The following is a 53,752-nucleotide window of genomic DNA, read 5'->3' as shown; positions in this document are numbered from 1 at the left end:
CTCCTGAAAGCTGGTCAGGGTGTTTTCCGGTGCTTCGCCTTTGGCACCGCGGTGGCCGTAAATCAGGGTCACAGTTGCTCCTTTGCGCCAGGATGGCTGGCGTCGTGAATACGCATTCAGAGGTCTTCGCTTTGTTCTCGCGCCAGGCGGCGTTCCTGGGCCTGTTTCTGCAGGATATAGCGCGCCAGCAGTTGGCGTTGGGCATCGGTCATGGACTCGAATTCCGTGCCCACATCAAAGCCGTCGCCCTTGGGGTCGCAATGGGTCACCCGCGCGCGCAGCAACAGGCCGAGCGCCTGGGGCATCAGCACCAGCTTGACCGCCAGGTGAGTGTCGGCGGCCAGCGGCGTGGGGTGCTGGAAGTCGATGCCGCCCTCGGAGAGGATCACCGGTTGCGGCGCGCCCACCTCGTTCAGCAAACCGCGGGCCATGACCTGGCTGAGCAGGTCCAGGCGTTTGTTCTGCACTTTGAGGAACGCCGCGAGGCTGCGGTCTTTCTCGTTGATCTGGCGCAACAGGTGCTGGGCTTCGAATTCGCTCAGGTGCAGTTCGCTGAGCAGATTGAACAGCGGCGAATCATCCAGCAACACTTCCTTGCTCGCCGCGTCGGGGCCAGACAGGGGTTTGATTTGAAGTGCGATCATGTCATCGATACGGTAGTATTCGCGGCGCTCTTCTTCATCTAATGTCGACATGGCGAACCCCAGGTAACGGTAATGGTCTGAGTGTAAAGCTGCTGACCAGACCCCGCCACCGGGACGTCTTCTTTTCCTCCGAACAAGCCCCGACATGTTCAGACCTCTCTTCGTATTTATCGGCACGCGTTATACCCGTGCAAAGCGTCGCAATCATTTTGTGTCGTTCATTTCCTTGACCTCGATGATCGGTCTCGCCCTGGGCGTGGTCGTGATGATCGTGGTGCTGTCGGTGATGAATGGCTTCGATCATGAGATGCGCACCCGCGTGCTGGGCATGGTGCCCCACGCGACCATTGAAGGCGATGCGCCGATCAATGACTGGCAAAGCCTGGCCGCCAAGGTCCAGCAGAACCCCAAGGTGGTGGCGGTAGCGCCGTTTACCCAGATGCAGGGGTTGCTGACCAATGACGGCAAAGTGCAGAAGATCCTGCTCAATGGCATCGACCCGGCCCAGGAACACAACGTCTCGATCATCGATAAGTTCATGCTGCAAGGTAAGCTCGACGCGTTGGCGCCGGGCAGCTTCGGCATCGTCATCGGTGACAAGGCCGCGGCCAAGCTGGGCGTGGGGGTTGGCGACAAGCTGACCTTCGTCGCCCCGGAAGTCACCGTGACCCCGGCCGGCATGTTCCCGCGCATGAAGCGCTTTACCGTGGTGGGCACCTTTCACGTCGGCGCTGGCGAGATCGACGGCTACATCGGCCTGACCAACCTCACCGACCTGGCCCGCCTGCATCGCTGGCAGCCCGACCAGGTGCAGGGCCTGCGCCTGAAATTCAACGACCTGTTCGACGCCCCGCGCGGCGCCTGGGAAATTGCCCAGCACCTGGGGGAGACCGAGTATTACGCCCGCGACTGGACCCGCACCCACGGCAACCTGTACCAGGCCATCCGCATGGAAAAAGCCATGATCGGTCTGTTGTTGCTGCTGATCGTCGCCGTGGCGGCCTTCAACATCATCTCCACTCTGGTGATGGTGGTGAACGACAAGAAGGGCGACATCGCCATCCTGCGTACTTTGGGCGCCACGCCGGGGCAGATCATGGCGATCTTCATGGTGCAGGGCACCGTGATCGGCGTGGTCGGCACCTTGATCGGCACGGCGGTGGGCATCCTGGCAGCGCTGAACGTCAGCGCCGCCATTGCCCTGCTTGAAAAAGTGATTGGCCATAAGTTTCTCAACGCCGACGTCTACTTCATCGATTACTTGCCGTCCCAGGTGCAAACCCAGGACGTGCTGATGGTGGGCGGCGCCGCGTTGGTCCTGAGCTTCCTTGCCACCCTGTATCCAGCCTGGCGCGCGGCACGTACCCAGCCAGCACAGGCATTACGTTATGAGTGAATCGGGCATGAGTGAAAAAGCAATCCTGAGCTGCCGCAACCTGGGCAAATCCTACGAGGAGGGCCCGGAGTCGGTAGTGGTGCTGTCCAACCTGCAGCTTGAACTGCACCCTGGCGAGCGCGTGGCAATCGTCGGCAGTTCCGGTTCCGGCAAAAGTACCTTGCTCAACCTGTTGGGCGGCCTCGATACGCCGTCCCAGGGCAGCGTATGGCTGGCCGGCGAAGAACTGTCGGCCTTGAATGAAAAGGCCCGTGGCCAACTGCGCAATCGCTCGTTGGGCTTTGTGTACCAGTTCCATCACTTGCTGCCGGAATTCACCGCCCTGGAAAACGTGTGCATGCCGCTGTTGATCGGCAAAACCGCAATTCCCGAAGCGCGCCAGCGTGCCACGGCCTTGCTTGAGCGTGTCGGCCTGGGCCATCGCCTGGAGCACAAGCCAGCAGAGTTGTCCGGTGGTGAGCGCCAGCGCGTGGCGATTGCCCGTGCCCTGGTGAACAACCCCGGCCTGGTGATGCTCGATGAGCCGACCGGTAACCTCGACTCCCACACCGCCCAGGGCATCAAGGACTTGATGCTGGAGTTGAGCACCCAGATGCGCACCGCGTTCCTGGTGGTGACCCATGACATGAGCATGGCCCGGCAGATGGACCGCGTACTGCATTTGCAGGAAGGTCATCTGGTCGCTATCTGACCTGTTGCAAGCCCGGTTTTTTGAGGCCGGGCTTTTTCATTTTTCCAACGGTGCCCGCGAATGTTCAGACCGTTATCGATTTTTATCGGCACGCGCTATACCCGCGCCAAGCGCCGCAACCGTTTTGTCTCGTTTATCTCGATGACCTCGATGATCGGCCTCGCCCTGGGCGTATTGGCGATGATCGTAGTGCTTTCGGTGATGAACGGCTTTCAGCGTGAAATGAGCTCGCGCATCCTCGGCATGGTGCCCCACGCCACTATCGTCGGCGTAAAGCCGATTGATGATTGGCAGCCGGTGGCCGCCGCTGCGATGAAGAATCCGCAAGTCACCGCCGCCGTGCCCTTCACCCAAATGGACGGCATGTTTTCCTATAAGGGCGCGATGCAGCCGATCGAGATCAGCGGCGTCGACCCGGCCCAGGAAGGCAAGGTGTCGATCGTGGCCCAGCACATCGTGCGCGGCAAACTCGACGACCTCAAACCTGGCGAATTCGGCGTGGTGGTCGGTGATATCACTGCACGCCGCTTTCGCCTGAGCGTGGGCGACAAGCTGACCCTGATCGTGCCGGAACTCAGCAGCGCGCCGGGCGGCATCACCCCCCGCATGCAGCGCCTGAACGTGGTGGGTATCTTCAAGGTCGGCGCCGAACTGGATGGCTCCATGGCCCTGATCCACATGGCCGACGCCGCTGAAATCCAGCATTGGCAGCCCAACCAGGTGCAAAGCGTACGCCTGGCGGTGAAGGACCTGTATGCAGCGCCCAAAGTCTCGGCAGATATCGCCGCCAGCCTGGGCGCGGCTTACAAGCCGGATGACTGGACCCACACCCAGGGCAGTCTGTTCAGCGCGATGAAAATGGAAAAGACCATGATCGGCCTGCTGTTGCTGATGATCGTCGCCGTGGCTGCGTTCAACATCATCGCCACCTTGATCATGGTGGTGAACGACAAAGGCGCGGACATCGCGATCCTGCGCACCATCGGCGCCACGCCTCGGCAGATCATGGCGATCTTCATGGTGCAGGGCACCGTGATTGGCGTGGTCGGCACCCTGATCGGCGGCGTGCTGGGGGTGATTGCGGCGCTGAACGTGAGTGAACTGGTGGGCTGGCTGGAGCGGGTGAGCGGGCAGCATATCTTCAGTTCGGATGTGTACTTTGTCAGCAACCTGCCTTCGGAGCTGCAAGGTGGGGATGTGTTGCTGATTTGCTCGGCGGGGTTTGTGTTGAGCTTTTTGGCGACGATCTACCCGGCGTATCGGGCGGCGAAGATTGAGCCGGCGCATGCGCTGAGGTATTCGTAACCTGATCGTTCCCACGCTCTGCGTGGGAATGCCTCACCGGGCGCTCCGCGTCCGCTGTTAGGACGCAGAGCGTCCTGGACTGCATTCCCACGCGGAGCGTGGGAACGATCAGCAGTCGCCCTTAGGCAACTCAATCACAAACCGGGTCCAGCCCGCCTGCGACTCACAATAAATCCTGCCCCCATGGGCCCGCACAATCGACTGGGTAATCGCCAACCCCAACCCTGCATGTTCGCTGCTGCCTGCACGCCTGGACGGATCGGCTCGGTAGAAACGATCAAACAGCCGCGGCAATAACGACGCAGGAATGCCTTCCCCGCTGTTCTCCACCGTCAGTGTCACGCCAGTCTCGATCCGTACCCGCACTTCACCGCCCGGTGGGGTAAAGCGCAGCGCGTTATCCAGCAAGTTCGACAGGGCCCGGCGCAACATGCCGCGATCGCCCATCGTCTGGGCGGTGCCTTCGCGCACCAGCGTCACCTGCGCGTCCTCCGCCAGCAGGGCAAAAAACTCCAACAGTGCGTCGACCTCATCGCCCAAATCCAGGGCTTCACGGCTGGGCATCAGCAAGCCGTGGTCAGCTTTGGCCAGGTACAGCATGTCGTTGACCAGTTGCGCCATCCATTGCAGCTCTTCCAGGTTGCTGTGCAGCGCCTCGCGGTAATCCTCCAGCGGGCGTGGCTGGGTGAGGATGACTTGGGTTTGGGTCAGCAGGTTGGACAGCGGTGTGCGCAGTTCGTGGGCGATATCGGCAGAGAACGCAGATAGGCGCTGGAACGCGTCATCCAGGCGGGCCAGCATGGCGTTGACGGCCTGGGCCAGTTCCGCTAGTTCCACCGGCATTTGCTCCTGGGGTAAGCGTTGTGTGAGGGAGTGGGCGGAGACGCTGGCGGCCACTTCGCCCATGCGCCGCAGCGGTCGCAAGCCACTGCGCGCAGCCCAGGCGCCGAGCAGGGCGGTGGCCAGGGCCGAGAGGCTCACGGTCAGCCAGATCAAGCGTTGCATGCGCTGTAGAAAGTGCTGGTGGTGAGTGATGTCGAGGATCAGGGTCAGCTGTGGCGAATCCAGTTGGCTGGGCGTCAAGGGTGCGATGAACACGCGGTAGTCGGTGCCCGCCTGCTGCAGGCTATGCAGGCCGGGCGCCTGGGGCAAGCTAAGGTTGGGCGCGCCGTCCAGCCAGCGTTGACCCGCCCCGGTGATGCGCAAGGTGAGGTCGGGCTGGTGATCGAGTTCGGCACGCAGTTGAGGGGTGCGCTGGGCGAGGTCTTCCGGTGAGGCGACACCCTGCAAGGTGCTGCGCAGGGCCACCAGTTTGCTTTCGAGCTGTTGCTGGTCCAGCTCCATGAAATGCGCCTCGCTGGCCCGGTTGAACAATACTCCGGCGATCAACGAAACCACCGCCGTGCAGGCGGCAAACAGCAGCGCCAGGCGGCTGGTCAGGGACAGGCGCTTGATCACGTGAACCGCTCCTCCAGCACGTAACCCATGCCGCGCACGGTGTGGATCAGTTTGTTGGGGAAAAGGTCATCGACCTTCAGGCGCAGGCGGCGAATGGCGACTTCGATGATGTTGGTGTCGCTGTCGAAATTCATGTCCCACACCTGGGAGGCGATCAGGGTCTTGGGCAGCACTTCGCCCTGGCGACGCAGCAGCAGCTCCAGCAGCGCGAACTCCTTGGCGGTGAGGTCGATGCGCTGGCCGCTGCGCTCGACGCGGCGGCGGATCAAGTCCAGGCTCAGGTCGGCCAGTTGCAGCAGGGTGTCCTGCGGCGTGCTGCTGCCACGGCGCAACAAGGTGCGCACCCGCGCCAGCAGTTCGGAAAAGGCGAAGGGTTTGACCAGGTAATCGTCGGCGCCCAACTCCAGGCCGTGTACTCGGTCTTCGACGGCATCGCGGGCGGTGAGGAACAGCACCGGGATGTCCAGGCCGGCACTGCGCACCGCCTGCAGGATTTGCCAGCCGTCGCGGCCGGGCAGCATCACATCGAGGATCAGCAAATCATAGTCGCCCGTCAGCGCCAAGTGCTGGCCACTGGTACCGTCGGCCACCAATTCGGTGGTAAAGCCCGCCTCGGCCAGGCCCTGGCGCAGGTAATGACCGGTTTTGGGTTGGTCTTCGACGATCAGCAGTTTCATATCGGGCTCTTGGTCAAGGTGGGCGCCGGCCTTTATACCCTGGGCTCCGGGGTATGGGCACAAGCTGACAAAGTTGTAATCTAGCAGTCAGCTGGCTGGCAGCGAGGCCATCTTAAAGTGTTGCCCAAGCTGGATACCTATTGTGGAGAGTGAAAGATGGCGTTGCGTACACCCCTGTTATTGGCGGGCTGCCTGCTGGCGTTGAGTTTCAATGCGCTGGCGGATGCGGCCCATACCTACGCGTTCGGCCAGCCGGCCCCGGCAGATAAAGCCACGCGCACCGTTGAAGTCACGCTGCGGGACATCGCCTTTGAGCCCAAGTCCCTGGACGTCAAGGCCGGTGAAACCGTGCGCTTCGTGCTGGTCAACAAGGGCAAGTTGCTGCATGAGTTCAACCTGGGCGACGCGGCCATGCATGCCGCCCACCAGAAAGAGATGATGCAGATGCAGGCCAGCGGCATGCTGACCGCCACCGGCATGGGCAAGATGGACCACGGCGCCATGGGCCACGGCGATATGGGCGGCATGAAGCACGATGACCCCAACAGTGTATTGGTGGAGCCGGGCAAGAAGGCCGAACTGACCTGGACGTTCAAGCAGGCCACCGGCCTTGAGTTCGCCTGCAACCTGCCAGGGCATTACCAGGCAGGCATGGTCGGCAAACTGACCGTTGAGTGAGGCGTTTGTTAAGGGCGGGGGCAAAGGCTGGTAGACTGGCGCGGTTTATTTAGCCAGGTTTCCGCCATGCATCCCGCAGCCGAACATTCGCCGCTGGGCAAGTCCAGTGAATACATCAGCACCTACACGCCTTCGTTGCTGTTTCCGATTCCACGCGCCGCCAAGTGGGCCGAGCTGGGCCTGAGCGCCGAGACCCTGCCGTACAAGGGCGTGGATTTCTGGAACTGCTTCGAGCTGTCCTGGTTGTTGCCGTCGGGCAAGCCGGTGGTGGCCATCGGTGAATTCAGCATTCCCGCCGACTCGCCGAACATCATCGAGTCCAAGTCGTTCAAGCTGTACCTCAACTCGCTGAACCAGACCGCGTTTGCCGACACGCAAAGCCTTGAAGCCACCCTGCGCACCGACCTCAGCGCTGCGGCCGGCAAGCCCGTGAACGTGCGCATTCGCAGCCTGGCCGATATCGAAGCCGAAGGCGTGATGGCGCTGCCGGGCGTGTGCATTGACGACTTGGATATCAACGTCAGCAGCTACGAACACCCGCGCCCGGAACTGCTGCGTTGCGATGACTCGCGTGTAGTGGAGGAGAGCGTGCACAGCCACCTGCTCAAATCCAACTGCCCGGTGACCAGCCAGCCGGATTGGGGCAGTGTGGTGGTGGAATACCGTGGTGCTGCGCTGGATCACGCCAGCCTGCTGGAATATATCGTCAGCTTTCGCCAGCACTCGGACTTTCATGAGCAGTGTGTGGAGCGGATCTTCCTGGACTTGCAGCGCTTGCTCAAGCCGGAGAAGTTGACCGTGTATGCGCGGTATGTGCGCCGGGGTGGGTTGGATATCAATCCGTACCGCAGCACTGAGAACACCCAGTTCCTGAACGTGCGCCTGGCGCGTCAGTAAACCTTCATACAAAAAACTGTGGGAGCTGGCTTGCCTGCGATAGCGGTGTATCAGTCACTTGATGAATGACTGAAAGATCGCAATCGCAGGCAAGCCAGCTCCTACATTTGGTTTTGTGTTTGGCTTGGGCTTGGGTTAGATGCCGATATTGCCCAGGGTTAGCACGATATTGCGCAACGTCCCGGCAATGCCTGGATGGTCCAGTTCAAAACCTTCCACTGCCCGGTTCACATCGTCAGCGATGCTGGGTGTCTGGGTGGCCGGTTCCATTTCCAGTTGGACTTCGAACTTGGCGATCAACTCTTCCAATGCTTGACGCTTCTCGGCGGGCAACTCGGGATGATTCTCCAGTTGCTCACGCACAATATCGGCCTGCTGTTGTAACTTCTCGCGATCAGGCATGACGTTCTTTCCTTTTATCGATAGGCACTGGCATAGACCGCGGCACGCCGTGAAAGGTCTACGGGCTGACCTGTAGATTAATCCACTGGGGCCAACTGTGCATGATCTCGATCAGGGCTTCTCGCCCTTGAGCTGGCGCAGGCGGATGTCGGCCAGGCAGGTGCCGAGTTCGCCGAGGTGGTCGATCACCGAGTGCACGCCCAGGCTGTAGAGTGCCACCGTGGCCTTGCCACGCTTGTGTTCGCGTTGCTGCTCGGTGAGCGCCTGCCATTGCTGGGGCGACAGGCCGCAGAGCGAACCGCAGGAGGCCAGGCCGATGGTCCACAAACCGGCATTCAGGCCCGATTGCAGCAGGCGCGGCTCGCCGCTGACCAGTACGCAGCCTTCCAGGCGTTCGATGTTCAACTCCATCAAGGCTTGCCAGCAGGCGTGGGGCGCAGGCCAGCGAATGGAGGAGGGCGAGGCGGCCTTGAGCCAGCCAGGCAGGCCGGCGCACAGTGGCGTGGTCACCGAGGGTGGCAGTTCATCCAGCCAGGCGCAGGGCACGCCTTGTTCTTTGAGGCTGCGCAATATCTTCAACGCCCCCGGCGTGGCCTCGGCGTCGGCGCAAGGTGAGTCGGTGCGCGCCAGGGAACCAAAATCCACCAGGCAGCCACTCAGGCCAAATAACACGGCGGTCAACGAGGGGGCGGCGGCGACGGCAATCTCGGCGTGTGGCATCTGAACGTCCCTGAAATAGCTGCCACGCTATCGGGGCGGCATGACAAGGGGATGACACTGTCGATATTTGTGGGAATTTTGTGCATTTTCCGTAAGACGATTCCAGGTAGCTGCCTAAATCGACACTTCCGTCATATACTGACAGCCTTATTCAGGGCATAGCGCCCATGACAGACCATTCAAGGAGCAAAAGCTATGCGCTGGAGCCAGTACTTCGCTCAGCTATCGGTGTGTGCCACCATCCTGTTGGCACCGTTCGCAGCCCAAGCGGCCTCGGAAGATGACCCATGGGAAAGCGTCAACCGCCCCATCTTCACCTTCAACGACACCGTTGACACCTACGCCCTCAAGCCCCTCGCCCAGGGCTATCAGTTCGTCACCCCGCAATTTGTGCAGGACGGCGTTCACAACTTCTTCCGCAACATCGGTGATGTCGGCAACCTGGCCAACAACGTGCTGCAACTCAAGCCGCACAACGCAGGCGTCGACACCGCCCGCCTGTTGGTCAACACCACGTTTGGCGTACTCGGCTTTATCGACGTCGGCACCAAAATGGGGCTGCAGCGCAGCGATGAAGACTTCGGCCAAACCCTCGGCTACTGGGGCGTGGGCAGCGGCCCGTACGTGATGATCCCGTTGCTGGGCCCGAGCACCTTGCGTGATGCGCCGTCCAAATACGTCGACAGCTACACCCAACCGTACCGCTACATGAACGACATCGGCTGGCGTAACAGCACCTTCGGCCTCAACGTCGTCGACGTGCGCGCCAGCCTGCTCGACAGCGAGAAGCTGATCAGCGGCGACAAGTACACCTTCATTCGTAACGCTTACCTGCAGAACCGCGAGTTCAAGGTCAAGGACGGCAAGGTCGTTGACGACTTTTAAGCTGTGACGTTTTGAAATGAAAAAGGCGACCTTTCTAAGGTCGCCTTTTTTGTACACGCTGATCGTTCCCACGCTCCGCGTGGGAATGCATCCCGTGACGCTCCGCGTCACCCTTGCGTAGGGGCTGGATGTTGCGCTAGCGCATTTTCAGAATCTTGAGGCCCAGATGCTGGTCATCGCCTACCGCCTTGGTCCACACCACCTCTGTATCGGCCTCAAGGCCTTTGAGGGCAGCGTGTTCTGAATCAATGCGCACGGTCAGCAGGTCGCCCACCGTGAACTGGCGAGGTGCCTGCACCTGCATGCCAGAACTGGAGAGGTCCACGCAGGTACCGGCAATCTCCTGCCCGGCATGGATCAAAGACACATCGGCATCTATTCGCATGCGGATGAAATCGCGTTTTTCGGCGTAGTCGCGCTCGTGTTCGCTCACAGCATCCATCCTTACTTTGCGTTGTGGTTGTGAGGGTTCTTATAACTCCCGGTGATTTGCGGTGTAAAGACGCCCGGCGACCATCGGCATGAGCTTGAAACCCCTCACGGATGGGAGTACCGTCTGCGCCTTAGAAGGGCACCTCTGCTTTACCGTTGTGCATGGGCCAAATCCCAATGCTTTGTAGGACAGAGAGGCTAGAAAGCGAATCCAGTACGTGAGCCCGGCCATTGCCGAGCCGCCTACGCCAACCTAATTCTGGCGCCGTTTGCCCACATGCAAAAAACCAGTGCCACGCTGCTGATAATCGATGACGACGAAGTAGTGCGCGCGAGCCTCGCGGCCTACTTGGAAGACAGTGGCTTCAGCGTCCTGCAGGCCAGTAATGGCCAACAGGGTCTCCAGGTATTCGAGCGCGCCAAGCCCGACCTTGTGATCTGCGACCTGCGCATGCCCCAGATGGGCGGCCTGGAGCTGATTCGCCAGGTGACCGACATTGCCCCGCAAACGCCGGTGATTGTCGTGTCCGGTGCCGGTGTCATGAACGATGCCGTTGAAGCCTTGCGCCTGGGCGCCGCCGATTACCTGATCAAGCCCCTGGAAGACCTGGCCGTGCTGGAGCACTCGGTGCGCCGCGCCCTGGACCGTGCACGCCTGCTCCTGGAAAACCAGCGCTACCGCGAAAAGCTCGAGACCGCCAACCGCGAACTCGAAGCCAGCCTGAACCTGCTGCAGGAAGACCAGAACGCCGGTCGCCAGGTGCAGATGAACATGCTGCCGGTAAGCCCCTGGACCACCGACGAATTCAAGTTCGCCCACCAGATCATCCCGTCGTTGTACCTCTCGGGTGATTTTGTCGACTATTTCCGCGTCGATGAGCGGCGCGTAGCGTTCTACCTGGCCGACGTTTCCGGCCACGGCGCGTCTTCAGCGTTTGTTACCGTGTTGTTGAAGTTCATGACCACACGGCTGTTGTTCGAGTCCAAGCGCAATGGCACCTTGCCGGAGTTCACCCCCTCCGAGGTGCTGGGCCACATCAACCGAGGCCTGATCAGCTGCAAGCTGGGCAAGCACGTGACGATGGTCGGCGGCGTGATCGACGAAGAAACCGGTCTTTTGACCTACAGTATTGGCGGTCACCTGCCGATGCCTGTTTTGTACACTCCTGACAGTGTGCGCTACCTGGAAGGGCGTGGCCTGCCCGTAGGCTTGTTTAACGAAGCCACCTACGAAGACCACATCCTGGAACTGCCGCCGACCTTCAGCCTGACGCTGATGTCTGACGGTATTCTGGACCTTCTTCCAGAGCCTACACTCAAAGAGAAAGAAGCCGCCTTGCCCCAAAAGGTCAAGTCGGCGGGCGGCAGCCTGGATGGCCTGCGGCAGGTTTTTGGATTGGCCACGCTAGGGGAGATGCCGGATGATATCGCCCTATTGGTGTTGAGCAGGAATCTTTGATGAGTACCGGAAGAATCCAATTCGCCGAGCAAGACGGGACCTTCGTCCTGAAGTTTGTCGGTGAAGTGCGCCTGACCTTGTGTTCGGCCCTGGATGCGACGATCGAGCGGATCTTCACAGCGCTGAACTTCTCGGCGATCGTGATCGACCTGACCGAAACGCGCAGCATCGATAGCACCACCCTGGGCCTGTTGGCCAAGTTGTCCATTCTGTCGCGGCAGAAGGTCGGCCTGTTGCCGACCGTGGTCACCACCCACGAAGACATCACCCGTCTGTTGCAATCCATGGGTTTTGACCAGGTGTTCAACATCGTTGACCGCCCGATCCCGTGCCCGGAATGCCTCACCGACCTGCCGTCCCAGGACCAGTCCGAGGAAGTGGTGCGGGTCAAGGTGCTGGAAGCGCACAAGATCCTGATGGGCTTGAATGAGTCCAACCGCGAAGCCTTCCACGACCTCGTCAACGCCCTCGAGCGGCACTGACAGCTCCCCTGTTGAAACACATTCCCCTGTGGGAGCTGGCTTGCCTGCGATTGCGCCGTGTCAGTCGATGAAGTGTTGGCTGGCCCACCGCTATCGCAGGCAAGCCAGCTCCCACATCGGACGGCGGTGACACCGAGGCAAAAAAAGGGCGGCACCCTCACAGGTGCCGCCCTTTTTGCCGCTATCTGCCTTTACAGCTTGGCCGACAACAACGCCTCCAGCTTCTCCTGGTCCCGCGCAAACTGACGAATCCCCTCGGCCAGCTTCTCAGTCGCCATCGCGTCCTCGTTGGACTCCCAACGGAACTGCGCTTCAGTCATGTGCACCCGCGCCTCACCGGCGTGGCCGGGCGCCAATTTGCGCTCCAGCTTGCCTTCATCGGCTGCCAGTTTCTCCAGCAGGTCCGGGCTGATGGTCAGGCGATCACACCCGGCCAGCTCTTCGATCTGGCTGAGGTTACGGAAGCTCGCACCCATCACCACCGTCTTGTAGCCGTTAGCCTTGTAGTAGTTATAGATGCGCGTCACCGACTGCACGCCCGGGTCATCGGAACCGGTGTAGTCGTTGCCGTTGGCCTTCTTGTACCAGTCGTAGATACGGCCCACGAACGGCGAAATCAGAAACACACCCGCTTCGGCACAGGCCACGGCCTGGGCAAACGAGAACAGCAGGGTCAGGTTGGTCTGGATGCCTTCTTTTTCCAGCTTCTCGGCGGCGCGGATGCCTTCCCAGGTGGAGGCGATCTTGATCAGCACGCGGTCCCGGCCAACGCCGGCTTTGTCGTACAGGTCGATCAGACGGTGCGCACGCTTGAGAATCGCGGCCTCGTCGAACGACAGGCGCGCATCCACCTCAGTGGAAATACGGCCCGGCACTACTTTGAGAATCTCTTGACCCACCGCCACCGCAAAGCGGTCACTGGCCAGGCCCACATCGCCGTTGCAATCCTGCACACACTCATCCAGCAGCTTGGCGTAGCCAGGAATCGACGCAGCCTTGAGCAGTAGGGAAGGGTTGGTGGTCGCGTCTTGCGGCTTGAGCTTGGCGAGCGTGGAGAAATCGCCGGTATCGGCTACGACGGTGGTGAATTGCTTGAGTTGTTCCAGCTTGGAAGTCATGGGCGTGCTCTGTCCTGTGGGTCTAGTGACATTACCCGAGCGCTGGCAGGCGCTCAAGGGCGCAAATGCGTTAGGTCGTTTGCGAGGGCAATAACCTGGAAACAGCCGTTTGAATCATCGGCCGTGGTGCTCATTTGGAGGGCAAAATCGATGGCAGGTTCAACCCAACTGCCCGATAACCACGTCATTGCCCTTGAGCCTGCTCCCAATACTGTAGGAGCGAGCTTGCTCGCGAAAAACCTCAACGATAACGCGCGCTTCCTGAATAAACGCGGCGCCTAAGGGTTTCTCGCGAGCAAGCTCGCTCCTGCACGCGGGCGAGGGGCAGCCGCCTAGAAGCTGTAGCGCGCAGTCAGCTTGAAATTGCGTGGGTCGCCGTAGATGTCGTAAGGCTCATAGGCGCCATTGGCGACGCTGGAGTAGTACTTGCGGTCAAACAGGTTGTTTACGTTCAACTGCAGATCCAGATGCTCGTTGGCCTTGTACCCCGCTACCAGGCCGGCGATCGTGTACGAGCCCTGGCGGTTTTTCCATGCACTGGTGCCGCTGCCCCCCGAGGTGCGGATCTGGCTCTGCTGGTAGAGGTCACCGCCAATGCGCCAGCGGTTCAGGTCACCGGACAGGTTGTAGATGGTGGACACCTTAAACAGTTGGCGCGGCAGTCGGCGGTTGAAATCCTGTCCTTCCCTGGAGGTATCGGTATCGGTGACATATTTGGTCTGGGTGTAGGTGTACCCACCGGCCAGTTGCCAGTTTTCGGTCAGGGCGCCCTGAACTTCCAGGTCAATGCCTCGACTGCGCACCAGGCCGGAAGCCTCGTAGCATGAGCTTACAGGGGTTGTACCGCAGCCTTTGACATCAGGCATTTCCTGGGCGCGATTGTTCTGATCGATCTGGAAGATGGCTGCACTGGCGTTCAGCGCACCATCAAAGTATTCGCCCTTGATGCCCACCTCGTAGTTTTCACCCTTGATCGGTTTCACCACTTGCCCACCGAGACCTTTTTCGGTCTGCGGCTTGAAGATATCGGTGTAGCTCACGTAGACCGAGTGGTTGGCATCCAGGTCGTAGACCAGGCCGGCATAACGGGTCAGGTTGCGCGTGACCTTGTAGTTGCTTTCGGGGGTTTCCCGGCTTTCGAATTCGTACCAGTCCAGGCGGCCGCCGAGAATCAGCGACAACGGCTCGGTCAAGCGCAAGCGAGTGCTGGTATAGAAGCTGTCCTGTGTGGTGGTCTCGGGACGCAGGGTGCGCCCCTTGGTGATCTCCGGCTTGGTATGACCCCGTGGATCCCAGCCGAAGAGGTCGACGTTACTGTCGATGAAACGCTCCCACAGTTTGCCGGTACGGTAGTCCAGCTGGCGCTTGCTGGCACCCACGGTGAAGTCATGTTCCATACCCAGGAGCTGGAAGGGGCCGCTGAGGGCCAGATCGTAGCCTTTTTCCTTCTGCTCCATGGCTTGCGTCCACAGGTAGTGGCGGTTGTATCCCCAGATGGAAGAGGCCAGCACGTCCGTGTTGGTCGTCGCCTGCATGGCGGCCATGCGCAGTTTCCAGTCATTGGCGAAGCCATGTTCCAGGGTCGCGAAATAACCTGTGGTGCGGTTGTCCATGTATTCATAGTCATGGCCCAGGAAGGTGTCGCGCGGCAATCCCAGATGGCCACCACCTCGGGCCATAGGCAGCCCACCCCAGACGTAGTTGGTGTAGTCCTTCTGCCGGTAGGCACCCACCGTCAGGGTGGTGGTATCGGTCAGGTCGGCGTCGACTACGCCGTAGTACAGGTCGGCGTCACTCTCGACCGCTTCGCGAAAACTTTTCGAGTCCTGCTTTGAGAGTACGGTGCGGGCGCGCAAGGTGCCGCTGTCGTTTAGCGGGCCGCCGACGTCCAGGGTGCTGCTGTAATCGTCCCAGCTGCCGGCACTGCCGGTGAGCGTGGCCTGGAATTTACGGGTCGGGCGCTTGCGTATCAAGTTGATGGCGCCCGCGGGGCTGCCGGCGCCCTGAGCCAGGCCGGTGGCGCCGCGAACGATTTCGACGCGGTCATACATTGCCAGGTTGGCTTCGCTGCTGGGTATATAGGTGAGGAAACTGGTGGGGAAACCGTCGTACAAAATGGTATCGACGTCGAAGCCACGCGCGCTGAACGTGGGCCGCCCGGCGCCGCCGGAGGTATTGAGGAACACACCCGGCGCACTTTCGGCGACATCGCTGAGGGTGGTCATGGCCTTGTCGTCCATGCGCTTGCGCGTGACCACGCTGACCGACTGCGGCGTTTCACGCAAGGTGAGTGGCAGCTTGGTGGCAGTCTGCATGGCCCCCGTCGTGTAGGAACCGCTGCCCTCGGTCGTCTCGCCCAAGTGCTGAGCGGTGATCGAGGTCTCACCCAGCTGCAAGGCACCGCCTGATTCAGCTGCCTTCTCCAGCGTCACGCTACCCTCAGCGGTAGGCCGCCACGTCAAGCCGCTGCCGCTCAACACTTCAGCCAGTGCGGCCTGCGGTTCTTTGGAGCCGACTACGCCAGGGCTGTTCTTGCCCGACACCAAAGAGCCATCAACGATCACCCGTAAACCGCTCTGAGCGGCCAGGCGATTCAGCGCGCTTGCCAAGGGCTGTGGTGCGATATTGAACTGATGAGGGTCGGCAGCCGCCAGATCGGACATCAGTACACACAGCATGGTAAGCGGCGCTACAGACAAAGATTTCACGCGCGAAACTTTATACAGCGGACGGTACATCGGCGCCTCCCCTAAATACGAAAAATTATCGTTCTAGGTAGTGAGACGGACGAAACACCAATAACCGTAAAAGATAATTGTAATATTCTCGGTGACCGCTAGAGACGGCTGTTCGTGCAGTGCTCGAATTTCATAACGACCGTGCGCAGCGAGCAGCATTGCCCCAATCAACGCCCCTCCAGCAATTCCCCCGCCTGATCCAGCAACGCCAACGGATCACTCGCCTTATGAATATCCACCGACAACAACTGCCGAAACTTACGCGCCCCCGGGAAACCCGTCCCCAGCCCCAGCACATGGCGCGTAATGTGATGCATCGCGCCACCTGTCGCCAAGTGCTCGGCTATATACGGACGCAACTGCACCAGCGCCTCAGCACGGGTGATCACGGGCGCGGTGCTACCAAACAACTGTTGATCCACCTCCGCCAACAAATACGGATTGTGATAAGCCTCCCGCCCCAACATCACCCCATCAAACGTCTGCAAATGCTCATGGCACTGCTCCAACGTCTTGATCCCGCCATTGAGATTAATCTCCAACTCCGGAAAGTCCCGCTTCAACTGCGCCGCCACGTCATAGCGCAACGGCGGAATGTCCCGGTTCTCTTTGGGCGACAACCCCTCCAGAATCGCAATCCGCGCATGCACGGTAAAACTGGTGCAACCGGCATCCTTCACCGTCCCGACGAAATCACACAACTCGGCATAACTGTCCCGGCCATTGATGCCGATACGGTGCTTCACCGTCACCGGAATCGACACCGCATCGCGCATCGCCTTCACACAGTCCGCCACCAGGGCAGGGTGCGCCATCAGGATCGCGCCGATCATGTTGTTCTGCACCCGGTCGCTGGGGCAGCCGACGTTCAGGTTCACTTCATCGTAACCGGCGGCCTCGGCCATGCGGGCGCAGGCGGCCAGATCGGCCGGGACACTGCCGCCCAATTGCAGCGCTAGCGGGTGCTCGGCTTCGTTGTGGCGTAGGAAGCGGTCGTGGTCGCCGTGGAGGATCGCGCCGGTGGTGACCATCTCGGTGTAGAGCAGGGCGTGCTTGGAGAGCAGGCGCAGGAAGAACCGGCAGTGGCGGTCGGTCCAGTCCATCATGGGGGCAACACTAAAGCGCCGAGACAGCGTAGACCTTGCGTTTACGGGGCTAAAGCTCTGTTTATCTAGCATTTTACTCAACGTGTTCTGGGCGTGTTTTCGGGCGTTTTCAGGCGTTTTTAAAGTCTCGGTGGTATGATGTACCACTTCAAAACTGACGCGTACCACTTTCAATATGGCGACTATCAGGGCAAGAAAACTGGCGGATGGGACTGTGAGCTACACGGCACAGATCCGCATCAAGCGCGACGGAGTGCAAGTCTACCAAGAGAGCCAGACCTTCGCCCGAAAACAGGCTGCCCAGGCTTGGGCACGCAAGCGCGAGTCAGAGCTGGATGAGCCTGGTGCGATTGAGCGCGCAAACCGCAAGGGCGCCACGCTCAAAGAAATGACTGATCGCTACCTGGTCGAAGTTGAGAAAGCCAAGCCGCTCGGCAAGACCAAGCGCGCCACACTTAATGCAATTGGCGAGACTTACCTGGGCAAGTTGACCGATACGGATATCAACACCCAGTGCCTGGTCGATTACGCACTTTGGCGAATGAGCGGAGAGGGTGGTGGTGTTCAGCCACAAACCGCTGGCAATGACCTGGCGCACCTGGGCGCAGTGCTGGCAATTGCCAAAGACGCATGGGGCTACCAGGTCGACCCGCTCGCCATGGGCGGTGCCCGGCGTGTGTTACGCAAGCTGGGCTATAACCTGAAAAGCCGTGAGCGTGACCGCCGGCCGACGTTGGATGAGCTAAGACGGGTGCTGACGCACTACCAGGGCATGCAAGTGACGCGCCCTACTGTCATAAATATGCTGAAGGTCGTGGGTTTCGCCCTGTTCTCCACGCGCCGGCTCGATGAAATAACCCGAATTCGCTGGGCAGACGTCGACGAGGCCGGCCAGCGGGTGCTGGTGCGCGACATGAAAAACCCCGGGCAGAAGATCGGCAACGATGTTTGGTGCTACCTGCCGGACGAGGCGTGGCACATCCTCCAGACGATGCCGAAGGCCGGCGAAGACATCTTCCCCTACAGCCCTGAGTCGATCTCCACGTCCTGGACGAAAGCCTGCAAGTTTTTGACCATCGCGGATCTGCACTTTCACGACCTCCGGCATGAAGGTGTCAGCCGCCTGTTCGAAATGGACTGGGATATTCCGCGTGTGGCGAGCGTTTCCGGCCACAGGGATTGGAATTCAATGAGGCGTTACACCCACCTTCGCGGTCGGGGCGACCGCTATGTGGGCTGGGAGTGGCACGAAAAGATTCTGAGGGCGCCCGTCCAACTGGGCGCCGCATCGCAGAAGTGGCTCAAACGACGTGTTTTAACCCGTTGATCTGGCTGTGCTCTTTAACTGCTGCCGCGCGTTGCAGGTCCAGGTACGCGGCCAGGTCGGTGAGGTGGATGCCCTTGGCCGACTTCTGGCTCGGCTCCATTCGGGTGATGGGCAACTTGATCTGACCACTCATCACCTTGCGCTGGAACATGTCCGGCGTCAGGTGCGTGAAGTAATCCCGGCACACCACCTCCAGCGAGATAATCGCCTGGCCATCGTACTGAGCCATCAGGATAAATGCTGTGTTCATGACTATCCTCATAGATGCGCGTATCGACACCGTTTTTTCTGCTTGGCTGCTTCACGCTCTGCCATAAATGCAGCCCATTCCGCCGTCTTGCTCTGCTGGCGTATTCGACTACATGCCTCGTGCTTTCCCTTTGAGCGGGCTTTGCCGCAGATGTCGCAGCGGCTGGGCAAGTCCAGCCGGTAACCGGCTAACGGCGGGCGGGTGCGAGGACTTGAACTCATGGCTGGCCCCTCATAACCATTTTTATCAGTGCATTGGGCTGGCCGTCGGGTGTCAGCTTGTCCAGGGGTTGAGTAACACTCCGGCCGTTGGCAGTGCGTAGTGTGGCGAAGTTGCCATAAATTCCTTCAATTACACCTGTACGAGCGCTGAGGCGATATTCCCGACCACCGCCGCTCATTGCGACGTAGCTGACCGTGTCGCCGACAGCAAGCGGGGTTGTGGTAGCCTCTGCGATGCCGCCTTGGGGTTGATTCACTTGCATGGTGCTTCTCCTTTGGGTGGTCGGTGTCGAGGGGTTGCAGCCCCTCGGCACCACCTTCTTACTGGCTTTCGCCAGTTGTTTTTTGCTTGCGCACCAGGTGCACAAGCACATTTTCAAGTTCGGCAACCTCTTCGGTTTCTGTCTGCCACAGCAGGACGGCGACGATTTGTTCGGGGCTGCACTCCAGCACCAGAATTTCAAAATCGGTTGCCGCGCTAACTTTCAGAATTTTGACCAGGTCGTCTGGCGCATAGGCCTCGGCGTGAATGATCTTTGAGCTTTCCCCAAACCACTCCCTCAGCTCTTCCAAATGTCTGTGACGGTTCGTTGCGCCGTTTTGGCCGCCGCTTGCAATGACTTGTACGTGCATGGTGCTTCTCCTTTGGGTGGTGACAGACTTTGCAGCGCCTGGCAGGTATTGCCGCTGATGAGTCAGGCCTGGAAGTGCCAGCACTTCACGATGGGTTGCTTCGTGACGACGGCGTTGGTCTTGCTGGCCTGGTGAGCTCGTACTGCACTGTCGGTCGCCTTGTTGACGTCGAGCAGCTTCCGCGAGCGGGAGTCTTTCAAGCGTTCGCGCAGCTCGCTGACGTCAGCGATTTTTTGCCGGTTTTCTGCCGCGCACTTCACGAAGTCGTTGAGGTTGATGGCGATGACGTGGTCTTTCTTGCTGTGGTTGACCACCGGGCCATCGGCGTCCAGGCCTTCCAGGTATTCGTAAACTTCCCAGAATTCAGCCACCACAGGATGGTCGGAGCTGATTGAGGCCTGGCGCTCAATTGCCATACGGATGATCTGCGAGCGGGTGTGCTCGACCTGTGCATCGGTGAGCGGCACCACCATGCACAGGCAGTCGAGCAGAGTGAGCATTTGGGCGTGGTTCTTGTTGATCCGCTCCACCCGGATGTAGCCGCGCAGCTTGTTGCCGCAATGGCTACATTCGCCGTGCTCGTCTTTGAATGGGGTGCCGCAGGCAAAGCAATGGGAGTGCAGATTGCGCAACTTCGCCTCGTAGCCCGCAACCCGCTGGGCGAACAGTTCCATCACCTCCAGTTCTTTACGTACGGCCTGCAGCACAAAGTTGCTGAGTGTCGAGCCTTCTAGCGCGTTGAGCCGATCTGCCGCCGCACGGCTTTCAGCTGTGACGTTGGGTCGCACGAAGTGCAGTTTGACGATCCGGGTCATGATCGCCTCTGAAGCCACCACAGGGGCGTTCTGGCTGATGGCGATGGTGCCGCGAAACGGTGGTTCGTAGGTTTCGTTACCGGCGGTTTTCACACCCTTGGTCGCCAGGGTGCCGCCGCCGTAGTAATCCTTGAGTTCGTCCCATTCGAAGGTTTTGGCGTGGGCCTTGTCGTCGCCGCTACGGTCCGATTCCAGTAGCACAATGGGCATGCCGGAGACCTGGCCCATCAAGCGGCTGCGGCCGGCCTTGGTGGATTTGGACGGGTCAAACCCTTCGTATCCGTCGCGGCCCGCGAGTTTCCACAGCAGCGTGAGCAACGTGGTCTTGCCGGCGCCGGCCTCGCCAGTGGCCTCAAGGAAAGGAAACGACTGGTACCGGCCCCGGATCTGTTCGGCGAACAACGAGCCAAACCAGAAGGTCAACGCCACGATGCCCTGAGCACCAAAGCACTGCCACAGAAGCCCTAGCCACTGGTCATTGTATTTTTTGCCATCCTTTTCAAGATCGATCTTCACACCCTTTTGCAGGGTCTTGAGTTTCAACTTGCCCATCTCAAAAAACTCTTCCTCGTTGATGTGGATCACCTGGCCTTCGCGGATGGCGACGTCGTTGAACACGTAGCAGTGGTATTCCTTGCTGTAGCCCACGTAATCGATGGTCTGAACCGTCTTGATGCCAAAAAGCTGGTCTTTCATGAGTTTGTCCAATTGCTGTCCACTGCCGGTGAACACAGCTCCGGCACCCATGCCGAGAAGTCTTTTCTTGAATTCGCTGGCAGCGGCGACCTGACCACCCGTGAAGGTGTTTTTCACTGAGCCGCCGTCATGCGGGAAGTCGACGCGGAAGAAGTACCAGGACTCGTCGGTAATCTCGTTGCGCTGGAAATAGAGGGCTTTGGGGTAGCAGTTGGCGATCTCGACGACGCAGCCGGCGACGTTCAGTGCCTTCTCCCGCAGCTGCTTTTCATTGAGTGTTTGGGCTTCGTGGCCATCGCTCTTTTCGAGGGCCTGTTTGGCGTTGTTGTATTTCGCCAGGTCCAACTTCCACCAGTACAGGCGGGAGTCGAAACAGAAGTGGAATTCCTCCCGTTCACGCCACTGGTACATGAGCAATGCCTTGTCGCTGGCACTTTCTGCGATCAGCAGGGCGCCCTGGTGGCGGGCTTCTTTCAAGTCATTTTCGATGCGATCAGCGCGGGCTTTTTCGTCGTCGATAAACGCCCAGCGTTGATGCAGATCGTTCCAGTCAACCTTGCGGGCGTCAGGCTGTGACAGCTGAGCAGCCTCGCACGTAAACCCGAGTTCGCGGGCACGGTTGACCCACATACGGGTGTACTTGTGAGCGCCTGGCTCGTTATCCAGAGCCCAAACCAGCTTCGGGGTTTTACCGCCGCGAGCGGTGAACAGGGCCTTGAGCGATTCCTCTGGAAAGGCGTTTGAGGACAGCGCCGCAACCGCAGAGATACCGTTTTGAATGAGCGCTATGGCGTCGAAGATGCCTTCAACGATCCACAGCTCATTTACTTCCAGCAGATCCACGCACGGTGGGCACCACCAGTGCCCTCTGTAGCTCTTGAGGGGTTGGAAGCGGGCCTTCTTCTTACCGAACCGCGACGGTTGGTCAATCAAGCGCTCCCAATACCCGCCGTGCTCCAGGGGAAAGCGCACCGTCGCAGACCCAATATTCAGGTCGCGATCAAAGTAGCTTTCCTGGGTGTACCAACCCTCGATCAGCTCAACGCGGAAACCTCGGGCAAATGTCAGGTACGCCTTTGCGCTGGCGGCAGGTTCGTCACGGGTGGCCGGTGCGCGCTTGCTCCAGTCGTCGAACAGGTCCGGGTACAGCTCTTTGGTGGGAGCCATGTACCTGCAGTTTTTCTCGCGGCCACAGCGGATGAACCAGGGCTCATCGTGGCGCGAAAACAAACGTTTCTGATTGCACTGCGGGCAGGTGCCCTTACGCATGTAATGCGTGCCTTTCATGTGCTGAAGGCCGTAATCAGACTCCAGGCGCTGAAGAACATCAGCGCGGATCTTGTCTTCCATGGGCTTGCGAATCACTGCACATGCTCCGCGGCCGTGACAACGAGCTGTTTTTTCAGCTCGCTGCGCGTCTTGCAGATGCCTGCCAGGTAGGGCAAGTCCTCAAGCACCTTCGGCGCCCGCTGACCACTTGGCACATTCCGGTAGCGGTCGGAGTACCAAATATCAGCCATGGTGACTTCGTACTGACTGGTCAACCACAACAGGTAGTGCTGCGCCTGTTGTTCGTCCAGCTCCAGTTTTATGGTGATTTTGCTCATTTCGGCCACCAGTAAGTTGCAAATTTCCCCTACCCACGCGGTGCGGGCATCTAACAGGGAGGGTTGTGGATTAGTGCGGGAGGTTGCGAGTCAGCAGCAGGCGTGTAGGGAGCAAGCGCGCTGATACGGGATGTCGCTGTTGGGTGCAGTTGTCGAGCAGCAAGATCACCGGGCGGAAGGGGCCGCTGTTGGGATGAATGCCAAGCCAGGCCACGCGCTTGCAGGTCATGCTTTCAAACTCGGCCACCGCCAGTTCAGCGATGCGCTGCACCAGGTGCGTGGGCACCTCAAGCGACTGAGTCAAGTACCGGGTGCAGTTCTCTAAAAGCTGGCTGTCGCCGGCAAGATGCTCGCAACGGTGACGGTACAGATAGGCCACGGCTGCTTGTTGCATTGCGGCACGGTAATCGCTTGCGGGGTTGGTAGTCAGGGCGATGGTGTTCATATAGGTGCGGCCTCCATTTCCAGTTGATCCAGCAAATCGGGTTGATCGGTCTTTGCCGTAAGGTTCTGCCGAGCAAGAAGGCGCACTTTGGTGGGCGCCATGGGCAAAACGGTAAGAGGGCGCTCGATGCCTGATGGGCTGAGCTGGTATTCCCAAACCAAGGAACCGGAGAACGTGGCGCCACACAGCAGGTTGGTGCATTCCGAGTACATCGAGCGGAAACAAGGCGTTTGCCCCTCGGAGGTCCGGATACGCATCGAGCTGCTGCAGCAGGGACAGACCAGCTTGTAGGTGCTCAATGCTTTGGCCCCCGGCTGTGCAACAGAATCGTTGCCAGAACTTCGGAGTGACGAGCTGCCATGTAATGGCTGTGAGCGCGCAAAATCGCCTCGGCTTCGTCTCGCTCAATGACGCCGTCGTCCAGTGCCTTCGCAATGATCTGGTCGACCACACCGCGCTTGGCTGCAGCACGTACCGAACGGTTGTAGAGGTCAACGTTGTCCAGTGTTTCAGGCTTGGCGAGGGGGACGAACATTCCGCCGTACATCGCCGCGATGTATTCCGGCAGGTAGGTGGTGCCCATGTCCTGCTCTAACAGGTGGATCTGTTCGTCACTCAAGGGCCGACTGCCGGCGTTTTCGTAGATGTGGTTATCGAACTTCTTGAGTTCGTATCCAAGGCGGGCTGCAGCGCATTCCCGGCCACCTTCGTAGTCGTTGATCACTGCGCTCATTACTTGGCGCTTGGTCGCTAGAACTGGGCGTTTCATCTTCTGGTTTCTCCCTGGAGTCATCGCCCCTACAGTCGTTTCATACAGCCGGTGCTGAATTTTGCTCGGCGTTTTCCGCGAGGATTCCCGGCAATATTTCTTTGCCGATCATCCGAGACAGGTCTCGTAGGATTTGGAACGTCAACCTGCCACGGGGCAGCTTGTTGTTTCCCGCCCAACGCTGAACCACTTGCGTCACTGTGCGCACCTCATAGCCATGGCTTAGGGCGAACTGACGGAAGTTACTGCCACGCTCGATCAGTCGTGCTTGGATCTGGCGTTTTTCCATGGCTTGGCTCATGGTTCGAGTGTTCCTAGTTGGTTAAGATGTACCTGTTTGTTCGCAGTATACGCACCAAAACGGGTGCGTCAATTGGATTATATGAAAAAATGAGTATAGCCGCTCGCCTGCGCAGCGTTATCGATGACAGAGGCATGTCTATTAAGGAGGCCTCAGAGGTAGTGGGGATCCCATACAGGACGCTCCAAAACTACCTTCTGGGTGAGCGGGAGCCTAACGCGAAGGCCATGGCTGCTATCCGCACTCATTTGGGTATAAGTCTGGATTGGTTGCTGACAGGCGAAGGCTCTATGTGTCTGGGTGTTTCGGCTGAAACATCGGATACGCGGACTGTTAATCAGCAGGAGGAGGCCATCCTTGAGCTGTTCCGCTCGCTCGGAGAGGCCGGTAAGCGGGAGATACAGAGCGCTGCTGAAGAAAAGAAACGCTTAATGGATGTCGAGCAGCGCCTCAAGGATTTGACTGAAGCCCTTGCCGATACCAAACGGCCAGCATAATCTGTACCCATTAAGAACGGATCAGCGTGAAGGAATAGCACTGATCCACTCGCCAAGCCCGGTCTACAGGGATTGCGATTCTGCCGAATCGTCATAGGGAAGTGATTTATGCCTAGCACCACCCCGTCCTCTGTGCGTTCTCATCTCATTTATGCCTTCTGTGGTAAGTCCGAAAAAACAATCGGTGCTTTATTTATCATTAAATTAATTAGTTAGGGCGCAGCAGAGTTATGGAAATTACTGAGTCGATTATTCATGGAGTTCTCAAAGCTCGTGAAACTAATGGTGAAGGTGCGGTAACAATAAAGCCCCGTGCAGTGGTACTGCCTATTGATGCGCGCCTGGATACTTTGGGAGGGGAGGTGCTAACCCTTTACACTCGACTCAGTAACGGCTATGGGACATTTGGTGATGATGCTTTAATTCATCAGTTTCCTATTCTAATGAAAAGATATGTCGATCAGGAGATAGATCTCGTCGAGTTTAGTCGAGGGGTATGTTCGTTGATCTCTGTTCCTATGCAAGAGCAGTGGATGGCCACTACGACTTGGCCGCTTTTTGTTCGATACCATAATCAGGGTAGAGATTGGCTTCTTATAGCAATGTTGAAGCTTAAGGAGGGCGTAGGCATTGATGAGGCGACTCTTGATCTGAATGATTCCTTGTCATTTGATGTTAGTCATTTGTATGAAGCAGCGCGTATTGATATTCAAAAATGGCAGAATAATGAGCAACCATATCTTTCATTTATAAAAAGGCGAGCTGCTGACGCCGATGTTACCAAGTACTTTCGGGTAGCCTTGGCTTGTACTGAATACACTGATGCTCGACATAATACAGAAGTAACAGTCACGGCTCTCAATGATTACTTCGAAAGCGAGGGTTGGGAGCCACTCAAAAGACAAGTTGCTACTGATCGGTTGTATGCTCATTGTGTTGAAAAGAAAGCGAATGATGAGCCAGTAAATTTGGTGGCGTTGTCTGCAATTATTAATGATCAAGCTCCAGAATCATTCATTAATTTCATAAGGGATAACGAGTACGAGGTAAGTGAGGTTTTTTCGCCAAATCCAGCCACTTACAAAAAACTGATGAGGGTTAGTAGGCGGTTTGGTAGTGTTAGTGTAAGCTTTGATGTTAATGATCTTCGGAATGAAACTGTTTATTATGATCCGGAGTTGCAAGGTTTGGTTATAATGAATCCACCAGCAGACCTGCTTGCTGAAATGGATAAGGCTCTCGGTGCTCAAAATGCTGCCAACGACGAAGATTGAGTTAGCTATCGAAGTTTACAAGCTACTGGAGAACCGCACCCTTGAGAACGGTCGCTTGAGGGGGACTCTTCCCTGCGAAGTATTCGAAGAAGCCGTTACAAAGTTGGAAAGGCTCGAGATGCTCCAAAGCTCGTCTGCTGAGAACAGAGAGTTGCTCTTTATGCCTCCTTTGGAGCAAAACGCTTTTTTTGCTTTTTCATTAGATGATTTGCTGTCTACCAGCCAGCGCCGTCAGTCTATACCTGCCAAATTCTATCTGGCTGACATCAACTATTTATATGAGGGTGACTATGAGGCTGCCCCTCCAGAAGTATGTTCCTATGTAGATGCTGTTACCCTGGTCGGATTATTTTCTCCCCCGTTAGCTGATCACGTTGTCCCTAAAGGTGCTGCTAAACTGATTTTTTTCCATGGGGAAAAGATCGAGTTGTTTCTTGAGTATAGTCCTGAGGAGATGTCTTGCTTGAGTGGTGTCTCAGCTTTTGCAAAAGATTATATAAAGACAGAAACGCACGTGGAGCAGAAACGCACTATTGTTAAGTCTATCCTTTTGGAGATGAAAAAGGAGGTTGGTGAGGGAAGATTTCATGTTGGGTTGATTATGTCTCGGTTTGAAGAGTTTGCGAGGCGTGTATCGTCCAGTTATCAATTGTACGTTTCGGAGTTTTCCTTTCAGAAGATAAAGGCTGAAGTTGAAAAGAGTAAATTTGAGGCGCTGGCAAAAATTAACAAAGTTTTTTCCGATATACAGAACCAGCTTTTAGCGGTTCCAGTTGCATTGATAGTTGTTTGCGGTCAGATGGAAGTGGTTGACGGATTCTCTTTGAAGAATTTTTTTATTTTGGTGGGATCGCTTGTTTTTGCAGTTTTTATGTTGTTTTTGATATTGAATCAAAAAAACACCTTGGCAACTGTTTTTTTTGAAATGACTGCAGAGTGGGATTTGATTAAGGGTAAGCATAACGCAGTCAAACTAAAATTTGATGCGCCTTATAAGTTGCTGCGTGTTCGGTACAGGTATCAGTCGTTGTTGTTGGAGATCGTTGGTCTGGTAGTTCTTATATCCTTTGGTGTGGCGCTCGTTATGTTCTTTTATTTTTCTGATAAGGGCGCTGTGCCATGGGGTGCGATTACTTGGACATCCATCGGTATCCTATCTTATGTCGTGTTGAGAGCTGTTTCACTTTTTTGTGATCCTTCCTTAAGAGAAGGTGGCGACAAGTGAGCTGGTGAGTAACATTTAATTATCCAGCTTGCTTTGTTCGCGATTGACAGCGCGTTTCGCCGTCTTCTCACTGGCGTACAACCACCGCAACCTCCTCGGCTTCGTCTGATCCCCTGCCGTAATCGCCTTTTCCTTTCCGGTTTTCTGGTCGCGGTAATACGCGATGATCCCCGTGTAATCGCCCTTGCTCTCTTCCGCCAGATCTTCAACGTTGTCCTCCGGCAACTTGCTCTCCAGCTCCAGGCTGACGATGTAGCCGCCATCCGGACTCAGATTGTGTTGCACGTTGCCCCCGTACCAGATGATCTCGTCGATTTCCGCTTTAACGCCCTGGAGCGTATAGGTCAGTTCGGGGATCAAATCCGGCCGGCCCATCGCGAGCGTGTAGCTGAGCGTGGCACTGCCGCGTTGCAGGCGTCGAAACTCGGCCCTTGCAGCCCTCAGCGCAGATTGCTGGTCGCTGTAGGTATGGCGCAGATCTTTGAGGTTCTCGCCACCGCCGGCAATCGCTTCCTGTTTCTTGGCGCTATGCACATCGTAGAAATAGGCGCGCACCCCGTCGTAGCTGTCGCGATCCGCCTGCAAGTACCGGTGCTGGTCACCGTCAGCGCGAGTCAGCGTAATGTGGGGCAGGGGAAGCCCGCTCGCGGTTTTGCCGCCGCCTGCAGGGATGCACAACAGGCACCCGGCCTTGACGCTGGCCACCGCGTCGAATTCTTCGCCCAGGCGTGTGATCAGGTTGGCGTCCGATTCGTTGGCCTGGTCAAGCTGCAGGATCGGCAACGCACCGAGCGCGCCGGCCACGGTCGAGGTGAGGTTGTTTCCCATGGCGATATCGCCCATGACTTTACCCAGTGTGGTGTTGCTCCAGCTACGCTCGCGCTTGGTCTTGAGTCCCTTGCGTAGATCTGCTGATCGAGCGCGAATGCTGAGCACATCCGGCGCGCCGGTGTGCTCTGTCTCGTCGACGGTGTAGGTGCCCTTGTCCACCAGGCCGGTGTCGCTCCAGCCCAACCACAAGCGAAGTACTGCTCCCTTTGGCGGTATCGACAGCAGGCCGTCATGGTCGCTCAATGTGATCGTGAGCTGGTCGGCCTCGACGCCACGGTTGTCGGTTAGATCCAAGTTCATCAGCCGCGGGCTCACCTTCATGGCGATATCGTTGCCGTCCACCGTGAGACGGAAGGCCGGAACAGGGTAGGCGGCATCCCGGACGAAGCGTTCCGCCGTATCCACGAGGTAACCGGTAACTTTGGACAGCGCGGCCTCTATCACAGCAGCCCCCGGAGAATGTTGAGCCCGGTGCTGGTAGCGGCGCCGAGCAGGTCGATGCGGTCGTCATCGGTACGCTTGAGCGTAAGGGTGAACTCGATGCGCCGTGGCGTGCCGTCTCTGAAGAACACAGTTTTGGTCTCGCTCAGGCTCTCGATCACCCACAGCCCGTATATCCGACCGGTGCCCTCGACCATCGGCCAGGCCTTGCCGGTGTTCGCCATCAACCGCAAGGCGTCCAGGCTGAGCACGCTGCCGGCCAGCTCGGGCAGGATGATGCCGGGGAGTGTAATGGTGTCCTCACCACGGCCGACAAATTGCAGCGCGGGTGGTGCACCGACGCGGCTGTTGCTGGCATGGCGCCAGTTGGTTTGGCGCTGCAACTCCTGGTAAGCGAGGGTCGATAGGCTGAACACGAACATGCCGAGGCTGAGCATCATGGTGATTAATCCCGATCCGATAACTTGCTGCGCTGACGGGCGCGTTTCTCGTTTTCAATCTTGTTGAGCATGGCGCGCATGCTTTTCTCCATGGCTTGCATGTCCATGCCAGGCGCAGCAGCGATAGTGATTTGGTAGGTGTCGTGACTGTCGTAAACCGTCGATGTGCCCGCGCTGCTGATCGGTGGGCGATCATCGACAGCCAACGCCGGCATGGCTGTTGCACTTAGCGCCAGAGTGCCGGCGGCGGTCAGTTGTTTGCTCAAGCTCGACAAGGCGTTGAGCGGCCCTTTTTGTCCGCCCTCCAGGCCTTTTGTCAGCCCTTCCATGGTGAAGCCGCCCAGTTCCGCGAACACGCGGGATGGGCTGTGGATGCCTAGCTTTTCCTTGAACCAACCGATGCTGGAGTCACCGATGGAGCTGATAGCGCCCTTCACAGCGCCGAGCCCTGCGGTCAGGCCATTGACCAGGCCGTTGACGATCATGCCGCCGAACTCGGTGAATTTCCCCGGCAGCTCTACGCCGAAGTAATTCATCACCCCGGCGAACGCCTGGTAGAACAAGCCAAGCGGACTAAAGTTGACGATCAATTGCAGGATGCCGGCGAGGCCCTGGTCAAAGCTGGCTTTGATGGTGGTCCACACGTTGACTGCGCCGGTTGCGACAGAGCCGATGCTCTGCAGCAGGGTCATGAGCATGTTGCCAATGGCCGCGCCAAATCGCTGGCCCATCGACTGTGCTGCACCGCCGACGTCTTCGACCGGTTTCAGCAGGTCAGTGAACCAACCGATCACTCCACTGATGCCGGAGGAGATCATGCTGAACAACGGGCGGACAATGCTGCCAAGCAGGCGCAACGCGAAACCGATAATCGGGATGGAGTAGGCGGCTTTCGCCAGGCTGATCAGCAGCCCGCCGAACTTACCAAACCCGGCAAGGACCGGCTGCAGGGCTTCAGTGAGCCCCTGCCAGAAGCCGAGGAAGAACCCTTTAATCGGCTTCCAGTATTTGTAAATCAGCGCTGCAATGGCGACCAGGCCAGCGACAGCGGCGATCAGCCACCCGATCGGTGTAGCAAGTATGGCTGCGCCTACCGCGCTGATTGCGCCGCCGAGCATTGGCAATACGCTGACCGCAGCAATCCGCGCGGAGCTGACTAGCGTAGGGATAACGCTCATCATGCCGCCAGCGGCACGACTGGCTGTGACCGTCTTCCAGATTCGGCCCATCCGGCCGACCTCGGTACCGGCGCTGGCGGCAGCAATACGGGTGCCGATCAACTGAGCTTTGATGCTGCCCAAGCGAATGCCAAACAGCGCCATGCCGTACCGCAGCACTGCGAAGGGGCCGAGCATGCTTGCCATGGTCAACGCCAAAGTACCGAACACCAGAGCCGCCGCTGCTACGGCGGCGGCGACTTTGACCAAGCCCCCGGCCAGCTTCGGATTTTCCCGTGCCCAGGTGCCTACCCTGTTTGCGATTTCACCGGCTGTATTGATCAGGTCTTTCAAGTCGGGGGCAACTGCTGCACCGAATTCAGCCATGGCGTTGGTGAAGCTACCCTCAGCGGCTTCCATGACGTTGGTGAGGGTGCCGAGCTGTTCGTTAACGCGGGTGCGCAGATCGGCCTGGACTCTCAGCTTTTCTTGAATTTCCTGATAGCCGGCCAGCCCCTTGTTCATCATGGTGTTCAAGGTGGTCATTGTTTCAGCGTCGTCGCCAAAGAGCTTACTGATGACGGCTGTACGGTCGGTATCGTTCAGAACCTTCAGCTTTTCGACTTGCGCGTACAGGTTCTCCAGTCCAGCAAAGTTGCCTTTGTCATCCGTGAATTTGAGAGAGACGCCCTTGTTCGCGCCTGCTGCGATGCTGTTGGCTTTATCGACTTTGTCTTGATTCAAGCCTGCCTGGAAAATTTTACGAAAAGCGTTACCCGCTGAGCTGCCGTCCATGCTGGCCTGGTCCATCATGATGAGCAGTGGTGCTAGTTCTTTAGCTGCATCAATGCCCGACTTCTTGATGACATCCATGACAGGTGAGATTTTGCTGAAGCCCTGAATCATGTTGCTTGGTTCCATACCTGCATAGAAACCGCGCTGGATGGTGTCCATGAGCCCCATCATGTCTTTTTCAGTGGTCCGCGTGGCGTCCTGCATTTTGGCGGCAAACTCAGCCGCCTCAGTGGCTTCCATCTTCATTTGCACACCGAGATATGCTGCTGCCTCCCCGGTGCCGCCAAGGATGCTTTGGGCACTGATGCCCTGCCGTCGAAGCATCGTCATCATGTTCTGGAAGTCTGCCGTCGTGCCTGGCAGACGGTCGCCCAGCTTGGTCGCCAGGTCTGTGATCTTCTGGAAGTCGGCGGAAACCTTGCCGGTGTCGTCCATCATCGACACCTTGAGCTGCGTGGCAGAGTCCTCATTCGGGGCAAAGGCTTTGATTGCCGACACCACGGGACGGCTGGCGGCGTAGCCCGCGCCAAGGCTGGCGGCGCCGGATACAGCAACACTGCCAGCCAGGCTCTGGGTTTTGTCGTAGGTGGCGCGCGCTTTTGCCAGGCTGTCCTGCTTGCGCTTCAACGCATCCAGGTGGTCAATCTGCAACTTCATGGCCTGGGTGGCGGTGTCGATATCGCGCTTGAGCTTAAGCTCGTGTGCGCCCAGGGCATTGGTGTTGATGCCGACGTTTTTAAGCTGCACGCCGAGGTTGCCGAGTTTTACTTGCTGCTGGCCGTACTGCTCGCCCAAGCGTTTCGACTCGGCGGTGTGCTGTTTCAGCAGGGCGAACTGGTCCTTGAACGGGGTTTCCAGGCGCCGGATCTCGTCGCGCAGACTGGCATGGCCCGCACGACTGGTGCGCAACTGCGCGTTGTTCAGGGTGAACCGGTCAGCCAGGGTCTTTTCCTTGGCCGCGAGCTGGTCCAACTGGGTCTTGCGCTCCCGCTGGGCGGCTGTGAGGCGAGTGTATTCGTCATGCTGCGCTCGGGTCAGGGCGTTGCCCTTCTGCATCAGAGCATTGAGCGCGGCGATCTGGCTGGCGGATTTGCGGTGTTCGTCGCCCATCAGCCCCAGGGCATTGCGTGTCCCGGTGAGTTCGCGCTTGAGGTCGGTCTGGCTGGTTTTGAGCGCGTCAACCTTCTGCCGGGACTTGTCGAACAGCGCCTGGGTCGGCGCGAGCTGCTGCCGGACCTTGGCCGTCTCGCGGGCGAGTTCGCCTACCTTGGCGTTGTTGGCGGCGAGCGCCTCAGATGTCGCGCGGGTTGCGGCCTGCAGTTCACGCCAGGCGCTGACGTCGCGTTGCTGGGTGTTGAGTTCTTTCAGGCGGTCGCGGGCGGCTTTGAGGGCGCGGGCTGTTTCCTTGCTGCCGCCCGTGATTTTGTTCAGGGGACCTGTGGCCTTATCAATGGCGCTGAGCAGCACCTGAAGTCTCAGATCATTCCCCATCGTTGGAACTCCGCACCCTGGCGCGCTCGCGCCAGTCCATCAGGTCTTGCAGGCCCAACCGATCCATATCAGCCGGTGCCCAATGAAAAACCACGGCCAGATCGGCCATGGCGTCCTCTACGCGACGAGGGAGGCGTCCGTCATCGCCGACTTCTGCAACAAAAAACCAGAAATCTTGCTGCTCAGAGCCAGCAGGTCGGCCGGGTCCATGCCGGCGACTTCGACGGCAGTGATGCTCGGCGAGCTGATGCGCGGCAGAACCTTGATCAGGCTGCCGACGTCCATCTGCAGCAGCTCCACCAGGCTCACGCCGCGCAACTCGCCGGAGTTCGGCTTGCGCAGGGTGATGCTGTCGATGCTGGTGGTCCCGCGACGGATTGGCGTGTCGAGGGTGACGGTGTTGTTGTCGGCCAGCTGCTGCACGTCGGGCTGTTCGGTGGTTTCGTTCTTCATGGGAGTTGCTCCTGGTAATTAAAAGGCGAGGTTCGATTGAGGGGACGGATCAGATGCCCATGCCGGTGCGGTGCTTCTCCAGCATGTCCACGCCATTGACCTTCTCGACGAAGTTGAGCAGGTCGATTTCGATGATTTCTTCGCCATCCACGGTCAGCTTGTAGTAGCTGCAGGTGGTGGTCATGGAGTGCTCGGTGTCCTCACCAGGCTGGGCATCACCCATCTCGATGGTCTCGTGGCGACCGCGCACGACGACTTCCACGTTGCTGACTTCGCCCGTGTCGTCCTGCTGGTAAGGGCCTGAGAATCGCAGGGCCACGCTGGAGGCGTTGACCGCGCCGAACTGGCGCAGAGAGATCAGATCGAGGCCACCGGTCTTCCATTCGAACTGGATGCCGTCGTCGGACATGCCCAGGTCAGCTTTGACCGGGCCGTTCATGCCGCCGCCGCGATAGGCTTCCATCTTGCGGCCGAGGGAGGGCAGGGTGAGGGACTTCACCAAGCCGAGGTAGCTGTTGCCATCATTGAACAGGTTGAGGTTTTTGAGCTTGCGAGGCATTGCCATGGCGGTGTTCTCCGGGATACGTGTTCAGGGTGAACTCCCCTCGCGGGGAGGCCCGGTTTAGCTGCTGATGCCCTTGGCGAAGTCGATCAGATAACGGTCGGTGATTCGCTGACGGAATGTGAGGTCTTCAAGCGGTGGCACTGGGGTGTAGTCGTAATCAAGCCAGAGCTTGCCGGCCTTGAGGGTGTCTTTGGTGTTGATGTCGTCCGGGTTCCAGCAGCTGCCGCCGATCAGGTAGCCCTGGGATTTCAACTCGCGCATCTTGGCGCTTACGCCTTCGACCAGGTCGCGCACCAGGGAGGCGTGCATAGGACGGTCAACTGCCCACATGTGCGCCTCGCCCATGGTGTCCGCGAGGATTTGCGCGGTGCGGGTGTAGTTTTCGAAGGCGAACAACGGGTCATCGCTGCAGGTGCGGCTACCCCAAAAGCGGAAGCCGTTGGCGTTGATCAGGGTGGTGACGTCGTTGCTGTTGAGGTAGTTGGCGTCGGTGGCCGGGTTTTGCAGGTCCCAGAACACGTCGGCGCTGATACCGGTGACGCCGCTGACGGCCACGTTGGAGAGGGTCTTGTGCCAGCCTGTCTCCTGATCGATCTTGGCGCGCAGGCCCAGCGCACGGGCCACTGCCGAGGCGGTGGTGGTCTTGTTGGCGACGGTGTCCCAGTTCTGGAAGTCCGGCCAGATCACCATCATCTCGCGGGCGCCGAAGTTCTCGCGGTAAGCGACTACCTCTTCCTTGGTTTTGCAGCCCCAGGCGCTGACGTAAGCAAATGCGCGAAGGTCTTTGGCGATGGCGCCGAGGGCGGTGGCCACCGGCAAACTGTCCAGGCCTGGCACGCCGAGAATGCGCGGCGTCATGCCCACGCGTGACTTGGCCGCGAGCAAAGCTTTCATGCCGGTGTACTGACCGGTAGGAGTGGTGCCGCCGATCAGGGCGCTGGTGGTAGCCGCTTCGTCGGCGCCTTCTTTGACCCGCACGACGATGACATAGGGCTTGGTCTGGTCGGCGATGCCTTGCAGGCTCGCGGCCAGGGTGCCCTTAACGCCGGCTTTACCAACAGCGGTTTGCACGTTGGTGAGCAGGACGGGCGTGTCCAGTGGGAAAACGAGTGGGTCCGCATCTTCAGCCGTGCAAACCATGCCGATAACTGCGGTGGGAATAGTGCGAATGGGGCGGGTGCCGTCGTTGAGTTCGATGACCCGCACACCGTGGAGATAATCGGCCATGAGTTGGTGCCTGCGCTGTGATGGAATGACAGTGCAGAGGTTGCCGCGCGCGCGCCGGCTGGGCGAGCGCGTGGGGTTGTAGAGACGGGCTTTACAGGGTGACGGGATCGGTCAGCGGGTTTGCTCTGCGATCCAGGCGGGGGCAGCGGGGCGAGCGTCCGTCTTCGGGAAGCCGCCCGAGGCAGGCCAGTCTCGCAACTGCTGAATATAATCAATGAGCTCGCCAAACTGAGCAGCAGTTAAAGTCGTGGTCCGGCCCGCGTCTAATTCATCCCTGTGTCGCTCGCGCAGCCAGTTGAGGCTATCGATTTCAGTATCACGCCACTGTCTTGCTTGAGCGATAAGGATCTCGTCTGAGGGCGGCTCACGATTTACCAAGACCGGGAACCCTTTTGTATCCGAAGAGATTTTGCGCCCCGCAGCTTCCCCGATCAGCAAGGCAGCGCGCTGATCTTGAGTAATTTTGACTGCGTCGGCCGGTATCGACTGGTGGACTTCATCGTCGTAAAAACCGCCGGTTGTACGTGCGTAGTAGAGCATGGTCCCTTCCTTATTTTCCGAGTGCGCGCCAGTAAATAACTTGCGGCAACGTAGCTGAACTTGTGACGATTCCTCGCTCTCTACCTCGCGCCTCGCCCCCAACGTACCCGACAGGGCTACTGGAGGCAGTCGCGATGAAGCTAAAGCACTCGGTTGGAAACGCCAGTGGAAAAGTCACTCCAACCGGTTCGTTTGCCACGCCCGTCGTGACGACTTCGCCCCACTGCTCAATTAAGCCGCTTGGATCAAATTTATATCCAGGAGTGGTTAACGATGCGTTGAACATCTTGGATGTTTTAAGCGGTTCACTGCCTAAATGACCACGCCATACACTGCCCTCGCGAACAACAATCACATCGCCGCCTGGCGAAAACGTGTAAGGGGTCGAAACAGCAAGGTTATTCATAGCGAGCTGATCGCCAGCAGCAATAGTGACTTTCGAAGTAGTCGACGATGGGCCTGCCGACAGCAGGTACGCTGAGCCTTCTGGTACCGTGGAGGCCGGGGGCAACGTCACTACCACACCACCCGCCAACTCAAGACGCATCCCCAGTTCTTCAACACTCAGGGCACGACTCTGTAAGATGCCGTGACCACCGGCGAAATTGCCAAGTGCACGCATCACAAACTCGGTGTTAGCTACGCGTTTGGAACGATCATTAACTGGTGGGGTTGGTGCGTTCTGTCCTCCGGCCCACTGAAACGAAAGAGGCGTCGTGCCCAACACAATCGGCGCGTCAGTGATCAACTGCCAGAGCGTGTCGCCATTGGCGGCGCCGCGCTCAACGTGAACCAACAAACCAGGTGTCACCTCCGCGCCGACATCAGCATCCGCTGTACGGGTCCAGATTTCGGCGGTGGTGAGGTACAAGCCATTGTCTTTGCCCTGGGCCTGGTCTTTCACCAGTACCCGCGAGCCTACCGGCACTACCACGCCGTCGATGGTTTGCGCCCCGGCTAGGACGATAGGACCGGTGGTCGCTACCAGTACTGACTGTTTCACGTCCTGTTGATTGATCGCATCTGTGATGGAGTCGGTAACGAACTTGCGAGTGGCGAGTACCACTGCCGGATCGATCATCAGCACTACATTTGCGGCGCTGGAGACGATGAAGTTCATGCGCACCACCTGTGTCCGGCCTGAGCCCTGAGACATCAGCGGTTTGTAGCTAGGCGCACAGTTCGCCACGGCGACCAGGTCGCCGTCACCGTCGTACAGCCCGATCTCACGAATCCACCATCCGCCTTCGTCGGCCGGAATGATCTGCTCGGCGATAAGGATGTTGGCGTTAGCGGGGTCAATCGAGAGCTTGTTCAACGGCCTGCGGCGGCGCTCGTTGATCAGCTTCTTCTGGCTCCGGTCGGGAATCGGGTCGGTGCCGTTTGCATCACCCACGCCCATTTCGGTGAGCTTCCAGGGGATGCCCAGGGCGTCCGCGTTCGCCTGTTTGGCTTCACCGACGGCGGTGAGAATCGCAAAGAACTGTGAGTTGGGATCAATCATGGGTAGATGTCCAGTGTGTCGATGGAGTGTTCCCGGCCAGCGGCGCCGATGTAGCACGTGAGGTTGATAACCCCTGGTACTGGCGGATAAATGTCGAGGGTGTCGATGGTGTGTTCGCGCCCAGGTGCCCCGATAACGCCCGTGGTGTCGATGTCGCGAAGGACTGGCGGATAGACGTCGATTTCATCGCCGTCGTAAGTGCTGGCGAAAATGTTGATGCCGCCGGTGGTTTCGAGGCTGATGGCCAGGCCGGTCAGGTGGCGGGTGAGTGGCTTGGCATCGTCGATCAGCCAGGTCAGTTCCTGGTACATCTCTTCGGTAATACCGGTTTCAAGCACTCCGACCTTCAACGCGAAGGTCGCGGGTACGCCTTCGGGGGTTGTCTGCCACCACTCAAGCACCTCGATCAGGTAGCCGAGCGGTTCCACCACGCGACGCAGCGCGCCGATGGTGCCTTTGCGAGAGTGGATGTAATGGGAGGAACGGATTGCCGCGCGTTTCGCAGCCTCCGTCCACCTGCTGTCCCAGCGATCAACCGAAAAAGCCCAAGCCAGATAGGGCAACAGGTCGACGGGGCAGGTGTTCGGGTTGCAGAGCTGTCGCAAAGGAATGGGGACGCGCTGGATCTGCGCGAGTGCCTGAGCAGCCTGGCGCTCCAGCGGTGTAGCGTTTCCCGGTAACAGCTGCTGCGCACCCATTACTCAACGCCTCGGCTTAATTTGATGCCAGTGCAATAGGGCGCTTGAGCTTTGGTCGCGACGATGTCCACCCAGCCTTCCAGTTCGACCTTGCGCACGCCTTCGACGTGGAGCGCGGCATGCAGGGCCGATTCTGAAACCTCCATCCCCAAGCGGCGCCGTTGATGAACGTAGGCCAGCAGGCGCTGTTCGGCCGCAGCCAAGATTGGTTCCGACTCCGGGCCGCTCGACAACAAATAGAGCTTGGCCTCGACTTGGTAATTCAGGATCTGCGCGCCTTGAACGGTGAGTCGGTCGGCCACCGGCCGGCGGTCATCATCGCTTAGGTAAGTGTTGACGATAGCGAGCAGCTCGGGGGGAGCCGTACCATCGCCCAGTAGTGATTGCACCGTGACCACGGCGACGGCAGGCGAGGGGCTTTCCGCGGTGGCGTCGGCCACGCGACCGTCCGCTGCCCTGGCATGGAAGATGTAGCTGTTGCGCGGGCCGGCGGTGCTCAACCCTTCCCAAGCCATTTGCGCACGCTCGCGCAGGCTGTCGTCGCTTTCCATCAAAGTGGGGATCGGCGGCACGGCATTGGCCTTGCCTTCCTGAATCACCAGACGCTTGACGTTGAAGTTGCCGGCCAACTGTTCCAGGTCAGTTCCACGCGCGGTGGCGAGCAGGTTGGCAAGCGACGCTTCATTGACTCGCTGACGCCATACGGTCTCGCGGTAGGTGTTTTCCTGCAGCAGCTTGGTGAGCGGCTCCGACTCTATCTCCAGTCGTGCCGCGATCTGGGCCTGCTCTTCGACCGGCCAGAGGCTGATCATGTAAGCCTTTCGCTCGGCCAGGATCTGTTCGAAGTCGATCTGCTCGACGATCTGCGGCGGCGGCAGCTGGCTGAGGTCGATGGCGGCGAAACTGTTCATACACTGCCTCCCAGCTGCAGCGGCACGCTGAGGCTTAGCGGCTCATTGGTATCCACCACAGTGCCCTCCAGATCGATCGAGGCCTGGCCCTGCATGTTCGCTTCCGCGAACTGCACGCGGCTCAGGCTGATGCGGGTTTCCCAGCGCATAAGGGCCATGACGGTGGCCGCGTAAACGCGCAGACGGTTGACGTCGTTGAAGGGGTGATCCACCAACTCGGGCACCAAGCTGCCGTATTCGCGGCGCATTACACGCGTGCCAATGCGGGTGGTGAGAATGTCGGTGATCGCCTGACTGATGTGCTCGCGCTCGCTGATGGCGCCGCCGGTATGTCGGTTCATGATGGGATCGGTACCCCCGACTGCTCGCCACCCTGCTTAACGCCAGAGGTAAGGTGATTTACCAGGCTGACTTTCGCCGCGACCACGTCAATCGACACGTCCACCCGACCGGTGACGGTCTGATTCCCGGTCTGGATGTAGTCGCCTTTGTGTGTGATGTCGCCGACCAGGTTGATGCCGCCGGTGCTGATTAGATTGGTGGTACCACCGTCGACCAGCGTGGCGTTGAGGTGGTGGTCCACGCTGTCGTATTCGATCACCGTGCCGTCGGAGTAGGTACGACGGTGCAGGCCTGGGCGGTTGCCGTTGGCCGGGACGAGGTCACTGAATACGCCAGTCACGGCGATCCCGTTGGCGAGCTGGCCCGAAGGGCTAAGCAGGATCACCTGTTCACCGATAGTGGGCGGGTCCCATTCGCGGTCAGCTCCGGCGCGCAATGCGAGCCAGGGAAGCCAGGCAGTGGTCAGCTTTCCGGTTGTCACCTGCACGCGCGGTGGCTCCATCTGCACGGCGGCGATGACGCCGAAGCGGATGAGGTTTTCGAGCAGGCGGGCGAGGGCGGCTAGGTTGTTCATGGCGCCGATGGTGGCGCCACGCGCGTGCGGGCGCAGCTTCGGCGCCTTGTAGGAAGGGTGCTTACAGTGTCAGGTGGGCCAATAAGCTGTCGCGTATCAAATCGAGGTCTTCGTCCGTAAAGCCCAATACTTCACGCTGTTCATAGCGCACTTCGGGCGCGTCGCGCTCCGCGCGGTCCTTCAATCCGAACTGGTGAACCCTGGCGATGCGGGAGATCCGCCCGGTAAATCCCACCGTCACGGCGTTGCTGTCGCCTCGGGCCTTCATATAGGTCGCGGTACGCAGTTTTTTGAACATCTCAACCTTACGCCGGATACGGCCTTGCTTGCCGCGCAAGTCCCGCTTTTTTCGTGGTGCGAACTTGCTGCCATCCGGGTTTTGCTGTGTCAGTACCCGCTTTTGTTGGCTGCGTCGCAGTTCCTGGCCGATGGAGCGGGCGAGCTGATTGCGGGCGCCTGGCTGGAGTTGCTCCAGCAGGCCGGACGCCCAGGTCTCCAGGGCTTCCAGCTTACTTGTCATCAGGCACTACCCATTCGCTGGCGTTGCCATGAGAACCTGGCACCCAATTCGGATCGAGGTAACCCGCCACTCGCTGCGGCTCGCCGGCATGCTTCACGGTTGTGTTGCCTTGAGCATCCGTGCCTACCACTACCCGCTCTGTCAGGCGCAATGTAAGGCCGAGATCTACCTTGTCTTTATCCAGAATGTCGGCCTCGAACTGAATACCGTTCTGCATTTTTTCGTAGTTTTCGAGCAGCTCCGGTTGGTTGATGCTGATCCACCCCAGCACGGGCAGCATCACGCTGTCAGGGTGCCCCGCGAAGGCGGTAAAGATGATCTGCAGATCGTAGCTGTACTCAAAAGAAAGAGTCGCCGCAGCGGTGCAGCGAACCTTGCCGTTGTCGATGAAGATCAACAACAGGTCGGGGTTGTGCTGCAGCTCGGCAACGGTGGTCAACAGGTGAGCGCGCAGGCTCTCGGGCTTGTTCATGGGTGGGCCTGCTGGTGTTTGTAGACCATATCGACCTGGGCGGCGCAATCGGCCCAGGCGGCTTCGACGCGGTCTTCATCGGTGAGCAGGTCGCCGTTATTGGCTGGGCTTGTCGCCGGCAACTGGCACGGCACCACGGCCGGACAGCCAGTCACGGTAAGCTGCGGCGCTGGTGAGGGCGGGGCGCTCGCGCAGCCTGCGAGCAGCGTCAGGCAGAGGCTGAGCAGCCCAGTCACGTAGTTCGTCGTTCTCACGTTTCAGTTCCTCTATGGTTCGTGCGCGCTTTGCCAGGGCCTGGCGCAGTTGATCCTGCTGGGCGCGCAGAGCTGACTGGTTTTCGCGCTCTTGCTTCAGGGTGGCGGTGAGAGTGTTGGCGGTCGCCAGGTTGCGGTCGGCGTCTTCGCGGGCCTTCTTGGCCGCGCTCTTTGCCAGGTCTGTTTGGCTTTCGGCGGTATTGATGCGCTGTTGTTGACCCCAGATCAGCAGCGCCAGGGCACCGAGCAGGGCAATGCCGTACAGGCCCTGGCGTAGGGTGCTCACGCGCGGTACCAGCCGAGTTTGTTCATGGCAGCGGCGTCGAGCTGCTTGATCGGGCCGCGTACGATTACGGCCCTTGCGTTGTTCATCAGCTGGATGCACTCGGCCAGCCGTAGCATATCGGCTTGTTCGGTCGATTCCGGGACCACCAGCAGATCCCCGTCGCGCACACGGAGTTTCTTCACTGCTTCGAAGTCAATCATGCCGCCACCCCCTGTCCGCACTCACAGCCAGCGTGCCGCTCATAGGCGCGCTGCAGCTTGGTGTCGTAAAGATTCCGCAGGTAATCCGGCCCGTTGTAGAGCCGGGCAAACTCGGCCCATTTGCGGGCTTTCAGCGCCTTGTGCAGCACCGGGTCTGTTTCAATGAAGCGCGTGAAAGCGTCGAACTGCTGCGATTCGCCGGCACTCATCGCCGCCACGAAGTCCTGCACGCTCGCGTAGCCAAGGCGCTCCCAGTGATACCCCATGATCTGAAAAGCGCCCCAGGATGCCGACTCCAGCGCGGCCGTGTCGTCGATGTGACGGGCCATGGTCAGGCGTTGGTGCTCGGCGGTGCCGCCGATATAGCCACCGGCCTTCGGGTTGACTAGGGCGGGATTGGTCGCGGCGAGTTCATCGGCATGGCGCTTGATCTCCGCCGGATCATCACCCGGGTGTCGAACCTTCGCGAGCTGTCGGTACATGACGTGCCGTTCGAACAGGATCACCGGCTTGCCGTTTTCGAGGAAACCTTTACCTTTCGATTCCACTTCGTTGACGGCGTAGATAGTCGCCAGCGGCACGCCGAGGCGTTCAGCAGCGGTTACCAGGTCGTGATTGCGCAGCAGTTGGGCACAGTCCCCGCCTGCCAGGCTGGCTTGGGTCTTAGTGCCGGCAACGCCATCGGCCACCAAGCCGGCTTTCAGCTGATAGGCACGTACGGCTATCTCGGTGGCGTCACCGTAGTGGCCGTCCGGTACCAGGTTGGCACCGAACCTGTTGAGGTTCTTTTGCAGAATAAGCACTGCCTGGGAGCGGTCGCCGTGGCGAAGGGTGGTGGTCATGCACTGGGCCTCAACAGGGCGGCGACGTTGCCGCGTGAACGGAAAATCAGGATGCAGAGCAGCACGATGGCTGCGGCCTGGCCGAGGCTCGTCGGCTGACGGTCCAGCAGGATTTCCAGACCGCAGATGCAGAGCACGCCGCCAAACAGGCTTGCCAGCAGGGAGATGCTGCGCCGGTACCGCGCATCCCCTCGGGTGTAACAGGCCAGGCGCAGAGCGCTGAGCAAGTAGGCGATTGCCGCGATCAACTGCACGGCCAGTTCGATGTTCGGCATATCAGGTGCCCCCTCGGATGCGACGCCAGATGTCCCAGATGTCCGCCTTTTCCACCCACACCATCAGTTTGATGCTGATCGGGATGACCACCAGGGCACAGAGGAAAGCGCTACCGCCGCTGGTGATGAACGGGATTGCTTGCAAGGCCATGGGTGCGAACAGGTAGCCCACCCCGGCCGATAGGAACAGAGAGCCCAGGCGCTGCCAGACCTTGAGGTCGCGCTTGGTGCTGGTGACCAGCCAAGCGCCGAGGATGGCGCCGAATAGCGCCCCGTCGTCGATGACTGGCGTAACGCTCGCCAGGCCCAAGCCAATGAGCAGGCCGGACACAACGCTGGAAGTCGGATCAGCCATGGTGTGGGTTTCCTTGGTAGCAGTGGGTCAGTCCCATAGGTTCACCATCTGCCGTTGTGGCGCGCTGGTCTGGGCTTCGGGCATGTTGATAACGAGGCCTTGTGGCAGGACGGGGCCGTAGTCGGCCAGGCCGGGGTTCGCCTGCAGCACTGCTTCGGTGACGCCTGCGGTTCGGCCGTAATACCGCCAGCACAGGGCGTCGACTGTGTCGTTTTGATTGGCGCGGACGGCGACGGCCATCAGATCAGCTCCACGGTGGTGCGGCTTTTTTCAAGAAAATCACGCACCGCCCAACGCAGATCTCGACGGTAGTCATCGATGGTAGGTGCGACCTCTTCGGCCTTGTTGTTGCCGGTGTTGGTGGCGCTGTAGTCGCGAAAGCGTTCGCAGACCTCGGCGCCGGTACCGGCCTCGATCGCACGGCGGTAGAGGTGAGCCTTTACCGATACGTCTTTGATCCGATCACCTGGTACGGCGTCCAGCGTGGCGTAACCAGCTGCCTGTTGAGCTGCTCTCCAGTCACTCAGCTCGCGGTTGAGGTTAATAGCGGCAGAGATCACGGCGGTTTCCAAGCGGGCCGGGGTGACGCTGGAGTCGATGCGCAGGGTGGCGCGCAGGCTATCCAGGTCAATCGACGGCCAGAACGGGTCGGTGTTGATGTGGCCGCTGGCGACGGTGCCGCTGGCTACAAATGCGCTCATGAGACTGCACTCAAAAATAGGTCGCCGGTGGTCGGGGCTTCACGTTCAGGAGGAGCGGCCTGGCCGATCCGCCCCGAGCCGGCGGGGTGCGTGGGGACGCTCAGTTAGCTGCAGGAGCAGCGTATTTTTTCAGGAGACGCTCGACGCGCTCCAAATCCTTCTTGCCACCGCAGTTGGTGTTCAGCTCGATGGCACGGGACAGATATTTTTTCGAGGACTCCAGGTGACACAGGACGGCCACCTTGCTTTCCGACTTGTCGTCGTCGGAAACCATCTCCGCGAAAGCCTTGCCCAGGGCCAGATGCAGCTTGGCTTTAGCCTGGTCGGGCATGTCTTCTTCACCTGCGATTTGCTCAGTGCGCAGCAGCAGATCCACGTCGAACGTGCCACCGGCCTTCTGCGCCTTTAGGGCGACTTCGGCAATTTCTTCGGCAACGATGGTGCCGGTCGTGCGTTCGAAGCGGTCAGGCATGAGCAATGCGTACTGGATAACGTACTCGGCAATGTCCAGGGCGCCGGCAAAGTCGCCGGCATCCATTCGCCAAACCATCAAAGTGGTCAGCACCTGGTCCTGGGCGCCCTTACCGCCTGCCAGAACGCCTTCCACGTATGGGACGTACTCGGGCAGCAGTTGCTTTTTCAGCTCTGCTTTGCCCTCGGTGGATTGCACCTGTTTCAGGCGCAAGTAGTCCTGCTGGAGCTTCGCCAGGTGGAGTTCGTAAACAGTGGAACCTTCCATGGTCATGGCTGGGCCGGCCACAGCAGCCGCTGCAACGGCTGCTGTGACGCGCTGGAAGTGACGACGGCAAGGGTTGGTCATGGTTGCCCGCCTTAGCTCAGGGTGATGTTTTCGGCCATGGCTGCGCAGCCAAGGTCTTCGATCACGTAGGCTTCGTTGACCGACTCGTAGTTTTCAATACGGTCGCGTTTGGCGTTATCAACCACCGTGCGGCGGCGGGTGCCTTCCTGCCAGTAGATCGACAGGTTGTCGAGGCGGGTAACCAGCAGGCCGTTCGGCGGGAAGTGAGGTACTCGCACCGCCGGCAGGTTACCGATGCGCTTCTGGCTGGTGACGATATCGGCCGCGAGCATTTCGGTCGGCGCTTGGGTTTTGTTGATGATCGGGAAGTACTTGTCGGCCAGCAGCTGGCGACCGCAGATCACCACCAGGTCAGTGTCTTCCTGGTACCAGGGCTCGATGAACTCGTTGACCATGCTCACGACCAGGGCGTCGATGTTTTCGAAGTCTTTGCCCGCGCCGATCTGGATCTTGCCGCTGCCGTCGACCACCTCTTTCATAACGCGTGCAGGGTTCTCCAGGCGCATCTTTTGCAGCCATCCGACGTTAACGTCCTGCAGCAGCTTGTTGATGTCCGGTTTAGAGGTCGCCGCACGGCTGGTACCGTTCCAGCCAATCATGATCCGGTTGAGCGCCTGGGCCCGGATGATGGCGTCACGGATACGCGCCTGGAAGTCTTTGAACTTGGCCCATTGATCCAGCTTCTGGTAACGCAGGCCCGTATCGAAGTTGGTTTGGGTGCAGGTGTAGCTACGGTTGTCGAGGCCGGTAGGGTCGCGTGGCTCGCGGTCTTGCTGGGTGGTATCGGTGGTGCCGGCAATAGTACCGTCGATACCGATGCCGATTTTTTCGCCCGACTGCTCAGCCACGCCGTAGACGTTGATCGAGCTGAGAAACGCGCTCGACTCCTGCATCCGGGTTTCCAACGTCTGTGCAACGGATGGAGCAGCTGTGAATTTGGTGGTGACGTCGCTCACGCCGTGCAATTGGGCGAGTTGTTGCAGGTAAGCGTTGAAAAGAACGCGAGTATCGTTACGCATGGTGTTCTCCGATGTTCCTTGGCTGGGTGTTGTCCGTGATCTGGATTAGCAGTCGGTGACGAGTGCGCCGTCACCGCCCGTAGCCGGCGGGCGAACCGAGTACTGCGGTTTCTGGCCGGTGGTGTCCGGGGTTTTTTCGAGCTGTTGAACCAACGCGGTGAAGTCGGCAGACAGCTTCTCGTGAGCGGTCTGCAGCTTTTCGCGGGCGGTTTTTTCGGCGGTAAAGGCTTCGCCCTGACCGGCGACATGCTCGGCCATGGCCTCAACAGCCTGGCCGAGTTCAGTGAATAGGGCGGCGTCCTTGCCTTCCTTGTCCTTGCTTTTGCCGATTAGGTCGAGAACGCGGCTGAAAAGCCCTGCGACTTTGCCGCCTTCGTCCTCGACTTCTTCGAATTCAAGTTCAATCTCGACGACCTCTGAGAAGAGGTTGCCGGGATCGCGTTTGCGACTGGTCAGCGGGTTCATGTCCGGGTGCTGGGCGCTGAACGTCAGCATCTCAGTGCCCAGGCTGGCCGGGGTATCGGTAACGGCGATGCCGTCCAAATAGGCGCGGCCGGTGTCGGCGAATTTCGGCCGAATCTCGATGCTGGTGTACAGCTTCTGCCGTGCTTTGTTCATGGCGATCAGGTCGGAGGTCGGTTCGATTTGCGCGAACAAGGCCAATTTTTTAGCCCCGGCAATCTCGACCTCTTCGGTCTTCAGCGCGACGACATCGCCATAAGCGCGGAAAGGGCTGTCCGGCAGCAAGCTGCGCATGTGTTCAATCCAAACACGTGCACCGTAGGTGTTCTGGCTGTAGGTCTCGGCAGCGTCGACCAGCCATTGGCGTTCGATCTGACGACCATCGGTTGTGGCGCCTTCAACGGCGACGCGGAAGAACTTGGAGCGTTGTTTCTTGGCTGGGTTGTCGGTTTTGCCGGCCATGCGTGAATCCCTCAGTGCGGTGGCAGTCTGCCTTGGCGATGAGCGCATGTTGTTGAGCGCGGGCGCGACGGGCAACGAGGCGCTGTTGTAGATCGTCGATCTACAAGGGGCGGAGCGGGAACTGTTCGCGCGCGGGCGGCAGCATCTGCGCCATGAATGCAATCGTCGACCTACCCACTGATCACCGCCGTCATGCCAAGCACCTCTACTGGCAGGGATATCGCGTGTGCGAGATCGCCGAGCTGATCGGGGAGAATGAAAAGACGCTGCACAGCTGGAAGGCCCGGGACGAATGGGACCGCGCTACACCGCTGGAGCGTATCCAGGCGGCGACCGAAGCCCGCCTGGTGCAACTGATCCTGAAAGACCCAAAGTCAGGGTCCGACTACAAGGAAATTGACCTCTTGCACCGCCAGCTGGAGCGGCAAGCCCGTATTCAGCGCTTCAACGACGGCGGTACCGAAACCGAGTTGAATCCGAACTTGGCGAAGCGCAACGAGGGACCGAAAAAAGCACCGAAACGCAACGAGTTCGACGAAGAACACATTGAAAAACTGACGGAAGCGTTCATCGACGGCTGTTTCGGGTACCAGTTGGATTGGTACAAAGCCGGCAATCAGCGAACCCGCGCGATACTCAAATCACGGCAGATCGGCGCGACCTACTATTTCGCCCGTGAAGCGCTGATCGATGCGCTGACGACAGGCCGTAACCAGATTTTCCTGTCGGCCTCGAAAAACCAGGCGCACATTTTCAAGGCCTACATTCAGGCCTTTGCCCGTGAGGTAGTCGGCGTTGAGCTGACGGGCGATCCGATCATCCTGGGCAATGGCGCCGAGCTGCATTTCCTGGGTACCAACGCTCGGACGGCCCAGGGCTATCACGGCAACTTCTACTTCGACGAGTTTTTCTGGACGTTCAAGTTCAAGGAACTGAACAAGGTCGCCAGCGGCATGGCGATGCAGAAGCAATACCGCCGAACGTACTTTTCCACGCCTTCCAGCATGGCCCACGAGGCGTATACGTTCTGGACCGGTGAGCGGTTCAACAAAGGCAAGCCGGCGGCGCAACGGGTCAAAATTGACGTCTCTCATGATGTTTTGCAGCAGGGCCGACTGTGTGAGGACCGGGTATGGCGACAGATCGTCACCATCCTGGACGCGGAGGACCGTGGCTGCGACTTGTTCGACCTGGACGAACTGCGCCAGGAATACGATGCCGAGGCTTTCCAGAACCTGCTGATGTGCCAGTTCATCGACGATGGGGCCAGTATTTTCCCGCTTGTGATGCTGCAGCCTTGCATGGTGGACAGTTGGGATCTTTGGGCCGAGGACTACAAACCATTTGCAGCGCGTCCTTTTGGGGATCGCCAGGTCTGGGTTGGCTATGACCCGGCCGAGAACGGTGACAGCGCCGCACTGGTGGTAATCGCTCCACCAACGGTTCCCGGCGGCAAGTTCCGAATTCTGGAGAGGCACCAATTTCGGGGGATGGACTTTGCCGCCCAGGCAGAGTCCATCCGCCAGGTCACCAGGCGCTATTGGGTGACCTATATCGGTATCGACATCACTGGCATGGGCTCAGGCGTGGCCCAGCTCGTGAAGCAATTCTTCCCGAACATCACCACTTTCAGCTACTCGCCCGAAGTCAAAACGCGCCTTGTGTTGAAGGCCTACGACGTCATCAAGAACGGCCGTCTGGAGTTTGATGCCGGTTGGACGGACATGGCCCAGTCGTTGATGGCTATCCGCAAAACAGTCACCGCCTCCGGGCGCCAGTTCACTTATACGGCCGGTCGCACCGACGAGACAGGCCATGCCGACTTGGCGTGGGCGACCTTCCACGCCCTGCACAACGAGCCTCTTGAAGGGCAGACCACGGCGAATACCGGATTTATGGAGTCCTACTGATGAGCAGACGTAAGCGCGCAACCCAACTAACCACCGTTCTGCCAGCCGTAGAGGGGGAAGTACTCCCGCCCGAATCCGGCCCCGTTGAGGCATTCACCTTTGGCGATCCGGCGCCCGTGCTCGATAGCAGGGAGATCCTCGACTATCTGGAATGCTGGGCCAATGGCCGCTGGTTCGAAACACCGATGTCGATGGACGGCCTGGCCAAAACGACTCGCGCCAGTGTGTACCTGCAGTCCGGTCTCAACTTCAAGCGCAACATGCTGGCCCGCACATTCGTTCCTCACCGGCTGCTGAGCCGTCAGGCCTTTGAGCAGTTCGCCCTGGACTGGCTCTGGTGCGGCAACTGCTACCTGGAAAAGCGCAACAACATGCTGCGCAACACCATGGGCTTGCTGCCACCTTTGGCGAAGTACATGCGTCGAGGCGTCGACATGAAAACCTATTACCAGGTGCGCGGCTGGAAGGATGAGCACGAGTTTGCACCAGGTTCGATTTGCCACCTACGTGAGGCCGATATCAATCAAGAAATTTATGGGTTGCCGGAGTGGCTGGCTGCGCTGCAGAGCGCGCTGCTCAACGAGAGCGCCACGCTATTTCGCCGCAAGTACTACAACAATGGCAGTCACGCCGGATTCATCCTGTATATGACCGACGCGGCGCAGAAGGAAGAGGACATCGACTCATTGCGCACCGCGCTGAAGAACTCGAAAGGGCCTGGCAACTTCCGAAACCTGTTCGTGTACGCGCCCGCTGGCAAGAAGGATGGCATCCAGCTCATTCCGGTGAGTGAGGTGGCGGCAAAGGACGAGTTCAGCTCGATCAAAAACATAAGCCGCGACGACTTGCTCGCGGCGTTGCGCATTCCACCGCAATTGATGGGCATCGTGCCGCAGAACGCCGGCGGGTTTGGTTCGTTGCGAGAGGCTGCTGAGGTTTGGGCGGTCAACGAGCTGGAGCCGCTGCAGGCCAGGCTGGGCCAAGTCAATGAGTGGCTGGGTGAAGAGGTTGTCAGCTTCAAAGAATTTGAGCTTCCAACGGGGGCGAAGTAGTACCCCCGCGCAGTAAACGAGGCGACGAGCTGGTGCGCTAACACCCGCTCGACGCTGAATCACTCGAACGTGCCGAGTGCTCCAACCAAGGCCTCGCCCCACTGCGCAGGGGGTGCGAAGCCTAAGCGAATCCAATTTCCAAAACAAGGATCACTTATGAGCACACCTATTATCCCGTGGATGGGCGGCAAGCGCCGCCTGGCAGATCGTCTAATTCCACTGTTTCCGCCGCATGAATGCTATGTCGAGGTCTTTGCTGGCGGCGCCGCGCTTTACTTCATGCGTCCACAGGCTGCGCCGGTTGAAGTTCTCAACGACATTAACGGCGACCTGGTGACGCTGTACCGTGTCGTGCAGAACCACCTGGAAGAGTTCGTACGTCAGTTCAAGTGGGCGCTCAGCTCCAGGCAGGTGTTCGAATGGCAGAAGATGACCCGGCCGGAAACCCTTACCGATATTCAGCGCGCAGCTCGGTTTTTCTACCTGCAGCACCACGCTTTTGCCGGCAAGGTCAGTGGGCAAACTTTTGGTACCGCAACGACGGGGCCAGCCATCAACCTGCTGAGGATCGAGGAGAACCTGTCTGCTGCTTGGCAGCGCTTGTCCGGTACCTACGTCGAGAATCTCGGGTGGCTTGAATGCGCCGAGCGCTATGACCGGCCACATACCTTCCATTACATGGACCCACCGTATTGGCAGACCGCCGGCTATGGCGTGGGCTTCCCCTTCGAAAACTATGAGCGGATGGCCGAGTTCATGCGGCGTTGCAAGGGCAAGGTGATGGTAAGCATCAACGATCACCCCGATATCAGGCGGGTGTTTGAGGGGTTCCACTTCGAAACGGTGGATATTCGGTACAGCACAGCCAATCAGCGACAGGGGAAAGCCGAGGTCAGTGGGGAGCTGGTGATCATGAATTGGGAGCCGGCGGCATTAGGAGGGTTGTTCTGATTCGTCTGCTGCGTCAGAGCAATGAGCCGCCCTTGAGGCGGCTTTTTGCTGTCTGGAAATTTGCTTTTTCTGTGCGTTGGCGCTGCGCGTGACGATGAAAGGTCGCTATTCGAGCGAGGGGCCCTGAATGGCGTTAAAAGTAGTCGCTATAAATTCATACGCTAATATGAAAGCAACCAACGGATATCGTTGCTGTAGTGTCTTAGACAATCAAGGCAGTGCTCTTGAGTTCGCTTCTTTCCAAAAGCAGCCCTCAAAACCTTGTCGTATTTTTCTTCAGCTATTTGAGGTCGGGCAATTGAGATTTTTTCATTGATATAATCGAATCCAGCATAATCGATCATGTCCATCATGCATGACTCTAAACATACGACCTTAGTACGAAGAAATTCAAACTCTTGAAGCTGATCATATGCGCAGATTGCTCTTAGAGCCCTCTTGTCACCAGTCAGCATGAAATAGTCTAAATTATTGTCGTGGTTGCTTTTGGCGTGTAGGAAGAGCGCTTGCTCACCTACATCAATTTCTGGGATTTCTACCAAATGATCGATTAAATCGAGAATAGGCGCTTCTTGCAGAACACTACAGTTCTCAAGAAATTCATTGATACGTTCGAAGGCTTGAGGGCTTCCGACATAGCGCTCTATTGACTTGTCAGGATTTCCCAATCTCAGACTGTGCTTGATCGTACTCAGTACAAAGCACTCACTTCTCTTGGCCTCCAGGGATGAAAGTGCTTCATCTAGTAGGTCACATTGCGCAAGCTTAACAACAAGATCGTTATCGGACAGTAGGATCATTATTAGCCAACTAAGGTCCTTAATAACGCTAAGCTGTCTTCCTTGGTGTCTTCTGGGATGTTGGCAAACAGATGACTAGAAATAGTTTCTTTGTCATTGCCCCCGTCTGCAAGAATCTTAAGGGTGTTGACGCATAAGCCCCAAAAGTTTCCGTTGTACGCGCAGTTTAGGAGCACGTGTGTTGGCGCGATTCCGTTTCTTCTACCGAAGTCGATAACTGTACGAGCGAGTTGCGCAGGCGGTTCATATCTTCTTAGGATTAAGTTTCTATGGTTGCCTGCCAATAACTCAAGAGCATAATTGTCAGCGTCGCGCTCGGAAGCATCTTTGTTTTCAGGGTCTTTTTTGATCTCGTTGTCAACAATTGCGCCATTTGGATCAAGGTGGCCAAGTGCAATATGACCAAGTTCGTGTGCCAAATGAAAAAGCAAGAATCCAGACGGCTTTTGTGACGAGAGAACAATGGTGGGACGGCCTTTGGTCGCCATGGCAATCCCGTCCATTTTTCTCCTCATCATCGCTGAGGCGAGATGGATCACTGGTATTCCTGCTTCCCAGCAATACTCAATCAAGCTTTCTAGGTCGACCCATTGTTTACCGGCCCCCAGAATCTTTTCCCTAACCTCTGCTGCAGCTCCAGGTTTGGTGTAAGGCCGGTCGATTGCCGAAAGAACCAGTTTTGATGCACTGCGTGCAAGTGATACCGCAAGCTCAACGTCATCCTCAGTCGTCTTTCCGTGCAACTTGAATCGCCGCATTGCCGGCAAATCAAATTCAACACGTGGGGGAACTTCTACTAAGGGGCGCACTTTTAGATTGAGCGCTTTAGCAAGGATCAATTTGGCTTGTTGCAGCCCCGCAGGCGTGGTTGCGATCTCATCATCCCACCATGATGGCAAGAACGCTCGGATGTCCTTCTTCTGAAGGCCATGTGCGGAGAGGGCGGAATAAAGATTTTGGATAGTCTCAGTCATGTTGTCCCCCTCCTTTGGTCTGTTCATTGATGGTGTAGACGGCGCGGATCATAGCAAAATCACACGATATTGCACGATTATGCCACTACATTTTTACTCATTCCGACCGCGTGCACTGCTTGGTCCATCCCCTGCCCGAATTTGAGCGTCCTACTTTCCGTAACTGTAGACCATTCAAAGGGTAGTTGGTGCCCATCCGGGGGGAGAGGGCGTCTTCACTGGCGCCGTTGTCCCCCAACCTCGCCTGTGGTCTAAAGGGAGTTCCCTGGCGATATCGAGGATACCCGCCGTCCATGGGCGATTCACAACGTCTTCCCGCCCACCAAGCCCTACCTTCCTGCCTAGCCATAGTTACGAGCTGCATTCGCGGTGATGCGCCCGCAGCCGTCGCGAGCAAGGTGTCAGACCAAGCTGGGGGCAGTGGCGTGCTACATTTTTCAGGGGATTGGCGTGCTTCAACCTGGCGCGCGCCGTCGTCCCCCCACCTCGCCTGCGGGCTAAATGGGTCGCTTTTTCTGCGCACCTGCGTACCACTCTCGACGGCGTAGGCTGGGGGCTTGCTTGGCGTTTTAGAGGCCGCAGAAACCTGCGGAATCCTGCGAAGGTGAATGTTTTTTGGCAACGCTCATAAGCACGAACACACAGCTGAATTCAGTAGGTGCCTCGGGAAAAAGGTTAGTTTTTTTTTGAGGGTGGTGTTGTGACTTGGAAGGCCCGTGTTTGTTGGGCTTGAGACCTAACTTTGATGGGTTAGGTTGGGTTAGGTCAAAGGTTAGTAATTCGTAAGCTATTGTTTTTAAAGGAATTAATATATTGAATATTTTACGCTAATAAAGGTTAGGAAATAACCAGACCTAACCCAAAAGCTAACTTTGCCAACCATTCGAAAAGCCATAACAAACAAGGCTTTCAAGGCGCTCTGAAAAAAACTAACCCTCCTAACCTCTTTCCCGTGGGTCAACATGAAAGCGCGAGAGGTGCCTAGGGCGGGCTGCTTTTGAAGCTGTGTGCGGCATTGCGCAGTACTCACGACCTTTGCGTTCACGCGCCCACACTCTCGCTCACCCAGCGTCAGATATTTACGTTTACATGGGGTGTTGCAATCGGGGCGTCCGGCATTGGCGAACAGTACTGTGGCGCAACATCAAGCGTGCCTTCTGACTCGAACTATAAAGTCGCTGACCTGCGCCCGTGTCAGGCAATTCAACTTCCCGAAGGTCTCCAGGTGCTGAACCATTGCTTCATGACTGCCGGGTTGCCGGGCGATCATGCGACGGCAGGTCTTTTCCAGGATCAATCGCGCCATCTGCGGGTTCTCGACCCTAGTCGCATCGAAGGCCAGCGCGATGGCAGTGGCTAGCTCACCCAGATCCGGGTCCTTGCGTTGCAGCGCCCTGAGGGCATTCATCTGCCGTGCGGTGATGGGTAGCGACACGTCTCTCGTCCTTAGCGATCATGCTCAGCCGTTATCAAGGGTAATGGTAGACCAGGCTCCCGGGGTGTGGTTTCCGCCAAGCGCAAAAAAGCCCGCCGGAGGGGCCTTGATGTGGGGGGCCATTGAACATAGGGCGCGTTATTCGCATTCGTGTATTTCAGCCGCGTGGTATCAACCGCCGTAACCGAGTAAAAATAGACGTTCCTTGAATACTGCTCCTTTTAGGATCGGAGGGTCGAATGCATTTTGGAATGCAAAAGATCGGGGATAATGATGGTTTTCAATTAAAGGTTCGAAAGCGTAATGAATTTCCCTGGGTACAGGCATCCGACCAAGCACGCTAGAATCAATTCGGCAATTATTCGCTGCCTACGAGATACAGGTGATGGAGATTACATAGCCGCTCGACTAGCGGCCAGGCATCGACTCGTTCCTCAGTTTTTATGGTCAGCCGAGCAGGCACTAGAGAAATATCTGAAAGGCATCCTCACCCTTCATCGTGTCAGTGCTCTGAATATCGGGCATGACATATCGGAAGCTTTAACGCGGATAGAGGAAAAACTCGGTTTTGCTATTCCTCTTACCTCGCAGCAGAAGGAAGTATTTGAAGTAATCGCTGAATGGAATTCGGATAGATACTTTCTGAATCACATTGGTGTGAAGGGCCACGAACTGAACTATTTAGACCAAATGGTCTGGCGGATACGGCAGTTCTGCCAGCCTTTAGATGTTATGCACTACGCAGACGAGCCGACCCGAGCGGTGCTGGATCAGAACGTTAAAATGATACAGGGGCGAGAACTCACTGCTCCGAGAGAAGGAAATGTAACTGGGGGCCGTCTTGA

Annotated in this window: 64 protein-coding genes and 1 pseudogene (2 of these 65 only partly in view); 17 read left to right on the top strand and 48 right to left on the bottom strand. The window is 58.4% G+C overall.

Annotated elements, in window-relative coordinates:
• Positions 1 to 72: the 5' portion of a glycerophosphodiester phosphodiesterase family protein gene (locus PSH76_RS19975; RefSeq protein WP_003189671.1), read on the bottom strand. 651 nt of this gene lie to the left of the window's left edge; only the first 72 of its 723 coding nucleotides appear in the window; the start codon lies at positions 70 to 72; its stop codon lies off the left edge, out of view.
• A gap of 44 nt (positions 73 to 116) precedes the next feature.
• On the bottom strand, positions 117 to 695 hold the full coding sequence (locus PSH76_RS19970) for a PilZ domain-containing protein (protein ID WP_003189673.1): 579 nt from the start codon (positions 693 to 695) through the stop codon (positions 117 to 119).
• Between the two features lie 94 nt (positions 696 to 789).
• Between PSH76_RS19970 and PSH76_RS19965 the strand changes: the two genes are divergently transcribed.
• The 3 genes from PSH76_RS19965 to PSH76_RS19955 are packed head-to-tail and all read left to right on the top strand — an operon-like array spanning position 790 to position 4,036.
• Positions 790 to 2,040 carry a lipoprotein-releasing ABC transporter permease subunit gene (locus tag PSH76_RS19965; protein WP_003189676.1) on the top strand — a complete coding sequence of 417 codons (1,251 nt, stop codon included), beginning with the start codon at positions 790 to 792 and terminating at the stop codon, positions 2,038 to 2,040.
• 7 nt (positions 2,041 to 2,047) lie between these two features.
• On the top strand, positions 2,048 to 2,731 hold the full coding sequence (gene lolD / locus PSH76_RS19960) for a lipoprotein-releasing ABC transporter ATP-binding protein LolD (RefSeq protein WP_019818240.1): 684 nt from the start codon (positions 2,048 to 2,050) through the stop codon (positions 2,729 to 2,731).
• Between the two features lie 60 nt (positions 2,732 to 2,791).
• Positions 2,792 to 4,036, top strand: coding sequence for a lipoprotein-releasing ABC transporter permease subunit (locus PSH76_RS19955; RefSeq protein WP_032892838.1), 1,245 nt, complete (start codon positions 2,792 to 2,794; stop codon positions 4,034 to 4,036).
• Between the two features lie 108 nt (positions 4,037 to 4,144).
• Here PSH76_RS19955 and PSH76_RS19950 read toward each other — a convergent pair whose 3' ends face one another.
• Together PSH76_RS19950 and PSH76_RS19945 are read right to left on the bottom strand one after the other, a co-directional pair.
• Positions 4,145 to 5,494, bottom strand: a complete 1,350-nt coding sequence (locus tag PSH76_RS19950; protein ID WP_305492803.1) for a heavy metal sensor histidine kinase — start codon at positions 5,492 to 5,494, stop codon at positions 4,145 to 4,147.
• A complete protein-coding gene (locus tag PSH76_RS19945; RefSeq protein WP_278918449.1) occupies positions 5,491 to 6,171 on the bottom strand; it encodes a heavy metal response regulator transcription factor in 681 nt (226 codons plus the stop codon). Before PSH76_RS19945 ends, PSH76_RS19950 begins: the two co-directional genes overlap by 4 nt.
• A gap of 156 nt (positions 6,172 to 6,327) precedes the next feature.
• Here PSH76_RS19945 and PSH76_RS19940 point away from each other — a divergent pair, with 156 nt between their 5' ends.
• Positions 6,328 to 6,849 (top strand): plastocyanin/azurin family copper-binding protein, encoded by a 522-nt coding sequence (locus tag PSH76_RS19940; RefSeq protein ID WP_032892833.1) that lies wholly within the window; start codon positions 6,328 to 6,330, stop codon positions 6,847 to 6,849.
• A 66-nt stretch (positions 6,850 to 6,915) separates the two neighbouring features.
• Entirely contained in the window at positions 6,916 to 7,746 is an 831-nt protein-coding gene (gene queF, locus PSH76_RS19935) for an NADPH-dependent 7-cyano-7-deazaguanine reductase QueF (RefSeq protein WP_305492802.1), read from the top strand.
• A 135-nt stretch (positions 7,747 to 7,881) separates the two neighbouring features.
• On the opposite strand, the gene PSH76_RS19930 is transcribed toward queF, so the two are convergent.
• The gene (locus PSH76_RS19930) at positions 7,882 to 8,148 is read right to left on the bottom strand and encodes a DUF4404 family protein (RefSeq protein WP_014717525.1); all 267 of its coding nucleotides are present in this window, start codon (positions 8,146 to 8,148) and stop codon (positions 7,882 to 7,884) included.
• A 111-nt stretch (positions 8,149 to 8,259) separates the two neighbouring features.
• On the bottom strand, positions 8,260 to 8,868 hold the full coding sequence (locus tag PSH76_RS19925) for a phosphatase (RefSeq protein ID WP_098952389.1): 609 nt from the start codon (positions 8,866 to 8,868) through the stop codon (positions 8,260 to 8,262).
• Positions 8,869 to 9,063: 195 nt separating this feature from the next.
• On the opposite strand from PSH76_RS19925, the gene PSH76_RS19920 reads away from it, so the two are divergent.
• The gene (locus PSH76_RS19920) at positions 9,064 to 9,753 is read left to right on the top strand and encodes a VacJ family lipoprotein (protein WP_032892828.1); all 690 of its coding nucleotides are present in this window, start codon (positions 9,064 to 9,066) and stop codon (positions 9,751 to 9,753) included.
• A 136-nt stretch (positions 9,754 to 9,889) separates the two neighbouring features.
• Here the strand turns inward: PSH76_RS19920 and PSH76_RS19915 are convergent, their stop codons facing one another.
• Positions 9,890 to 10,186, bottom strand: a complete 297-nt coding sequence (locus PSH76_RS19915) for a PilZ domain-containing protein (protein ID WP_106111564.1) — start codon at positions 10,184 to 10,186, stop codon at positions 9,890 to 9,892.
• A gap of 276 nt (positions 10,187 to 10,462) precedes the next feature.
• Between PSH76_RS19915 and rssB the strand changes: the two genes are divergently transcribed.
• Positions 10,463 to 11,644 (top strand): two-component system response regulator RssB, encoded by a 1,182-nt coding sequence (gene rssB, locus PSH76_RS19910; RefSeq protein ID WP_305492801.1) that lies wholly within the window; start codon positions 10,463 to 10,465, stop codon positions 11,642 to 11,644.
• Positions 11,644 to 12,126, top strand: a complete 483-nt coding sequence (rssC, locus tag PSH76_RS19905) for an anti-sigma factor antagonist RssC (RefSeq protein WP_003172602.1) — start codon at positions 11,644 to 11,646, stop codon at positions 12,124 to 12,126. The genes rssB and rssC overlap by 1 nt, the downstream gene beginning before the upstream one ends.
• Before the next feature lie 191 nt (positions 12,127 to 12,317).
• On the opposite strand, the gene tal is transcribed toward rssC, so the two are convergent.
• Complete coding sequence (gene tal, locus PSH76_RS19900; protein ID WP_019818234.1) at positions 12,318 to 13,244, bottom strand: transaldolase; 927 nt, start codon at positions 13,242 to 13,244, stop codon at positions 12,318 to 12,320.
• 150 nt (positions 13,245 to 13,394) lie between these two features.
• On the opposite strand from tal, the gene PSH76_RS19895 reads away from it, so the two are divergent.
• Positions 13,395 to 13,526, top strand: coding sequence for a hypothetical protein (locus PSH76_RS19895; RefSeq protein WP_256588615.1), 132 nt, complete (start codon positions 13,395 to 13,397; stop codon positions 13,524 to 13,526).
• Between the two features lie 50 nt (positions 13,527 to 13,576).
• Here the strand turns inward: PSH76_RS19895 and PSH76_RS19890 are convergent, their stop codons facing one another.
• Both PSH76_RS19890 and dusA read right to left on the bottom strand, forming a co-directional pair.
• Positions 13,577 to 15,982 (bottom strand): TonB-dependent receptor, encoded by a 2,406-nt coding sequence (locus PSH76_RS19890; RefSeq protein WP_032892824.1) that lies wholly within the window; start codon positions 15,980 to 15,982, stop codon positions 13,577 to 13,579.
• A gap of 167 nt (positions 15,983 to 16,149) precedes the next feature.
• Positions 16,150 to 17,160 carry a tRNA dihydrouridine(20/20a) synthase DusA gene (gene dusA, locus PSH76_RS19885; RefSeq protein WP_305492800.1) on the bottom strand — a complete coding sequence of 337 codons (1,011 nt, stop codon included), beginning with the start codon at positions 17,158 to 17,160 and terminating at the stop codon, positions 16,150 to 16,152.
• 103 nt (positions 17,161 to 17,263) lie between these two features.
• On the opposite strand from dusA, the gene PSH76_RS19880 reads away from it, so the two are divergent.
• Complete coding sequence (locus tag PSH76_RS19880; RefSeq protein ID WP_305492799.1) at positions 17,264 to 18,415, top strand: site-specific integrase; 1,152 nt, start codon at positions 17,264 to 17,266, stop codon at positions 18,413 to 18,415.
• Here PSH76_RS19880 and PSH76_RS19875 read toward each other — a convergent pair.
• The 9 genes from PSH76_RS19875 to PSH76_RS19830 form a co-directional block, all read right to left on the bottom strand.
• Positions 18,390 to 18,665 carry a pyocin activator PrtN family protein gene (locus tag PSH76_RS19875; RefSeq protein WP_305492798.1) on the bottom strand — a complete coding sequence of 92 codons (276 nt, stop codon included), beginning with the start codon at positions 18,663 to 18,665 and terminating at the stop codon, positions 18,390 to 18,392. The two genes, PSH76_RS19880 and PSH76_RS19875, sit on opposite strands and share 26 nt — an antisense overlap.
• 217 nt (positions 18,666 to 18,882) lie before the next feature.
• The gene (locus PSH76_RS19865) at positions 18,883 to 19,149 is read right to left on the bottom strand and encodes a hypothetical protein (protein ID WP_305492797.1); all 267 of its coding nucleotides are present in this window, start codon (positions 19,147 to 19,149) and stop codon (positions 18,883 to 18,885) included.
• A gap of 58 nt (positions 19,150 to 19,207) precedes the next feature.
• The gene (locus PSH76_RS19860; RefSeq protein ID WP_305492796.1) at positions 19,208 to 19,519 is read right to left on the bottom strand and encodes a hypothetical protein; all 312 of its coding nucleotides are present in this window, start codon (positions 19,517 to 19,519) and stop codon (positions 19,208 to 19,210) included.
• A 62-nt stretch (positions 19,520 to 19,581) separates the two neighbouring features.
• A complete protein-coding gene (locus tag PSH76_RS19855; protein ID WP_305494481.1) occupies positions 19,582 to 22,380 on the bottom strand; it encodes a toprim domain-containing protein in 2,799 nt (932 codons plus the stop codon).
• 11 nt (positions 22,381 to 22,391) lie between these two features.
• Positions 22,392 to 22,637 carry a hypothetical protein gene (locus tag PSH76_RS19850; RefSeq protein WP_020302910.1) on the bottom strand — a complete coding sequence of 82 codons (246 nt, stop codon included), beginning with the start codon at positions 22,635 to 22,637 and terminating at the stop codon, positions 22,392 to 22,394.
• Between the two features lie 70 nt (positions 22,638 to 22,707).
• Positions 22,708 to 23,082: a hypothetical protein gene (locus tag PSH76_RS19845; protein WP_305492795.1), complete on the bottom strand. Its 375-nt coding sequence runs from the start codon at positions 23,080 to 23,082 to the stop codon at positions 22,708 to 22,710.
• Positions 23,079 to 23,381, bottom strand: coding sequence for an ogr/Delta-like zinc finger family protein (locus tag PSH76_RS19840; RefSeq protein ID WP_124376955.1), 303 nt, complete (start codon positions 23,379 to 23,381; stop codon positions 23,079 to 23,081). The genes PSH76_RS19845 and PSH76_RS19840 overlap by 4 nt, the downstream gene beginning before the upstream one ends.
• Complete coding sequence (locus PSH76_RS19835; RefSeq protein ID WP_014717543.1) at positions 23,378 to 23,851, bottom strand: YmfL family putative regulatory protein; 474 nt, start codon at positions 23,849 to 23,851, stop codon at positions 23,378 to 23,380. The genes PSH76_RS19840 and PSH76_RS19835 overlap by 4 nt, the downstream gene beginning before the upstream one ends.
• Positions 23,852 to 23,891: 40 nt before the next feature.
• Entirely contained in the window at positions 23,892 to 24,140 is a 249-nt protein-coding gene (locus PSH76_RS19830) for a hypothetical protein (protein WP_137270998.1), read from the bottom strand.
• Between the two features lie 38 nt (positions 24,141 to 24,178).
• Between PSH76_RS19830 and PSH76_RS30810 the strand changes: the two genes are divergently transcribed.
• The 3 genes from PSH76_RS30810 (at position 24,179) to PSH76_RS19810 (ending at position 27,148) form a co-directional block, all read left to right on the top strand.
• Complete coding sequence (locus PSH76_RS30810; protein WP_370874595.1) at positions 24,179 to 24,649, top strand: helix-turn-helix domain-containing protein; 471 nt, start codon at positions 24,179 to 24,181, stop codon at positions 24,647 to 24,649.
• Between the two features lie 230 nt (positions 24,650 to 24,879).
• On the top strand, positions 24,880 to 25,923 hold the full coding sequence (locus tag PSH76_RS19815) for a nucleoid-associated protein (protein ID WP_305492794.1): 1,044 nt from the start codon (positions 24,880 to 24,882) through the stop codon (positions 25,921 to 25,923).
• On the top strand, positions 25,892 to 27,148 hold the full coding sequence (locus tag PSH76_RS19810) for a hypothetical protein (protein WP_305492793.1): 1,257 nt from the start codon (positions 25,892 to 25,894) through the stop codon (positions 27,146 to 27,148). The genes PSH76_RS19815 and PSH76_RS19810 overlap by 32 nt, the downstream gene beginning before the upstream one ends.
• Before the next feature lie 15 nt (positions 27,149 to 27,163).
• Here the strand turns inward: PSH76_RS19810 and PSH76_RS19805 are convergent, their stop codons facing one another.
• The 26 genes and pseudogenes from PSH76_RS19805 to PSH76_RS19680 all read right to left on the bottom strand — a co-directional run bounded on the left by PSH76_RS19805 (position 27,164) and on the right by PSH76_RS19680 (position 45,785).
• Complete coding sequence (locus PSH76_RS19805; RefSeq protein WP_305492792.1) at positions 27,164 to 28,423, bottom strand: phage late control D family protein; 1,260 nt, start codon at positions 28,421 to 28,423, stop codon at positions 27,164 to 27,166.
• A complete protein-coding gene (locus PSH76_RS19800; protein WP_305492791.1) occupies positions 28,420 to 28,860 on the bottom strand; it encodes a phage tail protein in 441 nt (146 codons plus the stop codon). The genes PSH76_RS19805 and PSH76_RS19800 overlap by 4 nt, the downstream gene beginning before the upstream one ends.
• Before the next feature lie 5 nt (positions 28,861 to 28,865).
• Positions 28,866 to 32,303, bottom strand: a complete 3,438-nt coding sequence (locus PSH76_RS19795; RefSeq protein ID WP_305492790.1) for a phage tail tape measure protein — start codon at positions 32,301 to 32,303, stop codon at positions 28,866 to 28,868.
• A complete protein-coding gene (locus PSH76_RS19790) occupies positions 32,293 to 32,412 on the bottom strand; it encodes a GpE family phage tail protein (RefSeq protein ID WP_019818212.1) in 120 nt (39 codons plus the stop codon). The genes PSH76_RS19795 and PSH76_RS19790 overlap by 11 nt, the downstream gene beginning before the upstream one ends.
• A gap of 8 nt (positions 32,413 to 32,420) precedes the next feature.
• A complete protein-coding gene (locus PSH76_RS19785; protein ID WP_019818211.1) occupies positions 32,421 to 32,756 on the bottom strand; it encodes a phage tail assembly protein in 336 nt (111 codons plus the stop codon).
• Between the two features lie 49 nt (positions 32,757 to 32,805).
• Positions 32,806 to 33,321, bottom strand: a complete 516-nt coding sequence (locus PSH76_RS19780) for a phage major tail tube protein (RefSeq protein ID WP_065932294.1) — start codon at positions 33,319 to 33,321, stop codon at positions 32,806 to 32,808.
• A 57-nt stretch (positions 33,322 to 33,378) separates the two neighbouring features.
• The gene (locus tag PSH76_RS19775; RefSeq protein WP_305492789.1) at positions 33,379 to 34,548 is read right to left on the bottom strand and encodes a phage tail sheath protein; all 1,170 of its coding nucleotides are present in this window, start codon (positions 34,546 to 34,548) and stop codon (positions 33,379 to 33,381) included.
• A gap of 111 nt (positions 34,549 to 34,659) precedes the next feature.
• On the bottom strand, positions 34,660 to 35,088 hold the full coding sequence (locus tag PSH76_RS19770; RefSeq protein WP_305492788.1) for a phage tail assembly chaperone: 429 nt from the start codon (positions 35,086 to 35,088) through the stop codon (positions 34,660 to 34,662).
• Between the two features lie 10 nt (positions 35,089 to 35,098).
• Complete coding sequence (locus tag PSH76_RS19765; protein ID WP_305492787.1) at positions 35,099 to 36,592, bottom strand: phage tail protein; 1,494 nt, start codon at positions 36,590 to 36,592, stop codon at positions 35,099 to 35,101.
• Positions 36,589 to 37,290 carry a phage tail protein I gene (locus tag PSH76_RS19760; protein ID WP_305492786.1) on the bottom strand — a complete coding sequence of 234 codons (702 nt, stop codon included), beginning with the start codon at positions 37,288 to 37,290 and terminating at the stop codon, positions 36,589 to 36,591. Before PSH76_RS19760 ends, PSH76_RS19765 begins: the two co-directional genes overlap by 4 nt.
• Positions 37,290 to 38,201: a baseplate assembly protein gene (locus PSH76_RS19755; protein WP_305492785.1), complete on the bottom strand. Its 912-nt coding sequence runs from the start codon at positions 38,199 to 38,201 to the stop codon at positions 37,290 to 37,292. Before PSH76_RS19755 ends, PSH76_RS19760 begins: the two co-directional genes overlap by 1 nt.
• On the bottom strand, positions 38,198 to 38,542 hold the full coding sequence (locus PSH76_RS19750) for a GPW/gp25 family protein (protein WP_305492784.1): 345 nt from the start codon (positions 38,540 to 38,542) through the stop codon (positions 38,198 to 38,200). The genes PSH76_RS19755 and PSH76_RS19750 overlap by 4 nt, the downstream gene beginning before the upstream one ends.
• Complete coding sequence (locus PSH76_RS19745; protein WP_305492783.1) at positions 38,539 to 39,117, bottom strand: phage baseplate assembly protein V; 579 nt, start codon at positions 39,115 to 39,117, stop codon at positions 38,539 to 38,541. The genes PSH76_RS19750 and PSH76_RS19745 overlap by 4 nt, the downstream gene beginning before the upstream one ends.
• Before the next feature lie 61 nt (positions 39,118 to 39,178).
• A complete protein-coding gene (locus PSH76_RS19740; protein WP_198848367.1) occupies positions 39,179 to 39,637 on the bottom strand; it encodes a phage virion morphogenesis protein in 459 nt (152 codons plus the stop codon).
• Positions 39,627 to 40,109 (bottom strand): phage tail protein, encoded by a 483-nt coding sequence (locus tag PSH76_RS19735; protein ID WP_305492782.1) that lies wholly within the window; start codon positions 40,107 to 40,109, stop codon positions 39,627 to 39,629. Before PSH76_RS19735 ends, PSH76_RS19740 begins: the two co-directional genes overlap by 11 nt.
• Positions 40,106 to 40,291, bottom strand: a pseudogene (gene lysC / locus PSH76_RS19730) (Rz1-like lysis system protein LysC); the annotation flags it as partial. The pseudogene lysC and the gene PSH76_RS19735, both read right to left, overlap by 4 nt.
• Complete coding sequence (lysB, locus tag PSH76_RS19725) at positions 40,206 to 40,649, bottom strand: Rz-like lysis system protein LysB (protein ID WP_305492781.1); 444 nt, start codon at positions 40,647 to 40,649, stop codon at positions 40,206 to 40,208. The gene lysB and the pseudogene lysC, both read right to left, overlap by 86 nt.
• Positions 40,646 to 40,849 carry a hypothetical protein gene (locus PSH76_RS19720; RefSeq protein ID WP_169867508.1) on the bottom strand — a complete coding sequence of 68 codons (204 nt, stop codon included), beginning with the start codon at positions 40,847 to 40,849 and terminating at the stop codon, positions 40,646 to 40,648. Before PSH76_RS19720 ends, lysB begins: the two co-directional genes overlap by 4 nt.
• A complete protein-coding gene (locus tag PSH76_RS19715; protein WP_305492780.1) occupies positions 40,846 to 41,691 on the bottom strand; it encodes an N-acetylmuramidase family protein in 846 nt (281 codons plus the stop codon). The genes PSH76_RS19720 and PSH76_RS19715 overlap by 4 nt, the downstream gene beginning before the upstream one ends.
• Positions 41,688 to 41,966: a phage holin family protein gene (locus PSH76_RS19710; RefSeq protein ID WP_200657613.1), complete on the bottom strand. Its 279-nt coding sequence runs from the start codon at positions 41,964 to 41,966 to the stop codon at positions 41,688 to 41,690. The genes PSH76_RS19715 and PSH76_RS19710 overlap by 4 nt, the downstream gene beginning before the upstream one ends.
• Before the next feature lies 1 nt (position 41,967).
• Positions 41,968 to 42,321, bottom strand: coding sequence for a putative holin (locus PSH76_RS19705; protein WP_019818195.1), 354 nt, complete (start codon positions 42,319 to 42,321; stop codon positions 41,968 to 41,970).
• Between the two features lie 27 nt (positions 42,322 to 42,348).
• Positions 42,349 to 42,561: a tail protein X gene (locus PSH76_RS19700; protein WP_065932283.1), complete on the bottom strand. Its 213-nt coding sequence runs from the start codon at positions 42,559 to 42,561 to the stop codon at positions 42,349 to 42,351.
• A complete protein-coding gene (locus PSH76_RS19695; RefSeq protein ID WP_169867512.1) occupies positions 42,561 to 43,022 on the bottom strand; it encodes a head completion/stabilization protein in 462 nt (153 codons plus the stop codon). Before PSH76_RS19695 ends, PSH76_RS19700 begins: the two co-directional genes overlap by 1 nt.
• A gap of 100 nt (positions 43,023 to 43,122) precedes the next feature.
• Positions 43,123 to 43,842 (bottom strand): phage terminase small subunit, encoded by a 720-nt coding sequence (gene gpM, locus PSH76_RS19690; RefSeq protein WP_305492779.1) that lies wholly within the window; start codon positions 43,840 to 43,842, stop codon positions 43,123 to 43,125.
• A gap of 11 nt (positions 43,843 to 43,853) precedes the next feature.
• Complete coding sequence (locus PSH76_RS19685) at positions 43,854 to 44,861, bottom strand: phage major capsid protein, P2 family (RefSeq protein ID WP_015372702.1); 1,008 nt, start codon at positions 44,859 to 44,861, stop codon at positions 43,854 to 43,856.
• Between the two features lie 45 nt (positions 44,862 to 44,906).
• Positions 44,907 to 45,785: a GPO family capsid scaffolding protein gene (locus PSH76_RS19680; protein WP_019818190.1), complete on the bottom strand. Its 879-nt coding sequence runs from the start codon at positions 45,783 to 45,785 to the stop codon at positions 44,907 to 44,909.
• 152 nt (positions 45,786 to 45,937) lie between these two features.
• Here PSH76_RS19680 and PSH76_RS19675 point away from each other — a divergent pair, with 152 nt between their 5' ends.
• The 3 genes from PSH76_RS19675 (at position 45,938) to PSH76_RS19665 (ending at position 49,698) form a co-directional block, all read left to right on the top strand.
• Complete coding sequence (locus tag PSH76_RS19675; protein ID WP_305492778.1) at positions 45,938 to 47,695, top strand: terminase ATPase subunit family protein; 1,758 nt, start codon at positions 45,938 to 45,940, stop codon at positions 47,693 to 47,695.
• The gene (locus PSH76_RS19670) at positions 47,695 to 48,747 is read left to right on the top strand and encodes a phage portal protein (RefSeq protein WP_305492777.1); all 1,053 of its coding nucleotides are present in this window, start codon (positions 47,695 to 47,697) and stop codon (positions 48,745 to 48,747) included. The genes PSH76_RS19675 and PSH76_RS19670 overlap by 1 nt, the downstream gene beginning before the upstream one ends.
• Before the next feature lie 156 nt (positions 48,748 to 48,903).
• A complete protein-coding gene (locus PSH76_RS19665; RefSeq protein ID WP_305492776.1) occupies positions 48,904 to 49,698 on the top strand; it encodes a DNA adenine methylase in 795 nt (264 codons plus the stop codon).
• A gap of 161 nt (positions 49,699 to 49,859) precedes the next feature.
• Here PSH76_RS19665 and PSH76_RS19660 read toward each other — a convergent pair whose 3' ends face one another.
• The 3 genes from PSH76_RS19660 to PSH76_RS19650 all read right to left on the bottom strand — a co-directional run bounded on the left by PSH76_RS19660 (position 49,860) and on the right by PSH76_RS19650 (position 52,907).
• Positions 49,860 to 50,498: a hypothetical protein gene (locus PSH76_RS19660; protein WP_305492775.1), complete on the bottom strand. Its 639-nt coding sequence runs from the start codon at positions 50,496 to 50,498 to the stop codon at positions 49,860 to 49,862.
• Between the two features lie 2 nt (positions 50,499 to 50,500).
• Entirely contained in the window at positions 50,501 to 51,472 is a 972-nt protein-coding gene (locus PSH76_RS19655; protein WP_305492774.1) for an ImmA/IrrE family metallo-endopeptidase, read from the bottom strand.
• 1,144 nt (positions 51,473 to 52,616) lie between these two features.
• On the bottom strand, positions 52,617 to 52,907 hold the full coding sequence (locus PSH76_RS19650; RefSeq protein WP_305492773.1) for a hypothetical protein: 291 nt from the start codon (positions 52,905 to 52,907) through the stop codon (positions 52,617 to 52,619).
• Between the two features lie 303 nt (positions 52,908 to 53,210).
• On the opposite strand from PSH76_RS19650, the gene PSH76_RS19645 reads away from it, so the two are divergent.
• Positions 53,211 to 53,752: the 5' portion of a hypothetical protein gene (locus tag PSH76_RS19645; protein WP_305492772.1), read on the top strand. 238 nt of this gene lie beyond the right edge of the window; 542 of the gene's 780 nt are visible here — the first part of the coding sequence; it begins with the start codon at positions 53,211 to 53,213; the stop codon falls past the right edge of the window.

Source organism: Pseudomonas sp. FP215 (genome assembly GCF_030687795.1).
In the GTDB taxonomy this organism is placed as follows: Bacteria; Pseudomonadota; Gammaproteobacteria; order Pseudomonadales; family Pseudomonadaceae; genus Aquipseudomonas; species Aquipseudomonas salmasensis.
Note: the sequence above shows the minus strand (reverse complement) of the source record. Positions and strands in the feature narration are given on the sequence as shown.

Bases quoted from the DNA above. Each gene is read 5' to 3' on its own strand.
- PSH76_RS19670 (WP_305492777.1), top strand. From the start codon at position 47,695: ATGAGCAGACGTAAGCGCGCAACCCAACTAACCACCGTTCTGCCAGCC.
- PSH76_RS19835 (WP_014717543.1), bottom strand. From the start codon at position 23,851: ATGAAACGCCCAGTTCTAGCGACCAAGCGCCAAGTAATGAGCGCAGTG.
- PSH76_RS19920 (WP_032892828.1), top strand. From the start codon at position 9,064: ATGCGCTGGAGCCAGTACTTCGCTCAGCTATCGGTGTGTGCCACCATC.
- PSH76_RS19815 (WP_305492794.1), top strand. From the start codon at position 24,880: ATGGAAATTACTGAGTCGATTATTCATGGAGTTCTCAAAGCTCGTGAA.
- PSH76_RS19675 (WP_305492778.1), top strand. From the start codon at position 45,938: ATGAATGCAATCGTCGACCTACCCACTGATCACCGCCGTCATGCCAAG.
- PSH76_RS19760 (WP_305492786.1), bottom strand. From the start codon at position 37,290: ATGGGTGCGCAGCAGCTGTTACCGGGAAACGCTACACCGCTGGAGCGC.
- PSH76_RS19660 (WP_305492775.1), bottom strand. From the start codon at position 50,498: ATGATCCTACTGTCCGATAACGATCTTGTTGTTAAGCTTGCGCAATGT.
- gpM (WP_305492779.1), bottom strand. From the start codon at position 43,842: ATGACCAACCCTTGCCGTCGTCACTTCCAGCGCGTCACAGCAGCCGTT.
- PSH76_RS19965 (WP_003189676.1), top strand. From the start codon at position 790: ATGTTCAGACCTCTCTTCGTATTTATCGGCACGCGTTATACCCGTGCA.
- PSH76_RS19735 (WP_305492782.1), bottom strand. From the start codon at position 40,109: ATGAACAAGCCCGAGAGCCTGCGCGCTCACCTGTTGACCACCGTTGCC.
- PSH76_RS19770 (WP_305492788.1), bottom strand. From the start codon at position 35,088: ATGCTCTACTACGCACGTACAACCGGCGGTTTTTACGACGATGAAGTC.
- PSH76_RS19830 (WP_137270998.1), bottom strand. From the start codon at position 24,140: ATGGAAAAACGCCAGATCCAAGCACGACTGATCGAGCGTGGCAGTAAC.
- PSH76_RS19845 (WP_305492795.1), bottom strand. From the start codon at position 23,082: ATGAACACCATCGCCCTGACTACCAACCCCGCAAGCGATTACCGTGCC.
- PSH76_RS19860 (WP_305492796.1), bottom strand. From the start codon at position 19,519: ATGCACGTACAAGTCATTGCAAGCGGCGGCCAAAACGGCGCAACGAAC.
- PSH76_RS19895 (WP_256588615.1), top strand. From the start codon at position 13,395: ATGGCAGGTTCAACCCAACTGCCCGATAACCACGTCATTGCCCTTGAG.
- PSH76_RS19890 (WP_032892824.1), bottom strand. From the start codon at position 15,982: ATGTACCGTCCGCTGTATAAAGTTTCGCGCGTGAAATCTTTGTCTGTA.
- PSH76_RS19755 (WP_305492785.1), bottom strand. From the start codon at position 38,201: ATGAACAGTTTCGCCGCCATCGACCTCAGCCAGCTGCCGCCGCCGCAG.
- PSH76_RS19710 (WP_200657613.1), bottom strand. From the start codon at position 41,966: ATGCCGAACATCGAACTGGCCGTGCAGTTGATCGCGGCAATCGCCTAC.
- PSH76_RS19800 (WP_305492791.1), bottom strand. From the start codon at position 28,860: ATGATGCTCAGCCTCGGCATGTTCGTGTTCAGCCTATCGACCCTCGCT.
- PSH76_RS19740 (WP_198848367.1), bottom strand. From the start codon at position 39,637: ATGACAAGTAAGCTGGAAGCCCTGGAGACCTGGGCGTCCGGCCTGCTG.
- queF (WP_305492802.1), top strand. From the start codon at position 6,916: ATGCATCCCGCAGCCGAACATTCGCCGCTGGGCAAGTCCAGTGAATAC.
- PSH76_RS19780 (WP_065932294.1), bottom strand. From the start codon at position 33,321: ATGGCAATGCCTCGCAAGCTCAAAAACCTCAACCTGTTCAATGATGGC.
- PSH76_RS19705 (WP_019818195.1), bottom strand. From the start codon at position 42,321: ATGGCTGATCCGACTTCCAGCGTTGTGTCCGGCCTGCTCATTGGCTTG.
- PSH76_RS19875 (WP_305492798.1), bottom strand. From the start codon at position 18,665: ATGAACACAGCATTTATCCTGATGGCTCAGTACGATGGCCAGGCGATT.
- PSH76_RS19715 (WP_305492780.1), bottom strand. From the start codon at position 41,691: ATGACCACCACCCTTCGCCACGGCGACCGCTCCCAGGCAGTGCTTATT.
- PSH76_RS19700 (WP_065932283.1), bottom strand. From the start codon at position 42,561: ATGGCCGTCGCCGTCCGCGCCAATCAAAACGACACAGTCGACGCCCTG.
- PSH76_RS30810 (WP_370874595.1), top strand. From the start codon at position 24,179: ATGTACCTGTTTGTTCGCAGTATACGCACCAAAACGGGTGCGTCAATT.
- PSH76_RS19775 (WP_305492789.1), bottom strand. From the start codon at position 34,548: ATGGCCGATTATCTCCACGGTGTGCGGGTCATCGAACTCAACGACGGC.
- PSH76_RS19945 (WP_278918449.1), bottom strand. From the start codon at position 6,171: ATGAAACTGCTGATCGTCGAAGACCAACCCAAAACCGGTCATTACCTG.
- PSH76_RS19880 (WP_305492799.1), top strand. From the start codon at position 17,264: ATGGCGACTATCAGGGCAAGAAAACTGGCGGATGGGACTGTGAGCTAC.
- PSH76_RS19795 (WP_305492790.1), bottom strand. From the start codon at position 32,303: ATGGGGAATGATCTGAGACTTCAGGTGCTGCTCAGCGCCATTGATAAG.
- PSH76_RS19720 (WP_169867508.1), bottom strand. From the start codon at position 40,849: ATGATTGACTTCGAAGCAGTGAAGAAACTCCGTGTGCGCGACGGGGAT.
- PSH76_RS19680 (WP_019818190.1), bottom strand. From the start codon at position 45,785: ATGGCCGGCAAAACCGACAACCCAGCCAAGAAACAACGCTCCAAGTTC.
- PSH76_RS19865 (WP_305492797.1), bottom strand. From the start codon at position 19,149: ATGCAAGTGAATCAACCCCAAGGCGGCATCGCAGAGGCTACCACAACC.
- PSH76_RS19665 (WP_305492776.1), top strand. From the start codon at position 48,904: ATGAGCACACCTATTATCCCGTGGATGGGCGGCAAGCGCCGCCTGGCA.
- PSH76_RS19930 (WP_014717525.1), bottom strand. From the start codon at position 8,148: ATGCCTGATCGCGAGAAGTTACAACAGCAGGCCGATATTGTGCGTGAG.
- PSH76_RS19790 (WP_019818212.1), bottom strand. From the start codon at position 32,412: ATGGCCGATCTGGCCGTGGTTTTTCATTGGGCACCGGCTGATATGGAT.
- tal (WP_019818234.1), bottom strand. From the start codon at position 13,244: ATGACTTCCAAGCTGGAACAACTCAAGCAATTCACCACCGTCGTAGCC.
- rssC (WP_003172602.1), top strand. From the start codon at position 11,644: ATGAGTACCGGAAGAATCCAATTCGCCGAGCAAGACGGGACCTTCGTC.
- PSH76_RS19940 (WP_032892833.1), top strand. From the start codon at position 6,328: ATGGCGTTGCGTACACCCCTGTTATTGGCGGGCTGCCTGCTGGCGTTG.
- PSH76_RS19970 (WP_003189673.1), bottom strand. From the start codon at position 695: ATGTCGACATTAGATGAAGAAGAGCGCCGCGAATACTACCGTATCGAT.
- PSH76_RS19685 (WP_015372702.1), bottom strand. From the start codon at position 44,861: ATGCGTAACGATACTCGCGTTCTTTTCAACGCTTACCTGCAACAACTC.
- dusA (WP_305492800.1), bottom strand. From the start codon at position 17,160: ATGCTAGATAAACAGAGCTTTAGCCCCGTAAACGCAAGGTCTACGCTG.
- lolD (WP_019818240.1), top strand. From the start codon at position 2,048: ATGAGTGAAAAAGCAATCCTGAGCTGCCGCAACCTGGGCAAATCCTAC.
- PSH76_RS19765 (WP_305492787.1), bottom strand. From the start codon at position 36,592: ATGATTGATCCCAACTCACAGTTCTTTGCGATTCTCACCGCCGTCGGT.
- PSH76_RS19655 (WP_305492774.1), bottom strand. From the start codon at position 51,472: ATGACTGAGACTATCCAAAATCTTTATTCCGCCCTCTCCGCACATGGC.
- PSH76_RS19925 (WP_098952389.1), bottom strand. From the start codon at position 8,868: ATGCCACACGCCGAGATTGCCGTCGCCGCCGCCCCCTCGTTGACCGCC.
- rssB (WP_305492801.1), top strand. From the start codon at position 10,463: ATGCAAAAAACCAGTGCCACGCTGCTGATAATCGATGACGACGAAGTA.
- PSH76_RS19955 (WP_032892838.1), top strand. From the start codon at position 2,792: ATGTTCAGACCGTTATCGATTTTTATCGGCACGCGCTATACCCGCGCC.
- PSH76_RS19695 (WP_169867512.1), bottom strand. From the start codon at position 43,022: ATGAGCGCATTTGTAGCCAGCGGCACCGTCGCCAGCGGCCACATCAAC.
- PSH76_RS19855 (WP_305494481.1), bottom strand. From the start codon at position 22,380: ATGGAAGACAAGATCCGCGCTGATGTTCTTCAGCGCCTGGAGTCTGAT.
- PSH76_RS19785 (WP_019818211.1), bottom strand. From the start codon at position 32,756: ATGAAGAACGAAACCACCGAACAGCCCGACGTGCAGCAGCTGGCCGAC.
- PSH76_RS19850 (WP_020302910.1), bottom strand. From the start codon at position 22,637: ATGAGCAAAATCACCATAAAACTGGAGCTGGACGAACAACAGGCGCAG.
- PSH76_RS19750 (WP_305492784.1), bottom strand. From the start codon at position 38,542: ATGAACCGACATACCGGCGGCGCCATCAGCGAGCGCGAGCACATCAGT.
- PSH76_RS19745 (WP_305492783.1), bottom strand. From the start codon at position 39,117: ATGAACAACCTAGCCGCCCTCGCCCGCCTGCTCGAAAACCTCATCCGC.